General features: G+C 56.4%; 51 protein-coding genes, 2 tRNA genes and 3 pseudogenes (1 of these 56 only partly in view). 28 read left to right on the top strand and 28 right to left on the bottom strand.

Annotated features, from left to right (window positions below):
* Positions 1-90 precede the first annotated feature (90 nt).
* On the bottom strand, positions 91-744 hold the full coding sequence (locus ACUVSA_RS09650) for an acyl-CoA dehydratase activase (protein WP_445894650.1): 654 nt from the start codon (positions 742-744) through the stop codon (positions 91-93).
* A gap of 195 nt (positions 745-939) precedes the next feature.
* Positions 940-2,211: pseudogene (locus ACUVSA_RS09645) on the bottom strand (double-cubane-cluster-containing anaerobic reductase).
* A 568-nt stretch (positions 2,212-2,779) separates the two neighbouring features.
* Here ACUVSA_RS09645 and ACUVSA_RS09640 point away from each other — a divergent pair.
* Entirely contained in the window at positions 2,780-3,034 is a 255-nt protein-coding gene (locus tag ACUVSA_RS09640; RefSeq protein WP_445894649.1) for a hypothetical protein, read from the top strand.
* A 92-nt stretch (positions 3,035-3,126) separates the two neighbouring features.
* Positions 3,127-3,252 (top strand): hypothetical protein, encoded by a 126-nt coding sequence (locus ACUVSA_RS09635; RefSeq protein WP_445894648.1) that lies wholly within the window; start codon positions 3,127-3,129, stop codon positions 3,250-3,252.
* 229 nt (positions 3,253-3,481) lie between these two features.
* Here the strand turns inward: ACUVSA_RS09635 and ACUVSA_RS09630 are convergent.
* Positions 3,482-3,558: transfer RNA gene (locus ACUVSA_RS09630), tRNA-Arg, on the bottom strand.
* Between the two features lie 332 nt (positions 3,559-3,890).
* On the opposite strand from ACUVSA_RS09630, the gene ACUVSA_RS09625 reads away from it, so the two are divergent.
* From ACUVSA_RS09625 to ACUVSA_RS09545, 17 genes are all read left to right on the top strand, one after another.
* Positions 3,891-4,055: a hypothetical protein gene (locus tag ACUVSA_RS09625; protein ID WP_445890878.1), complete on the top strand. Its 165-nt coding sequence runs from the start codon at positions 3,891-3,893 to the stop codon at positions 4,053-4,055.
* A 126-nt stretch (positions 4,056-4,181) separates the two neighbouring features.
* A complete protein-coding gene (gene lysS / locus ACUVSA_RS09620; RefSeq protein WP_445894647.1) occupies positions 4,182-5,675 on the top strand; it encodes a lysine--tRNA ligase in 1,494 nt (497 codons plus the stop codon).
* A 10-nt stretch (positions 5,676-5,685) separates the two neighbouring features.
* The gene (locus ACUVSA_RS09615; protein WP_445894646.1) at positions 5,686-6,933 is read left to right on the top strand and encodes a lipoprotein-releasing ABC transporter permease subunit; all 1,248 of its coding nucleotides are present in this window, start codon (positions 5,686-5,688) and stop codon (positions 6,931-6,933) included.
* A complete protein-coding gene (locus ACUVSA_RS09610; RefSeq protein WP_445890875.1) occupies positions 6,926-7,630 on the top strand; it encodes an ABC transporter ATP-binding protein in 705 nt (234 codons plus the stop codon). The genes ACUVSA_RS09615 and ACUVSA_RS09610 overlap by 8 nt, the downstream gene beginning before the upstream one ends.
* Positions 7,631-7,680: 50 nt before the next feature.
* Positions 7,681-10,335 (top strand): outer membrane protein assembly factor BamA, encoded by a 2,655-nt coding sequence (gene bamA / locus ACUVSA_RS09605; RefSeq protein WP_445894645.1) that lies wholly within the window; start codon positions 7,681-7,683, stop codon positions 10,333-10,335.
* A gap of 57 nt (positions 10,336-10,392) precedes the next feature.
* Positions 10,393-10,917 (top strand): OmpH family outer membrane protein, encoded by a 525-nt coding sequence (locus ACUVSA_RS09600; RefSeq protein WP_445890873.1) that lies wholly within the window; start codon positions 10,393-10,395, stop codon positions 10,915-10,917.
* A gap of 23 nt (positions 10,918-10,940) precedes the next feature.
* Positions 10,941-12,026 carry a UDP-3-O-(3-hydroxymyristoyl)glucosamine N-acyltransferase gene (gene lpxD, locus ACUVSA_RS09595; protein WP_445894644.1) on the top strand — a complete coding sequence of 362 codons (1,086 nt, stop codon included), beginning with the start codon at positions 10,941-10,943 and terminating at the stop codon, positions 12,024-12,026.
* A complete protein-coding gene (gene fabZ, locus ACUVSA_RS09590; protein ID WP_445890871.1) occupies positions 12,010-12,438 on the top strand; it encodes a 3-hydroxyacyl-ACP dehydratase FabZ in 429 nt (142 codons plus the stop codon). Before lpxD ends, fabZ begins: the two co-directional genes overlap by 17 nt.
* Before the next feature lie 27 nt (positions 12,439-12,465).
* Positions 12,466-13,239 carry an acyl-ACP--UDP-N-acetylglucosamine O-acyltransferase gene (gene lpxA, locus ACUVSA_RS09585; protein ID WP_445894643.1) on the top strand — a complete coding sequence of 258 codons (774 nt, stop codon included), beginning with the start codon at positions 12,466-12,468 and terminating at the stop codon, positions 13,237-13,239.
* 50 nt (positions 13,240-13,289) lie between these two features.
* The gene (gene lpxI, locus ACUVSA_RS09580) at positions 13,290-15,176 is read left to right on the top strand and encodes a UDP-2,3-diacylglucosamine diphosphatase LpxI domain-containing protein (RefSeq protein WP_445894642.1); all 1,887 of its coding nucleotides are present in this window, start codon (positions 13,290-13,292) and stop codon (positions 15,174-15,176) included.
* Positions 15,176-16,306, top strand: a complete 1,131-nt coding sequence (gene lpxB, locus ACUVSA_RS09575) for a lipid-A-disaccharide synthase (RefSeq protein WP_445894641.1) — start codon at positions 15,176-15,178, stop codon at positions 16,304-16,306. Before lpxI ends, lpxB begins: the two co-directional genes overlap by 1 nt.
* Positions 16,300-18,048 carry a lipid A export permease/ATP-binding protein MsbA gene (gene msbA / locus ACUVSA_RS09570; protein WP_445890867.1) on the top strand — a complete coding sequence of 583 codons (1,749 nt, stop codon included), beginning with the start codon at positions 16,300-16,302 and terminating at the stop codon, positions 18,046-18,048. Before lpxB ends, msbA begins: the two co-directional genes overlap by 7 nt.
* A gap of 23 nt (positions 18,049-18,071) precedes the next feature.
* The gene (locus ACUVSA_RS09565) at positions 18,072-19,397 is read left to right on the top strand and encodes a 3-deoxy-D-manno-octulosonic acid transferase (protein WP_445894640.1); all 1,326 of its coding nucleotides are present in this window, start codon (positions 18,072-18,074) and stop codon (positions 19,395-19,397) included.
* A 56-nt stretch (positions 19,398-19,453) separates the two neighbouring features.
* A complete protein-coding gene (locus ACUVSA_RS09560; protein ID WP_445894639.1) occupies positions 19,454-19,726 on the top strand; it encodes an HPr family phosphocarrier protein in 273 nt (90 codons plus the stop codon).
* Between the two features lie 149 nt (positions 19,727-19,875).
* Complete coding sequence (gene ptsP / locus ACUVSA_RS09555; protein WP_445894638.1) at positions 19,876-21,654, top strand: phosphoenolpyruvate--protein phosphotransferase; 1,779 nt, start codon at positions 19,876-19,878, stop codon at positions 21,652-21,654.
* A gap of 43 nt (positions 21,655-21,697) precedes the next feature.
* Positions 21,698-22,186, top strand: coding sequence for an SsrA-binding protein SmpB (gene smpB, locus ACUVSA_RS09550; RefSeq protein WP_445894637.1), 489 nt, complete (start codon positions 21,698-21,700; stop codon positions 22,184-22,186).
* Between the two features lie 86 nt (positions 22,187-22,272).
* A tRNA-Leu gene (locus tag ACUVSA_RS09545) sits at positions 22,273-22,360 on the top strand.
* A 336-nt stretch (positions 22,361-22,696) separates the two neighbouring features.
* On the opposite strand, the gene secF is transcribed toward ACUVSA_RS09545, so the two are convergent.
* The 6 genes from secF to ACUVSA_RS09515 form a co-directional block, all read right to left on the bottom strand.
* A complete protein-coding gene (gene secF, locus ACUVSA_RS09540; RefSeq protein ID WP_445894636.1) occupies positions 22,697-23,767 on the bottom strand; it encodes a protein translocase subunit SecF in 1,071 nt (356 codons plus the stop codon).
* Positions 23,768-23,785: 18 nt separating this feature from the next.
* Entirely contained in the window at positions 23,786-25,381 is a 1,596-nt protein-coding gene (gene secD / locus ACUVSA_RS09535; RefSeq protein WP_445894635.1) for a protein translocase subunit SecD, read from the bottom strand.
* A gap of 294 nt (positions 25,382-25,675) precedes the next feature.
* Complete coding sequence (yajC, locus tag ACUVSA_RS09530) at positions 25,676-26,035, bottom strand: preprotein translocase subunit YajC (RefSeq protein WP_445894634.1); 360 nt, start codon at positions 26,033-26,035, stop codon at positions 25,676-25,678.
* An 84-nt stretch (positions 26,036-26,119) separates the two neighbouring features.
* Positions 26,120-27,244 carry a tRNA guanosine(34) transglycosylase Tgt gene (gene tgt, locus ACUVSA_RS09525; RefSeq protein ID WP_445890859.1) on the bottom strand — a complete coding sequence of 375 codons (1,125 nt, stop codon included), beginning with the start codon at positions 27,242-27,244 and terminating at the stop codon, positions 26,120-26,122.
* Positions 27,245-27,255: 11 nt separating this feature from the next.
* Positions 27,256-28,311, bottom strand: coding sequence for a tRNA preQ1(34) S-adenosylmethionine ribosyltransferase-isomerase QueA (queA, locus tag ACUVSA_RS09520; RefSeq protein WP_445894633.1), 1,056 nt, complete (start codon positions 28,309-28,311; stop codon positions 27,256-27,258).
* Complete coding sequence (locus ACUVSA_RS09515) at positions 28,308-28,508, bottom strand: DUF2065 domain-containing protein (protein WP_445890857.1); 201 nt, start codon at positions 28,506-28,508, stop codon at positions 28,308-28,310. The genes queA and ACUVSA_RS09515 overlap by 4 nt, the downstream gene beginning before the upstream one ends.
* 137 nt (positions 28,509-28,645) lie before the next feature.
* Between ACUVSA_RS09515 and alr the strand changes: the two genes are divergently transcribed.
* The 3 genes from alr (at position 28,646) to ACUVSA_RS09500 (ending at position 32,327) form a co-directional block, all read left to right on the top strand.
* A complete protein-coding gene (gene alr, locus ACUVSA_RS09510) occupies positions 28,646-29,776 on the top strand; it encodes an alanine racemase (protein WP_445894632.1) in 1,131 nt (376 codons plus the stop codon).
* A gap of 73 nt (positions 29,777-29,849) precedes the next feature.
* Positions 29,850-31,523, top strand: coding sequence for an arginine--tRNA ligase (argS, locus tag ACUVSA_RS09505; RefSeq protein ID WP_445894631.1), 1,674 nt, complete (start codon positions 29,850-29,852; stop codon positions 31,521-31,523).
* Positions 31,524-31,571: 48 nt separating this feature from the next.
* The gene (locus ACUVSA_RS09500; RefSeq protein WP_445894630.1) at positions 31,572-32,327 is read left to right on the top strand and encodes an SPOR domain-containing protein; all 756 of its coding nucleotides are present in this window, start codon (positions 31,572-31,574) and stop codon (positions 32,325-32,327) included.
* 417 nt (positions 32,328-32,744) lie between these two features.
* Here ACUVSA_RS09500 and ACUVSA_RS09495 read toward each other — a convergent pair whose 3' ends face one another.
* Positions 32,745-33,878, bottom strand: coding sequence for a GNAT family N-acetyltransferase (locus ACUVSA_RS09495; protein ID WP_445894629.1), 1,134 nt, complete (start codon positions 33,876-33,878; stop codon positions 32,745-32,747).
* Positions 33,879-34,041: 163 nt separating this feature from the next.
* Here ACUVSA_RS09495 and ACUVSA_RS09490 point away from each other — a divergent pair, with 163 nt between their 5' ends.
* From ACUVSA_RS09490 to ACUVSA_RS09480, 3 genes are read left to right on the top strand one after another with little or no spacing between them, the layout of a single operon-like run.
* Positions 34,042-34,179 carry a hypothetical protein gene (locus tag ACUVSA_RS09490; RefSeq protein WP_445894628.1) on the top strand — a complete coding sequence of 46 codons (138 nt, stop codon included), beginning with the start codon at positions 34,042-34,044 and terminating at the stop codon, positions 34,177-34,179.
* Positions 34,180-34,815 (top strand): M20/M25/M40 family metallo-hydrolase, encoded by a 636-nt coding sequence (locus ACUVSA_RS09485; protein ID WP_445894627.1) that lies wholly within the window; start codon positions 34,180-34,182, stop codon positions 34,813-34,815.
* 12 nt (positions 34,816-34,827) lie between these two features.
* Positions 34,828-35,424, top strand: a complete 597-nt coding sequence (locus ACUVSA_RS09480) for a M20/M25/M40 family metallo-hydrolase (RefSeq protein ID WP_445894626.1) — start codon at positions 34,828-34,830, stop codon at positions 35,422-35,424.
* A 3-nt stretch (positions 35,425-35,427) separates the two neighbouring features.
* Here the strand turns inward: ACUVSA_RS09480 and ACUVSA_RS09475 are convergent, their stop codons facing one another.
* The 7 genes from ACUVSA_RS09475 to hisS all read right to left on the bottom strand — a co-directional run bounded on the left by ACUVSA_RS09475 (position 35,428) and on the right by hisS (position 43,828).
* Positions 35,428-35,670, bottom strand: a complete 243-nt coding sequence (locus ACUVSA_RS09475) for a hypothetical protein (protein WP_445894625.1) — start codon at positions 35,668-35,670, stop codon at positions 35,428-35,430.
* A gap of 71 nt (positions 35,671-35,741) precedes the next feature.
* Positions 35,742-36,413: a zinc-ribbon domain-containing protein gene (locus ACUVSA_RS09470; RefSeq protein WP_445890850.1), complete on the bottom strand. Its 672-nt coding sequence runs from the start codon at positions 36,411-36,413 to the stop codon at positions 35,742-35,744.
* 303 nt (positions 36,414-36,716) lie between these two features.
* Complete coding sequence (gene hisD / locus ACUVSA_RS09465) at positions 36,717-38,039, bottom strand: histidinol dehydrogenase (protein ID WP_445894624.1); 1,323 nt, start codon at positions 38,037-38,039, stop codon at positions 36,717-36,719.
* Position 38,040: 1 nt separating this feature from the next.
* Positions 38,041-38,832, bottom strand: a complete 792-nt coding sequence (locus ACUVSA_RS09460; protein ID WP_445894623.1) for a septal ring lytic transglycosylase RlpA family protein — start codon at positions 38,830-38,832, stop codon at positions 38,041-38,043.
* Positions 38,829-40,676, bottom strand: coding sequence for a triose-phosphate isomerase (locus tag ACUVSA_RS09455; RefSeq protein WP_445894622.1), 1,848 nt, complete (start codon positions 40,674-40,676; stop codon positions 38,829-38,831). Before ACUVSA_RS09455 ends, ACUVSA_RS09460 begins: the two co-directional genes overlap by 4 nt.
* Positions 40,677-40,682: 6 nt before the next feature.
* A complete protein-coding gene (gene aspS / locus ACUVSA_RS09450; RefSeq protein WP_445894621.1) occupies positions 40,683-42,509 on the bottom strand; it encodes an aspartate--tRNA ligase in 1,827 nt (608 codons plus the stop codon).
* Between the two features lie 47 nt (positions 42,510-42,556).
* The gene (gene hisS, locus ACUVSA_RS09445) at positions 42,557-43,828 is read right to left on the bottom strand and encodes a histidine--tRNA ligase (protein ID WP_445894620.1); all 1,272 of its coding nucleotides are present in this window, start codon (positions 43,826-43,828) and stop codon (positions 42,557-42,559) included.
* Positions 43,829-44,122: 294 nt separating this feature from the next.
* Here hisS and ACUVSA_RS09440 point away from each other — a divergent pair, with 294 nt between their 5' ends.
* The gene (locus ACUVSA_RS09440) at positions 44,123-45,517 is read left to right on the top strand and encodes a sigma-54-dependent transcriptional regulator (protein ID WP_445894619.1); all 1,395 of its coding nucleotides are present in this window, start codon (positions 44,123-44,125) and stop codon (positions 45,515-45,517) included.
* A 161-nt stretch (positions 45,518-45,678) separates the two neighbouring features.
* Positions 45,679-46,926, top strand: a complete 1,248-nt coding sequence (locus tag ACUVSA_RS09435; RefSeq protein WP_445894618.1) for an anion transporter — start codon at positions 45,679-45,681, stop codon at positions 46,924-46,926.
* Here ACUVSA_RS09435 and ACUVSA_RS09430 read toward each other — a convergent pair.
* Positions 46,912-47,481, bottom strand: coding sequence for an isochorismatase family protein (locus ACUVSA_RS09430; RefSeq protein WP_445890842.1), 570 nt, complete (start codon positions 47,479-47,481; stop codon positions 46,912-46,914). The genes ACUVSA_RS09435 and ACUVSA_RS09430 overlap by 15 nt on opposite strands.
* A gap of 48 nt (positions 47,482-47,529) precedes the next feature.
* Complete coding sequence (locus tag ACUVSA_RS09425; protein ID WP_445894617.1) at positions 47,530-48,483, bottom strand: OmpP1/FadL family transporter; 954 nt, start codon at positions 48,481-48,483, stop codon at positions 47,530-47,532.
* 394 nt (positions 48,484-48,877) lie between these two features.
* Here ACUVSA_RS09425 and manA point away from each other — a divergent pair, with 394 nt between their 5' ends.
* Positions 48,878-50,107, top strand: coding sequence for a mannose-6-phosphate isomerase, class I (gene manA, locus ACUVSA_RS09420; RefSeq protein WP_445890840.1), 1,230 nt, complete (start codon positions 48,878-48,880; stop codon positions 50,105-50,107).
* A 125-nt stretch (positions 50,108-50,232) separates the two neighbouring features.
* On the opposite strand, the gene ACUVSA_RS09415 is transcribed toward manA, so the two are convergent.
* The 9 genes and pseudogenes from ACUVSA_RS09415 to ACUVSA_RS09375 form a co-directional block, all read right to left on the bottom strand.
* On the bottom strand, positions 50,233-50,826 hold the full coding sequence (locus tag ACUVSA_RS09415; protein ID WP_445890839.1) for a TetR/AcrR family transcriptional regulator: 594 nt from the start codon (positions 50,824-50,826) through the stop codon (positions 50,233-50,235).
* A 24-nt stretch (positions 50,827-50,850) separates the two neighbouring features.
* Positions 50,851-52,002, bottom strand: coding sequence for an acyl-CoA dehydrogenase family protein (locus tag ACUVSA_RS09410; protein ID WP_445894616.1), 1,152 nt, complete (start codon positions 52,000-52,002; stop codon positions 50,851-50,853).
* A 19-nt stretch (positions 52,003-52,021) separates the two neighbouring features.
* Positions 52,022-53,164, bottom strand: a pseudogene (locus ACUVSA_RS09405) (acyl-CoA dehydrogenase family protein).
* Between the two features lie 172 nt (positions 53,165-53,336).
* The gene (locus ACUVSA_RS09400; RefSeq protein ID WP_445890836.1) at positions 53,337-54,173 is read right to left on the bottom strand and encodes a MaoC/PaaZ C-terminal domain-containing protein; all 837 of its coding nucleotides are present in this window, start codon (positions 54,171-54,173) and stop codon (positions 53,337-53,339) included.
* A gap of 115 nt (positions 54,174-54,288) precedes the next feature.
* Complete coding sequence (locus ACUVSA_RS09395; protein ID WP_445890835.1) at positions 54,289-55,113, bottom strand: SDR family NAD(P)-dependent oxidoreductase; 825 nt, start codon at positions 55,111-55,113, stop codon at positions 54,289-54,291.
* A gap of 611 nt (positions 55,114-55,724) precedes the next feature.
* Positions 55,725-55,913 carry a hypothetical protein gene (locus ACUVSA_RS09390; protein ID WP_445894615.1) on the bottom strand — a complete coding sequence of 63 codons (189 nt, stop codon included), beginning with the start codon at positions 55,911-55,913 and terminating at the stop codon, positions 55,725-55,727.
* Positions 55,837-57,021, bottom strand: a complete 1,185-nt coding sequence (locus tag ACUVSA_RS09385; protein WP_445894614.1) for a class I adenylate-forming enzyme family protein — start codon at positions 57,019-57,021, stop codon at positions 55,837-55,839. Before ACUVSA_RS09385 ends, ACUVSA_RS09390 begins: the two co-directional genes overlap by 77 nt.
* A gap of 173 nt (positions 57,022-57,194) precedes the next feature.
* On the bottom strand, positions 57,195-57,386 hold the full coding sequence (locus ACUVSA_RS09380; protein ID WP_445894613.1) for a hypothetical protein: 192 nt from the start codon (positions 57,384-57,386) through the stop codon (positions 57,195-57,197).
* 24 nt (positions 57,387-57,410) lie between these two features.
* Positions 57,411-57,671: pseudogene (locus ACUVSA_RS09375) on the bottom strand (acetyl-CoA acetyltransferase) (it continues 935 nt past the right edge of the window).

Here is a 57,671-nt window from a genome sequence, read left to right as displayed (position 1 = left end):
ACTGCAAGTGTGATTTTCCAAAGATCGACACTTTCTCGTGTAGCCCATCTTTCTCTCAAAAAAGTCGGTGTGCCCAAGACCCAAAGCCCCTTATTCATCTTTGCCGGGTGTGACGGAAATGCGCGATTTCTCTAGCTCATGAAATGCCGTCTTCGGCGCGAACCCAGAGAGCTCTGAAGCTGGAGAGCCACCGATGCCTTCGCAAGCCCCGATCAGTGCGGCACCCAATGCCCCCACCACATCGGGGTCTTGAGCAACAATCATGTCGCTGCCCACAGATTCGCTCAAAAGCCGGCACATGCAAGGGGTGTGGGCCACTCCGCCGGCAAACACCACAGGGGATTCTCCGCCCACTCGGCGCAGCATGGCCAGTGTGCGCCGAGCGACAGATCGATGCAGGGCCATGGCAATATTTTGAGGTTTTTCTCCGCGTGCCATTAAGGGCGTGGCTTCGGACTCGGCAAATACAGTGCACATGCTGTTAATTTCCACCTGTTTGTCCGCGTGCAAGGCAAATTCCCCAAAGGTATCCAAAGGAACCTGCAGCGATGTGGCCGTGAATTCCAGAAATTTTCCCGTTCCAGCGGCACATCGATCGTTCATTTCAAATTTGACCACCGCTCCTTGGGCAGACAAGGCAATGACCTTGGTGTCTTGCCCACCGATATCCAAGACGGTTCGAGCTTGCGGATACAGGTGATGCGCTCCGGACATCCGTCCCAATTGGCGAGGAGCCGCCGGCATTGTGTCAGTGGATCATAGGTCGTGGGGGTTTTCTCCCACGTCCAGCTCATTGACGACTCATCCAGCACAACCCGCTCAATGGAGCGGCTTCCTATGTCAATTCCGATGATACACATGATGAACGACGTCACCTATGCTGTCGGTAAAGGACAGCAACGCTGTGCCTGCCCTTTCATCTCCTCGACTTCAGGGGGCTTAGCGGATCATTTCCACAAAGGCCTCCACTCGCGTTTTCAATTGCTCCACATCTTCCATGCTGTAGTCCGTTTCAATGGACAGCATGGGCAACCCCGCTTTTTGAATGGCTTTTTCGACCTTAAAGCTTTCTATGGCGTAAGGTTGGCAAAACGACAGGCCATAGTGAATAACCCCCTTAACACTGCGCTCGCGGGCCATGTCCACAATGTGTTCCAGTCGCTCCGTATTGGGCGTAAAACAGGCGCAGTCGATTTTCATGTATCGATCCACGATGGCGTCCAGGATTTCTTCCACTGTGGTGCCGCTTTGGTCTACCAAGTGTCGCGTGTTGCGGGATCCAATGCACGATTCCTCCCCCACCACAACGGCCCCTGAGGATTCAATGATGTAAGGAAGTTTCCAGTTGGGAATGGCCATAGGCCATCCGGAGAGCATCACCCGGACGGCGCCGTCGGCAACACCCTCCCTTCGACGAACCTTGTCCTCCAGTTCGTCACAAATTTGCTCGACCTTTTGTGTAAAACGATCCGGATCGTCATAGAAACTCACTTGGTTGATGAGCAGCACATCGCGACCGGAGATGGGCACAGGATGCGCGGCTCACAAGCGGTTCAAGCGTTGGAGCGCCCGTCGGCGTCGGTTGATCAAGGCCACAGCTTTCCGTAAGTTTTCCGCCGTAATGGATCGGCCCGTGAGTTCTTCAACGGCTTGTTTAAAGCGAAGGACTTCCGATTTCCACAAGGCCCGGTCGGCGGCGCGTTTCATTTGCGGAATTTCCATGACATAGACGGGCGCATAGTCAGAAAAGATCTCATAGGCCTTTTTCTTGCCGTCACAGGTGGTTTCTCCCACCACCATGTCGCGGGATTCGATAAAAGGGCACAAGCGAGCCAGCTTGAAACCCACAAAAGATTTGATGAGGGCACACGTATTTCGCGGAAGAATCTTTTCCGCCGCCTCGGTGCCGGCTTCCGCCCCGGCGCACAGCCCGACCTGAATGGCGTCCGCGCCCCACACGATCTCTTCGGGAACAAACACACAAAAGGTTCCAACGACTTTACGCCCACTGGCGCGAGCCTCCTGAAGCTCTTGAATCCGCAGCCCGTGAATCTCCGAGAGGACAAAATCCAGGTATTCCATGCCTCGAAGTCGGCCCTGTTGGCTCATGTAGATGTCGCCATAGAATTTTCCCAAAACCTCTAAAAGGGAGGCATGGGCTTCCAGATCCAAGCTCAACCGTTCCCACATGGCCTCGTAACGTCCTGACATTGCTCTCCTCCATTAAGGGTCCCGACGTCTCATCCAGCTCCGCCATAAAGGACACCCCGTCTCGATCATTCGTATAAATGCCTTCGCCTGATATGCTTCGAAAAACCTGTCACCACACTCTGAAATCTCGGTAACTTTTATGGGATCTTCTGAAGAGCGACACATAGGAAGAACCCCCTTCTGCCCCATAATAGATCGGTCTTTTCTATAGCTTTGGTCCGAAGACTTCGTCCGAGAATGATTTCCTTGGCGTTCGTCCACTCCCATATTGCCCAGCAAAGGCCCTGTGCCCTTGCAGTCTGCCCATTCCATCTGACGCCCTCACAGCACCTTCTTCCCATGCTACGGGTTCGCTCCTTGACATGCCTCACCGAAACCAGCCCCTGCGGCTCCGATTCGCTCTCCCCCGCGTTGGTTTCTTTTGGAGGAAGCGGTTCTCGGCGTCCGTTTCGCGGAAGCCTCCCAAGTGGTCCGTTCTTCCCTCAAGGTTCGTTTTTCTCGGAGGAACCGGCTGCTGTCGGTCCGCACATTCGTGGAGGCGCGAAGGGGCTTCGCGCCGGGGAATGGCTTGGCGATCGCGCAGGAGCGCGTCCCTTCGATACTTGGGGGCACGCCGCTCCTACTGAGGGTGTTCTCAGACGGGCTCCGCGATGGAGTTATTCACTATCGATTTACGCTCGTTCCCTTCCACGAACTTCACGCTCAAGAAGCACTGGAAACGGACCTGCGCTGCCTGAGGCCCTTTGTGCCTTTGATGCACGGAGGTTTGAATCTTGCCGAAAAGGACGAACGCAAAATCTACGACAGTGATCTTCCTCAGTAGGCCAAAGAAAACCTCCTCACCGGCATGACCATTCTTTCCAGCCTCGTTTCCGAAGAAATACCAAGCGAATTGTTCACTGAAGGAGAGATATCATGATGGAGAATCGGCTGGGTACGAAATCATCAAAAAAGAAGGCTAAGATGAAGGCTTGCAGCAGGTTTTGCAACAGGGGAATGATCAAGAAGGCTCAGGAGGCGGTCTTGGATGTGCTGCTGTAGCGATCTGGCAAGTGCCCATCGAGTTCAGAAAAAAGCATTCCTTTCCTAGCATCCATAGCCATGTTGAAGTCCCTTTGCCGTTATGCGGTGCGCGTGGAAAGCCTTGAAGATTTTTTTCAGTTCCTCCAGCATTGCCTCGAATGATCCATGCCGCAATAATGGAGGAGCTTCGTGGGTTTTCTTTTCTTTAGCCTTCAGACCTCCGCGAACCTTCAAGCCCTCGATGGGCTGGCGCGCCTGGGAGGATTCGAACCCCCGACCCGCGGATTAGAAGTCCGCTGCTCTGTCCTCCTGAGCTACAGGCGCCCACACAGGCTTGTTGCTGAAAAGCCTTTCCAGCCGTATACGGTGCGCGCCTTACTTTACGTAAAGCCCCGACGGTGTCAATAGCCTTCCCAGGCGGAAGCTTCTGGCCTTTGTCCCGCTGCCCACACTGACCGGGGCCGAAATTCCTTTTCTTTTGCCATGAAAAGGAAATCTCGATAAAGGGGTGGGGGGGGCGTGCCTGCGCGCGCTTTGTTTTGGCCCTGTGGCCGTAAGGCGCCCTCAAGAAGGCGACGGTTTTTTGGAAAAAGGGCCTTAACACATACGGTCCATGGGATCGTGGGCAATCCAAAGCGTTTCCGCGAGGGGAAAGCATGAGTCGCAGTACAGCGTGGATGTGTTTGGGAGGGGGCGTGATTCTTTTCGGGCTTGGTGCGCAGCGCGTCTGGCACCACGGTGATTGGGCGCTTCTCATTTTGAGCGTTCTCATCGGGGCTTTCAGCATCTCGGCCCTCATGAAGCACAAACCCCGCAGATAGGCTTTCTCGAAGGGGTTCGGCACGGTCCGTGCTTGACGCCACGGCCTAAATCAACTACGGTTCACCCGCATTTTTTGGCCGCTTGTGCGCCTGTTTACCGTTAGAAGGGAAAGGACATCTATTTCTATGGAGGAACTCAGTCAGGTACTTCGAGAGCGCCTTGCCAAAGCAGAAGAAATGGAACGGCAAGGCATCTGCCTCTACCCCAATGGATATGTGGTGGAACACGTTATCGGCGCCATCGTGAACGATTTCGGTCACAAGAGTCAAGAAGAGCTGGAAGCCGAGCCTCCTTCGCGATTCCTTGTGGCCGGTCGGATCATGGCATTACGTTCGTTTGGCCGATCCATTTTCATGCACATTCAGGACGGATCCGGCCGCATTCAGGTTTACTGTCAGCAGAACACACTGGGCAAGGATGCTTACGCCTTGGTCAAGAAGTTCGATCTGGGGGACATTATTCGCGTTGGCGGTACCCTCTTTCGTACCAAAACCCAGGAATTGACGCTTCTGGCGCAGGACATCGCGCTTCTGACCAAGAACCTTCGTCCGCTTCCCGAAAAATACCACGGCCTCAAAGACGTGGAGACCCGTTACCGCCAGAGGTACGTGGATCTCATCGTGAATCCTTCAGTGCGAGGCACCTTTGTTAAAAGGACGCAGATCATTCAAGCCGCGCGGTATTTTCTTTCCAGCCGGGGATTTCTGGAAGTGGAAACGCCCATGATGCAGATCATCCCCGGAGGAGCCACGGCGAAACCTTTCAAGACCTTTCACAACGCTTTGGGCATCGACCTTTATCTTCGCATTGCCCCAGAGCTGTATCTCAAAAGGCTTCTGGTGGGCGGCTTTGAACGTGTCTTTGAACTGAACCGCAACTTTCGAAACGAGGGCATTTCCACGCAGCACAATCCTGAATTCACCATGTTGGAATTCTACCAAGCCTATGCCACCTATGAGGACCTGATGGCCTTCACCGAGGAGCTCTTTGCCCATGTGGCCCGAGCCGTCAACGGCGGAAGCCTGCAGGTCACGTATCAGGGAGTTTCCATTGACCTGACACCTCCATGGCGCCGCTATCGTCTTTCGGAAGCCTTGACCGAAATCGGGCGAATGCCGCCGGAAATAGTCCATGATCCCGAAGCCGCCGCCCGAGTGGCCCGTTCACTGGGGCTGCCCGTGGAGAAATACGAAGGCCATGGCAAACTTCTCACAAAGATTTTTGACCTGGTGGTGGAACCTAAACTGGTTCAGCCGACCTTCATCACCCACTACCCCCTTGAAGTGTCTCCTCTGTCTCGAAAAAACGATCTCGAACCGCATTTGACCGACCGCTTTGAACTCTTCATCGCAGGACGCGAGATGGCCAATGCCTTTTCGGAACTGAACGACCCTCGGGAGCAGAGGGAAAGGTTTCGCCGCCAGGTGGAAGCGCGGGAAGCCGGGGATGAAGAAGCGCATTTGATGGATGAAGATTACATTCGAGCCCTTGAATACGGGATGCCTCCAGCGGCCGGGGAAGGGATCGGCATCGACCGCATGGTCATGCTTTTTACCGACTCGCCGAGCATTCGCGATGTGATCCTGTTTCCGCATCTTCGTCCTGAAAAGAAACCATAGCGGAGCCCCTATGCAGTTTGAGCTTTTTGTCAGTCTCCGCTATCTGCTGGCCAAAAGAAGGCATGCCTTCATCTCCCTCATCACCATGATTTCTGTGGCCGGCGTGGCCGTAGGCGTCATGGCTTTGATCGTGGTTTTGGCCGTTATGAACGGTTTTCAGCATGATCTGAGGGACCGCATTTTGGGGGTCACATCCCATGCCGTCATCGGCCATTTTCAAGGCACCTTTGGTGGCTACGCGCACTTGGTGCAAGAAATTGAGGGTAAAGACGGTGTGGAGGCGGCAACGCCCTTTGTGCTCACCCAAGTCATGATGAATTCCGGCAAATCCATCTCCGGGGCCATTTTGCGCGGCATCGACCCGAAGACGGCCCCCAAGGTGACGCGGTTGGAACAAAGCCTTCTTCAAGGAACTCTCGCCTCCCTTCTCGCTCCTCGTGAAGAAGCCTCTCCCATGGAGCGTTCTGCGCCGGGCATCATTATTGGTGTCGAATTGGCGGCGCGTTTGGGCGTTCAAATCGATGACTACGTTACCCTGATTACCCCCACCGGTCAGACCACACCCGCGGGACGCGTGCCTAAGAGTCAGCTTTTTCGAGTTGTTGGACTCTTCAAGTCGGGCATGTATGAATACGACAACACTTTGGCCTACGTCCATTTGAGGGATGCCCAGAAACTGCTTGGTATCGGCGATGCCGTGAACGGCATTGAAGTGAAGGTGAAAGATATCTATATGGCGGCCAACGTGTCGGATCGGCTTCAAAAAAAGCTGGGCTATCCCTATTGGGTTCGAGACTGGATGCAGATGAACCACAATCTGTTTTCGGCACTCAAGCTGGAAAAGGTCGTCATGTTTATCATTCTCACTTTGATCATTCTGGTGGCGGCTTTTAACATTGTGAGTTCTTTGATCATGATGGTCATGGAAAAAACCAAGGACATCGCCATTCTCAAGGCCATGGGCGCCACCACGCAGAAAGTGCGTCGCATCTTTGTGCTGGAAGGCTTGCTGATCGGTGTTGTGGGCACAGTCCTGGGGCTTGTGGGCGGCTTTACCCTGTGCGAACTGCTCAAGCGCTATCAATTCATTGAACTGCCCCGGGACGTCTATTACATTTCCACCCTACCGGTGCGCATTGAACCTCTGGACGTGGTCCTCATTGCCTGCGCGGCCGTGGCGATTTGCCTTGTGTCGACTTTTTATCCATCAAAGCAGGCCGCCAAACTCCATCCTGCAGAGGCGCTGCGCTATGAATGAGCGATCGCAGGGGGTGCAGATTCATGCCGTGGGCATTACCAAGGTGTTCAACAACGGGCCGCAGCGGGTGGAGCTTTTTCGCGACTTGGAATTGACGGTCGCTCGAGGCGAGATGGTGGCCGTTGTGGGCGCCTCCGGCGTGGGCAAATCCACCCTGCTGCACATTCTCGGCACCTTGGATCGGCCCACGGCCGGCAAGGTGCTTTTCGGAGGCAACGACGTGTTCCTGTGGCCGGAGGACACGCTGGCTGAATTCCGTAATCGCCACATCGGGTTTGTGTTTCAGTTTCATTACTTGCTTCCGGAATTCACGGCACTGGAAAACGTCATGATGCCCGGAATGATCGCGGGCCTTTCCAAGAAAGCCGTTCGAGCGCAAGCGGAAGACCTTTTGGATAAACTGCAACTGAGCCATCGTCGACACCACAGACCCGCTGAACTGTCGGGGGGCGAACAGCAGCGCGTGGCCATTGCTCGAGCCCTGGTGCTTGGGCCGTCGCTGTTGCTGGCGGATGAGCCGACGGGAAATCTGGACACGAAGACAGCCCGGCGGTTTCATGAGTTGCTGGTCGCTTTGAACGAAGACATGGGCCTCACCATGGTCGTAGTGACCCACAACCAGGAATTGGCCGCCATCATGCACCGCACGTTGCAACTTTCGGACGGGCAACTGCGTCCCTTAGGGGTTGTTCACTGAGGATGAGAACGGGCAAGGGCTTTTGTCGAACACCCATGAGGAGAGTCAGGATGGTCAAAAAGCTCGGGAGTGCTTTGGGAGTTCTGCTGCTGTGGGCTTGGAGCGTGCAGGGACAGCAAACGGCAGCGCCTGAGCCCGCGCTGGTTGTCGTCGCCCCTTTTGCCGTTCACACGGCCCAGCCTCAACCTCAATTGAGCCTCGGCGTTCAGGAATTGCTCGCCCAAAACCTGCTGAACCTGGGTGTGGACCTCGTGCCGCTGCCGGATGTGCGGCGCGCGGCAGGGAATCAACCCGTGACGAACGAAACGCAAGCCCTGGACCTCGCACGGCGCCTCAAAGCCCGCTACGTCATCTGGGGAAGCCTCACCCAGCTGGGTGACAAGGCCAGTCTCGACGGGCGACTTGTGGACGCGCAAGGGCCGGGAGCCCCGCGAGTGCTTTTTGCGGAGGGGGATTTGGCCAACCTTGTGGATGCTGCCCAACAAATGGCGCAACAGGTGACCGTCCACGTGCTAGCCAAGGCGGTGGTGGCGGAAGTGGCTGTGCGGGGCACGGAAAGAATCGAGCCCGACGCGGTTTTGGTGCAGGTCAAGACAAAGAAAGGGGAACTCCTTAGCAACGAAACCTTGCAGGAAGACATCCGCAGCATTTACAAGATGGGTTTTTTTGAGACCGTAGCCGCCGATGTCACAGATACGGACAAGGGAAAACAAGTGACCTTCGTGGTGCGGGAAAAACCATCGGTGGTGGACGTCAAAATTGAAGGTAACGACAAGATCAAAGACAAGGATATTCTTGCGGCTATTTCCACAAAACCCTTCACGGTGCTGCGCATGAATGTCGTCAACGACGATGTCAACCGCATCGTTAAGCTTTACCATCAGAAGGCCTTTTTCAACGCGGAAATCTCCCCGTCCATCGATTTTCCACAGGATCCTCGAAAAGCTGTGGTGACCTTTCGCATCAAAGAAGGCAAAAAGATCTACGTCAAACGTGTGGATTTTACGGGCAATCAGCATTTTTCGGATCGCAAGCTACGAGGAGTCATGGAAACCAAGTCCCGCGGATTGTTTTCCTGGTTTTCAGACAAAGGAGTTCTGGATCGAGAAGTGCTGGATACCGATCTGGACCGCGTGACCGCGTTTTACCACGATCACGGCTTCATGGATGCGCGAGCGGGCTCCCCTTCAGTGGAAAAGAAAGAAGACGGTTTTCATGTGATCATCCCCGTGGTGGAAGGCGAACGCTATCGGGTATCGTCCATACAGGTTCAGGGGGATTTCCTGGAAACCACCCGCAACGTGGCCGAAAAGCTGGAACTTAAGGAAAAACAGTATTTCAGCCGTGAAAAGCTCCGCAAAGACTTGGACACCCTCACGAAACACCTCATGGATGCGGGATACGCCTACGCGGAGGTGGACCCTGTGGTGACCAAGAACGCCGAAAACCATACCAGTGCCGTGGTCTATCAGTTGCGCAAGGGACCCATGGTCCATATCGAAAAGATCACCATCACGGGGAACACGCAAACACGGGATAACGTGATTCGCCGTCAAATTCAGCTGGCCGAAGGCGACCGCTTCAGCGCTTCAGCTATGGAACGCAGTCAGCTAAACCTTCGGCGCATAGACTACTTTGAAGAGGTGGACATTCAAAGTTCCCAGGGCTCCAGCCCGGAAGCCATGAAACTTAACGTCAAGGTCAAAGAAAAACCGACAGGAATGCTCAGCGTGGGAGGCGGCTATTCGTCGGAAGACGGGTTTTTTGTGGGAGGCAACGTCTTGCAGCGAAACCTCTTCGGCCGCGGCCAATACCTGGCCCTTAAGGCCCATCTGGGCAGCGAGACATCACGGTACTCGCTGAGTTTCACCGAACCGTGGTTGTTTGACACGCCCCTTTCTGCCGGCTTCGACATCTACGATTGGTATCGGGAATACAACGATTTCAATAAGGACGCCACGGGCGGAAAGCTTCGAATCAGCCATCCTTTTGGCACGTGGAGCCGCTGGCATTTGGCGTATGTTTTTGAAAACGCCAAGGTCTCCAACGTGGATGAAGACGCTGCGCTCATCATCAAAGACCAGGAAGGCCGCCAGATCAAGAGCAGCCTCATGGCGTCCATCGAACGGGACAGCACCGACCATCCGTTCCTGCCCACCCGCGGATCAACGGCCACCGTTGCGGTGGAATATTCCATTCCTTACCTGGGAAGCGATTCGGATTTCGTGAGCGTCGTTGCCGGAGTCGGCCGGTATGTGCCTCTATGGTGGAAGTTTCTGGGGTTCGCTCATGTTAAGGGTGGCTACATCTTTGAGCTGGACGCCGACAAGCCCGTTCCCATCTATGAACGCTTTTTCCTGGGCGGCATCAATTCCATTCGCGCCTTTCATTGGGGCGACGTGGGACCCAAGGATCCCAAGACGGGCGACAGCATCGGCGGCATCAAATTCGGCCAGGTGAACGTGGAACTGCTCTTTCCTCTGGCCGAAAAGATCGGCATGCGCGGCGTGCTCTTCTTTGATGCCGGCAACGCCTTTGACGACGGCGAGGATTTTCGCTTGGGGGATTTTCGAACGGCGGCCGGCGCCGGTGTGCGCTGGAATTCTCCCATGGGACCGCTGCGCATCGAATGGGGCTACAACTTGGATCGAAAGCCCGGCGAAGATTCCAGCAATTGGCAATTTTCCATGGGCGCCTTTTTCTAACGGCATGTGCGCGTTCCGCAAACCCTAACATGTATTCCAAGGAGGTTGAAAACAGTGATGAAGCATCGTCTGTTGACCATCGTTGCGTGCTTGGTGGGCCTTTGTGTGTGGAGTGCACCTTCCCATGGAGCCAATCTCAAGATCGGATACTTTGATCTTCAAGCCGTGTTGGACCGCTCCCAGTGGGGCCAGGAAGTCAAGAAGGAATTCAACAGTAAGAAATCACAGCTGGAAGCTGAAGTGCAAGCCAAGGCCAAAGAATTTCAGGAATCTCGTGAATCTTATGAAAAACAGCTGAAGATGATGGATGAGAAATCCAAGAAGCAAAAAGCTGAAGAGCTGCGACAGATGCAGGTGGAAGGCGAAAAGCTTCTCATGCAAAGCAATGCAGAACTCAACAAATTGTCGCAGCAGTTGAGCAAACCCCTGATCGACAAGGTCATGGACATCGTGCAGACCATCGGCAAAAACGAAAAATATGATTTTATCTTCGAAGCCCAGAAAGCCGGTTTGGTGTACGCCGACGAAAAGACGGACTTGACCCAGACCATCATCAAAGAACTGGACAAGGTCAAACGCTAATACTTGTGGAAAGGCCGTGCTGCGTGGAAAAGAAGTGTTATCGCCTTTCGGAACTTGCCCAATTGCTGGATGTGCCTTGGAAGGGAGATCCAAATCTGGTCATTGACGGGGTCGGGCCTTTGGAAACGGCAGGTCCCACCCAGCTGACTTTTTTGGCCAATCCCAAGTACAAGGCGAAACTGCAAGGGTGCCGCGCGGCGGCGGTCATCGTGGATCCAAGCCTTGAAGATGTGGGACGGCCTGTTTTGGTCTCTTCGAACCCCTATTGGACCATGGCCAAGGCCTCCCAGCTTTTTTATTCGCCTCCGGCGCTGAATCCCGGCATTCACGCCAGCGCTCTGGTTTCCCCTGAGGCGTTTGTCGCTGAGGATGCTTCTGTGGGCCCTTGGGTACACGTGGGTTCCGGCTCGTCCATTGGATCCGGCACCCGCCTTTACGGGCATGTGTATGTGGGGGCCGGAGTGACCATCGGCCGACAGTGTCTGATCTATCCGCATGTGACCATTCTGGACGGATGTCGGCTGGGAGACCGCGTGATCATCCATTCGGGAACGGTCATCGGAAGCGACGGTTTTGGATTTGCCCAGGACGCCGAAGGTCGTTCCACAAAGATTCCTCAAACGGGCATTGTCCAGATCGACGACGATGTGGAAATCGGTGCCAATTGCGCCATCGACCGAGCTACCTTCGGGCGAACCTGGATTCAAGAAGGGGTCAAAATCGACAACCTGGTCCAGATCGCTCACAATGTGACCATCGGTCGCCACAGCATTCTCGTGGCGCAAGTGGGCATTGCCGGCAGCGTCACTTTGGGAAACCACGTGGTGCTGGGAGGCCAGGCGGGGATCGCGGGACATGTAACAGTGGGAGACCGGGTGCGGATCGGCGCCAAGTCCGCCATTTCTCATTCGGTGGAACCCGGCCAGGACCTGCTGGGCATTCCCGCCATGCCTCACAGGCAGTGGTTACGCCACTACGCCGCTTGGCTCAGGCTTCCACGATGGCAGCAGGAATTGGCAGCCCTAAGAGACCGTGTGCGCTTTTTGGAAGAAGCCTTGGGCCAAAACCGAAACCGGCGCGAGGACACGAGCCATGGAGATGAATGCTGAAGAAATCCTCAGGAAACTGCCGCATCGCTACCCTTTTCTCCTGGTGGATCGCATTCTGGAAATGGGCGAGGAAGAAATCACAGGGTTGAAAAACGTCACCCTGAATGAGCCCTTTTTTCAAGGCCACTTTCCGGGCCATCCCGTCATGCCCGGCGTGCTCATCATGGAGGCTCTGGCCCAAACGGGAGGTGTTCTCGCCTTCGCTCTCCGTGAAACAGATTCTCATGGCGTGGTGTATTTTATGGGCATGGACAAAGTACGTTTTCGCCGCCCTGTGCGTCCCGGCGACCAGCTCATCCTGAAATTGAAGCTTTTGCGGCGCAAAGGACCTGTCTTCAAAATGAAGGGAGAAGCTTACGTGGGAAATGAACTGGCCGCTGAAGGCGAACTGCTGGCTACCATCGAACCCTAACAACTTGAAGGAGGACGAAATCTTCTCATGGACATTCATGCGACGGCCATTGTCGATCCCAAAGCGGAACTGGCCGACGATGTGGTCATCGGTCCCTACGCCGTCATTGGTCCTCACGTGCGCATCGGCTCGGGAACATCCATCGGGGCTCACACGGTGATCGACGGTTGGACCGAGATCGGCGCTTATAACCGCATCAGTTCCTTCGTCTCCATTGGCTTTCCGCCCCAGGATCTGAAATACAAAGGCGGCCCTACCCGGCTCATCATTGGGAATGGGAACACTATTCGAGAATACGCCACCATTCATCGAGGCACAGAACACGGCGGAGGAGTCACACGGATCGGCGATCACAATCTGATCATGGCCTATGTGCACGTGGCCCACGATTGCATTTTGCATAATCGCGTGATCATGGCCAACGCGGCCATGCTGGCGGGACATGTGGTCATCGAGGACGATGCGGTCATTGGGGGCCTTGCGGCCATTCATCAATTCACTCGCATCGGCACCCATGCCTATATTGGAGCGAAAGCCGGCATTAAGAAGGACATTCCTCCTTATATGCTCGCCACCGGATACCCCGCAAAACTCTATGGACCCAACCTTGTGGGCCTGAAAAGAAAGGGTTTTTCCACGGAAGCCATTCAGGGACTCAAAAAGGCTTATCGAGTCATTTTTCGCAGTGGGCAGACCTTGTCGGAGGCGCTGCAGGAAGTGCGCCGGGAGGTGAGGGACGTGGCGGAGGTGGAAAACCTGGTGCGGTTCATTGAGGGCACACAGAGGGGCATCACGCGCTGAAGCGCTCAGTCATGCACCACACATAACTGTCTCGAGAGATTCCTCGCACCATGGTGAACGACACTTTGATCGGACTCATTGCCGGGGGCGGACAATTTCCACTCCTTTTTGCTGAAGGCGCCAAGGACGCCGGCTACACCGTGGTGGCCGTGGGCTTTGACGGGGAAACGGATCCGGCCCTGGCCGCCCATGTGCACGCCTTTCACCTGCTCAAGCTCGGACAACTCAACAAGCTCATTCGCATCTTTCAAAAGGCCGGGATCAAGCGGGTGGCCATGGCCGGGTCCATTAACAAGACACGCCTTTACGCCAGGATTCGACCGGACTGGAGGGCGTTTCGGCTTTTGGCGTCCCTGCGCAACAAGAAAGACGATCATCTGCTGCGGTCTCTGGCCGGGGAGCTGGAGAAGGAGGGCATTCGCGTCGAACCTTCCACGCTGTTTTTGCCCGGGCTTCTCGCACCCGAAGGCCTCTTGACCCGACGGCATCTCAATGCCCGTGAAGAGCGCGACGTCTTCTTTGGCTGGGAGATGGCCAAGGCCGTCGGCCATCTGGACATCGGCCAGTGCCTGGTGGTTAAGGACCAGGCGGTGCTTGCGGTGGAAGGCATGGACGGAACGGATGAAACCATCGTGCGAGGGGGCCGTCTGTGTCGTGAAGGAGCGGTCATCATCAAAGTGAGCAAGCCGATCCAGGATTTGCGCTTTGATATTCCGGCGGTGGGATTGCAGACCATCGAAACCATGCGCATGGTCAAGGCCCGTGTTCTCGTGGTAGAAGCTGGCAAGACCCTGATCTTTGATCGCGACAAGGTCGTGGAAACAGCCGATCGCTATGGCATGACCATCGTAGCCATGGCTGACCCTTCATCCGGGACCGAAGCCAAGCGTCTTCTGGACACATCACCCCCGTCCACTAAGGCTGAAACCTTTTCACCGCCCAGGCCTGTCGCCGTCATTCGCACGGCCGAACCCGGGAATTTGCGCACCGCGGTGGTGGGCGTGGGGTACCTCGGCACTTTTCATGCCGAAAAATATGCCCGCCTCAAGGAAGCCCACCTCGTGGGTGTGGTGGACATTGATCCGGCTCGGGCTGAGGTGCTGGCACGGCGGCTGAGCTGTTCGGCTTATACGGACCATCGACACCTTTTGGGCAGGGTGGATGCGGTCAGCGTCGTGACACCGACTCAGCACCATTTTGCCATCGCTCGAGATTTCATTGAAGCCGGCGTCCATGTGCTGGTGGAAAAACCCATGACGAAATCCCTGGAGGAAGCCCAGGAGCTGGTGCGGCTGGCGGAAATCAAGGGCGTGGTTTTGCAGGTAGGACACCTGGAACGATTCAATCCCGCCTTTAAGGCGGTGGAACCTTTTGTCAGCAACCCTCTCTTTCTTGAAGCCCACCGCTTGGCTCTTTTCAACGAGCGCGGCCTGGAAGTGGACGTCATCTTGGATCTCATGATCCATGATCTAGACATGGCGCTGCATTTGGTGCGTTCCCCGGTGGCAAACTTTTCGGCTTCCGGCGTTCCGGTGCTCACGCCGCTTCCGGACATAGCCAATGTGCGCCTGGAATTTTGCAACGGCGCTGTGGCTAATCTGACGGCCAGCCGAATTTCCATGAAAAACATGAGGCGCCTGCGCATTTTTCAGGAAAACCGATACCTGGTGGCAGACTTCGGCAGACGCCGGGCCTATTCCTTTTTGAAAGAAGATGAGGTGGATGAGAGGGGCTATCCGGAAATCACTACGGAAGAACTGGAAGTGGACAACAGGGATCCTTTAGAAGAGGAAATTCGATCATTTCTTGAAGCCGTGCGAATCGGTACCTCTCCCGTTGTCAACGGCCGCCAAGGAATGGAAGCCGTGCGAATGGCCTTGGCCATTTCCCAAGAGATTCATGCCCGCATGAAGACATCACGGGCTAAGGGCGGGTAATGAAAAGGCTGAGGATTTTAGTCAGTGCCGGAGAAGCCTCTGGGGACTTGCACGGTTCGCGTCTGGTGACGGCGCTTCGCACAAGAAATCCCTGGGTGCACGTCGACGCCATGGGTGGACCCCAGTTGAGGGCGGCTGGCGCCCATCTGCTGGTGGACTACCGTGATTTGGCCCTCATCGGTGTCCGGGAAGTCTTTTCCAAGATGCGGCTCTTCTATCGGGCCTTGAGGGACCTTCGTCGGTACCTGCAGCGGCAACGTCCGCATTTGGTGATTCTCATCGATTTTCCCGATTTCAACTTCCTTCTGGGGCGCATGGCGCGATCCCTGGGCCTGAAGGTTTTTTACTACATCAGCCCTCAAGTGTGGGCATGGAGGTCCGGACGGATTCGCTCCCTCAAGCGCTTTGTCGATGCCATGGCGGTCATCTTGCCTTTTGAAGAAGCGTTTTATGAACAACGGGGTATGACCGTGCGCTTTGTGGGCCATCCATTGGTGGATGAAGTTTGTGGTGTGGAAGATGCCGCCACCTGCCGACGTTTTTTGGGTGTGCACCAAGAACCCGTGATCTGCCTTCTGCCCGGAAGCCGATCTGGCGAAATCAAGACCTTTTTGCCGATCCTTGTCAAGGCGGCCGAGCGGGTTCGGCAGGACTTTCCTTCGGCCGAGGTGGTTCTTCCAGTGGCGCCGGGGTTGGACCGCCACAACGTCTCGGCCATGCTGAAGGGCAGTTCGACGCCGGTGCGATGCGTTTTTCAGGACACCTATCGTGCCATTCGCGCATCCCAGGTGGCGCTGGCCGTTTCGGGAACGGTCACCCTGGAAGCGGCCCTTCTGGGCACGCCCTTGGTGGTCGTTTACAAGGTTTCCACCGTGGAATATCATGTGGCTCGGCACATCCTTCGAGTGCCATACATTGCGCTGCCGAATCTCATTGTCGGGCGCCGCGTCTGTCCAGAACTTTTGCAGCATGAAGCGGAACCGGAACGCCTTGCCCAGGAAGCGATGCTCTTGTTGAAACATCCGGAACGCGCCGCCGAGCAGCGCCATTGGTTTGGACGTCTTGCCGACATGCTGGGAAAACCCGGCGCGGCGCAACGCGCGGCATCCATGGCCCTGGACTTATGCTGAAACAGGATTCTGCGACCCGTATTGCCGTCCGTCGTTTGTTCAGCCTGCTACGGCCTCACTGGCGTCGCCTGAGCTTGGCCGCCCTCTGCATGCTCATGGTCTCCGGCGCCACCGGCCTGACGGCCTACCTCATCAAGCCGGCCATGGACGAAATTTTTATCAAAAAAGATACGTTCATGCTGAGTTTGTTGCCCGGGGTGTTTCTTTTGGTTTCACTGGTCAAGGCGATCAGCGACTGGGGAAGCACGTATTTTCTGCAGTCTGTCGGCCTGCGCGTCGTGGCGGGATTGCGGCAGGAACTCTTTGATCACGTTCACGGCCTGTCCCTGTCCTTTTTCGACAAGTCCAGCACCGGCACCCTCATGAGCCGCATCACCAATGACATTAAAGAAATTCAGGTGGCCGTGCATCAGGCGGTCAGCGGCATGATTCGAGACACCGTGACCATTATCGGGCTAATTTTCGTGGTGTTTTATCAAAACTGGAAACTGGCCAGCATCGCCGTGGCGGTGCTTCCGCTGGCCTTTTTCCCTTTGGTTCACTTCGGCAAGAAACTGCGGACGCTGGCCCGCCGAGGTCAGGAAAAAACGGCGCATCTCAGTGTGGTGCTGCACGAGTCCTTTACGGGCGTGCGCATCGTCAAGGCTTTCGGCATGGAAGATCACGAAAAGAAGCGGTTCGCTCGACAAAACCTATCGGTGCTGGAAAATCAGCTCAAAGCCTTGCGGATCGATGCCCTTTCCAGCCCGTTGATGGAATTCATTGGGGCCATCGGCATCTCCACGATCATCGCCTACGGCGGATACCAAGTGGTCCGGGGAACCTCCACGCCGGGCACCTTCTTCTCCTTTCTCGGTGCGCTTATCATGCTTTACAAGCCGGTCAAGAGCCTGAACAAACTCAACAGCACCCTGCAAAAAGGTATCGCCTCTATTTTGCGTGTGCAGGAGGTGCTCTCGCAAAAAAGCGACATCGTGGATCGTCCCGGGGCCGTGGAACTGGCTCGAGTGCGAGGGGCCGTGGAATTTCGCCACGTCTCTTTCGCCTACGACTCCGTGCCCGTTCTTCAAAACATCTGCCTCAAGGTCAACCCTGGGGAAGTGGTGGCTCTGGTGGGCAGTAGCGGCGGCGGCAAGACCACGCTTGTTCATCTCATACCCCGCTTCTACGATGTGACGCAAGGAGCCATCCTCATCGATGGCATGGACGTTCGGGACGTGACCGTGCGATCCTTGAGGCGCCATATCGCCATGGTCACGCAGCACAGCTTCCTTTTTAATGACACAGTACGCAACAACATTGCCTACGGCGACCCTTCTAAAACGGAGGAGGACCTCATCGCCGCGGCCAAAGCCGCCTATGCCTACGATTTTATTTGTCGATTGCCCCAAGGGTTTGACACCGTGGTCGGGGAGCAAGGCGTGATGCTGTCCGGAGGGCAAAGGCAGAGGATCTGCATCGCTCGAGCCCTGCTCAAGGACGCTCCCATTCTCATTCTGGACGAAGCCACTTCCGCCCTGGATAGTGAAGCGGAACTGGAAGTTCAGAAAGCTCTGGAAAACCTCATGCAGGGCCGCACCACCTTCGTCATCGCGCACAGGCTGTCCACGGTCAAGATCGCCCATCGCATCCTTGTGTTGAGTCACGGGCGTATCATCGAGGAAGGCTCGCACCACAGCCTGATGGAACGCCGTGGGGAATATCGACGACTCTACGACATTCAGTTCCAGCACGCCGAGTAAAACACCACCTACAGAGGCCTTGTATGGAATCATGGCGCTTTGTCTATAACGTGGCGCTGAGCACCTCGTGGCCCCTGCTGTGGCTCTATTACCGTCTCCGTCAGGCCGCGTCCGGTAAGTACGCCTCGTCGTATAGGTTTCGGCTCGGGCTTTGGCTTCCGCCACGCCTAGGGACGGTATGCTCTCCTGTTTGGATTCATGCCCTTTCGGTGGGCGAAGTCCTTTCCGCCGTGCCCCTGGTGCACCAGCTTCGAGTCACGCACCCTCAGCAGGCCTTGGTCTTTTCGGTGGCCACGGAAAAGGGCTTTGCCGTGGCGCAAAAGGAAATAGGCCCTTTTGTGACGACCGTGTTCTATCTTCCCCACGATCATCTCTGGAATATGACCCGATTCGTCCGCCACGTGCGCCCGGCTGCCTTCATTCTTGTGGAGACGGATCTATGGCCTAATCTGCTTTGGACCCTCAAAAAAAGGCATGTGCCGGTCCTCATGGTCAATGCGCGGCTCTCCTTGCGATCCTTTTCCCGCCTCCAGCGCTTTCGGCCGCTCAGCCGTCGGCTTTTGGCATCTGTGGATCGAATCTATGTGCAGTCCAAAGAAGACGCGCGTCGATTCGCCGCACTCGGCGTGCCATGGCCGCGTCTGCGTGTGGCCGGAAACCTGAAATTCGATCTTGCCCTGTTTCAAAAACGCAAATATTCCCAAAGAGCCCTCACCCCGGCCTTGGTGCTCAAGGACCGCCGACCCCTCTGGATCGCAGGCAGCACCCACGATGGCGAGGAAGCCACGGTGCTCAAGGCGCACAAAAGCCTTTTGCGACGTCATCCCAGGGCTCTTCTGGTGCTTGCGCCGCGCCATGTGGAAAGAGGCCCTCGCCTGGCGGCTCTTTGCGAGGCTTTGGGTTTACGTTGGGCTATGAGAAGCCGCGGTGACGGGGTCAATGCCGCACAGGTCCTTATTCTGGATTCCATCGGGGAACTGGCTGCCCTGTATCCTCTGGCGCAAGGTGCTTTTATCGGTGGAAGTCTGGTTCCTTTTGGAGGACACAATCCTCTGGAAGCCGCCGTACATGGTGTGCCCTGCTGTTGGGGACCGTATCTTGACAATTTCCGAGAGATCGAGAGCTTTCTCCTTGGTGAAAGGTGCGGGCGCCGTGTCACGCATGAAAAGGACATGCTGTCTTTTCTCCTGGAAGTGCTGGACGATCGCGTGTGGCCTTTGAACCAGCGGACCTTCTTCGCTCAACGCGTGTGTGACCAGGCCGGAGCGGCCGTCGTGATCGCTCAGGATGTCATGGCGCTTGCCGCCGACGGCCTCGCCGCCGTTGACTTGAAAAAGCCCGTGTGCTAAGAAGCGGTGGCAATTGAAAGGGATGGCCGCAGCACACGGAGGCGCTTTGGAATTCGGTGGCCGAAGTCGAGCAGGATTTCATCGTTCCCAATAGATTAGGTTTTCATGCGCGGGTTGCAGCCAAGATCGTAAAGGTGGCCACCCAGTTCCAAGCCGACGTGTTGATCGTCAAGGATCATACGGTCGTGAATGGGAAGAGCATTCTTGACATTCTGAGCTTGGAATGCCCCAGGGGAACCAGGGTTAAGATCATTTCTCGAGGCGACGACGCTGAAGAGGCGCTTCGAGCGCTGGCGCATCTGTTCCAGTGTAACTTAGGGGAAACATAGCATTTCATCCAATTCCCGCGGGACGGCCCATGCGTTTGACCGAGACGACCGAAGGCCGAGGCACGCTCGCGCAGCCTCAGCGGTCCGGTCGGTTTTTTGTTGTTTATGGGCGACCCAGGAGCTGAGGTGGTAAGGATTCAGGCACCGGTATGGACAAAGAACCCATCCATTTGAAGGGGTTTGGGGTCAATCAGGGAATTGCCATCGGCAAGGCCTTCCTTGCCGAAGAAGACCACATTTCCCTTCCCCTTCATACCCTGAGTGGCGACGAAGAAGTGGAACAGGAGTGCCTTTTGTTTCAAGAAGCCGTCGCCAAGGTGGAACAGGACCTTGAAAAAACAAAGCGCTCCATCCACGCCGAGTTCATGGATCATGCGCACATTTTGGACGCGCATCAGCTGATTCTGCGGGATCCTTTTTTCTATGACCAGACCCTGGAAACCATTCGCAAGGAACGCCTCAATGCCATGCTGGCCTTGAAGCGGTCCATTCGGAAAATTTCCGACCTCTTTTCGGCCATGGACGATGATTATTTAAAAGGCCGCGTGGCCGATGTGAAGAGCCTGGCAGACCGCGTGCTGCGTCACCTGGCGGGGCAAAAAGCCTCGAGTTTCGATGAGATTCGAGAGCGGGTGGTGATCGTGGCTCGGGATATTTCGCCCGCGGACGCCATACGCATTCAATTGGAAAAGACATTGGGATTCATCACCGACACCGGGGGCCGCACCTCACATACGGCAATCATTGCTCGAGCTCTGGGCATCCCGGCCGTTGTGGGCGCCGAAAGGGCCACAAAAACCATACGCACCGGTGATCTCGTTATTGTGGATGGTGCTAGCGGGCGCATTATCGTCCATCCCACCGATGAGCAAATCGCTTTCTATTACGAACTCCAGGATGCTCTGGAGATTTACCTCAAAGACATCACACGCAAGGCGCATCTTCCAGCCGTGACTCTGGACGGCCGAAAGATTCGCGTGGAAGCGAATATCGAATTGGTGGAAGAAGTGGTGGCCGCCAAGGATCACGGGGCCGAGGCCATCGGGCTTTATCGAACGGAATTCGCGTACTTGAATCGGGAGCGTCCACCCGATGAGGAAGAGCTCTATGTGGAATATAAAGAACTCGCCGAACTGATGGCGCCGGCCTTCGTGACCATTCGCAGCCTGGACCTGGGAGCGGAAAAGCTGGGCGTGTGGATGCCGCCCATTGAACAGGAAAACCCGGCGCTGGGTCTGCGAGGCATTCGCCTGTGCCTGCGGCACAAGGAATTTTTTAAGACACAGCTTCGAGCCATTCTGAGGGCGGGAGCTGTGGCGCGAAATATTCGCCTGATGTTTCCTCTGGTTTCCGGCATGGGCGAGCTGCTTCAGGCAAAAGCCGTTTTGGAGGAGGCCAAAAAGGAATTACGCCGGCGAGGAACGGCCTTTGACGAGGCCATGGCCTTTGGGGTGATGATCGAGGTACCGTCCGCCGTAGCGGTGGCGGACATTCTCGCTCGAGAAGTCGACTTTTTCAGTATCGGCACCAATGACCTCATTCAATATGCTCTGGGCATCGATCGCGTCAATCCTCATGTGGCCCACCTTTACGACCCGCTGCACCCGGCGGTGCTACGGTTCATTGGAAACGTGGTGAGAACGGCCCACAATGCCGGGATTCCCGTAACCATCTGTGGAGAAATGGCGGGAGAGCCCCTGTACGTCCCTCTGCTTTTGGGGTTTGAGCTGGATTGCCTCAGCATGAATCCCCAGGCCATTCCTCGGGTTAAGAACCTGGTGCGACGTTCCACCGTTTCGGAATGCCGTCGTTTCGTCCAAAAGGCCTTGACCCTCACCACGGCCGCCCACATTCGCGACACGCTGCAGGAACTGGCGTTGAAAGTCTTTCCGGAAGAGTTCAAGTTCTTTGATCCTCAGGCCGTATAACCCAATTTTGGAGCTGCGTGAGGAGCGGCGTACAAGGTGTCCCATGAAAAAGGCGTCGAGCGCGACCAAGAACGGCATTAAAATCGTCTGCCAAAACAAGAAAGCTTTCCATGACTATAAGATCATCGAAAGCTTGGAAGCCGGTATGGTGCTCACGGGCACCGAAGTGAAATCGCTTCGCGAAGGCCGAGCCAATCTCAAGGACAGCTACGCTCGAATCAAAGGCGGCGAAATCTGGCTTCATGATTTCCATATCAGCCCCTACCCGCATGCCTCCTACAACAATCATGAACCCGAAAGAACGCGAAAGCTTCTTTTGCATCGGCGGGAAATCCGCCGGCTTGCCGGGAAAACCCAGGAAAAGGGCTTCACCCTCGTGCCCCTGAAGGTCTATTTTTCCAAAGGAAAGGCCAAAGTGGAAATTGCCCTGGCCCGCGGCAAAAAAGAATACGACAAACGCGAGCGGATCAAGGAAAAAGAAGAGGCTCGAGAAATGGACCGACTTCGCAAGAAATACAACATCGGGTCCTGATGCCGTTCGTGGCGAGCCGAACTGGTCATGCGCCGGGACTTTTGCTTGACAGGATCCGGCTCCATTTCTTAGTATGCCACTGCCTCGCCGGAGTGGTGAAACAGGTAGACGCGCTGGACTCAAAATCCAGTGGGCCTCGCGCCCGTGAGAGTTCGAGTCTCTCCTCCGGCACCAGCCACAAGAAGGGAAGTGGGATCTCCCACCTCCCTTTGAGCTTTTCAACGTATGAGATTCCCTAACGCGGTTTAGCTCGCACACTGGACCCGCCGGTCTGAAAGCACCCCTGGTTCTATTGCAGCGTACAGTTGAGGCTTTGGCAAAGAAGTCGTTCGGCAGGCTTTCAACGCCTTTCGTGGCATCTGACTGAAAACGTGCCAAGAGGCATGCCCCAACACCCTTTGTGTCGTCAGGGGGTTCGGTTCTGCTGCGGCTTGACAATGGAATGTGAAGGTTGGGGAATGGGCGAGGCCTTCTCAAAGAAGGGCGAAAGAAGGCCTCGTCGCGGCCGTGTCATGCGGCTCGGCGGGCAGAATGTCTGCCGCTCGTTTTGGACCATTCCTCATAGATAATCAGCAGTGGGCTGGCGACAAAGATGGACGAATACGTGCCGACCAGAATGCCGATGAGCAAAGCAAATGCAAAATCGTGAATGACGCTGCCGCCGAGAAGAAACAGGAAAAGAACCACAAGGAGCGTGGTTCCGGAGGTGAGCAGTGTGCGGCTGAGGGTCTGGTTGATGCTGCGGTTGATCAATGCTTGGAAATCGCCTTTCCGCGTCCCTCGAAGATTTTCCCGAATGCGGTCGTAGATGATGATAGTGTCGTTGAGGGAGTAACCGACAATGGTCAGAAGAGCGGCCACGATGGTCAGGTCAAATTCCTTGTTCAACAGGGCAAAAACGCCCACGGTGATGAAAACGTCGTGAATCAAGGAGACGACGGCACCCAAGGCGTAGGGAAGCTTCAAAATCCAGCATAGGATCAGCGTAATGATCAGGGCGCTGATGATCAAATACGTTATGGACAAGCCAGTTAAGCCCAAGAGGTAGACCCCTAAAAGCAAAGCGGCGGCCATGACGCCGCTGGTGCCCCATTTCAGTTCAAAGCGGCCCGAGATGTAAAGGGCGATAAAGAGCAGGGCATAGTAGATGGCCAGCAACGCCTTTTGCCGCAGATCCTGTCCCACCTTCGGGCCAACCATTTCCACACGCAAGATGGTCGCCTTGCCTTCCCCAAAGACCTGGTCCAGACGGCTTTGGACTTCGTCACCAACCCTTTTAGCCTTTTCCTCACTCATCTCCGAACGAATGATAAATTCATTGTCCCCCGCCGACCCCACTTGCTGAATCGCACTTTGCCCGATACCCAAATCCTCCAAAGCGCCGCGAATGGCGTCCGGGGTCGTCCGCTCCAAGAACTTGACCTGAATGAGGGTGCCTCCCGCAAAATCAACACCCATCCTCAAACCGCCACGCGTCACAATGGCGGCCAGCCCCAAGAGGATCAGAAGGCCGGAAAAGATCAAGGCCTTCATCCGCATGCCCACAAAATTGATGTTGATGTCCGGTCGAATGAATTCCATAAGCGGTCGAGCCCCTCGCTAGATACTCAGTGCCCTCATGCGCCTTTCAATGAACAGATAGTCAAACACAAGCCGTGTCACGACCAAGCCGGTAAAGAGACTGGCCACAATACCAATGCTTAGGGTCACGGCAAAGCCTTTCACCGGGCCGGTTCCGAACTGGAACATGACCAAGGAGGCAATGAGGGTTGTGATGTTGGCATCCAAAATCGTCAGTGTGGCTCTGGCATATCCCGCATCGAAGGCCGCTTTGGGCGTCTTGCCCAACCGCATCTCTTCTCGAATGCGTTCAAAGATGAGCACGTTGGCGTCCACCGCCATGCCGATCGTCAAGATGATGCCGGCAATACCGGGCAAAGTCAGCGTAGCCTGAAAGGCGGCCAACCCCGCCATGATCAAGACAACATTGAGAAGCAAAGCCAAATCGGCCACAAGCCCCGAGACCCGATAGTAAAGAATCATAAACAGCACGATGGCTACGGTCCCGATGACCATGGAGAGAAAGCCCTTGCGAATGGAGTCGGCCCCCAGAGAAGGTCCCACGGTTCTTTCTTCCAGAATGACCACGGGCGCCGGCAAAGCGCCGGCCCGAAGGACGATGGCCAGATCCCTGGCTTCTTCCATGGTAAAGGATCCTGTAATGCTCGCCCTTCCTCCGGAAATCTTTTCTTGAATCACCGGAGCCGAATAGACCATGCCGTCCAGGACGATGGCCAGTTGTTTCTTGACGTTTTCCCCCGTGATGCGCTCAAAGATTCTTGCGCCCTGAGGGTCAAATTCCAGAGCCACGTAGGGCGTGTTGTACTGAGTGTCGATGCGCACATTGGCGTTGGTGATGTATTCGCCGGTGAGTAACGTTCGATCCTTCAAGGCGACCTTGCCTTCCACCGTGCGGCCCGCGTTGGCATCCACGCGTCGCATGGGATAGACTCTCACCCCTGCCGGCAGGGTCATCGGATCGGCGTGGGGATCTACTCCTTCCGCCACCAGCTTGAACTCCAACATCGCTGTTTTGCCGATGAGTTCCAAAGCACGCTTGGGATCCTTGATGCCCGGAAGCTGGACTAAAATGCGGTTTTCCCCTTGAGGTCGAATGTCGGGTTCGCTCACGCCAAACTGATCAATACGGTTGCGGATCGTCTCCAAAGCCTGACTGACCGCCAACTGGCGAATATGCTCCGCTTCCTTGTCCTTCACACGGCAAATGACTCGAAATCCCTCGGAGGTCTCTGAAGCTTGCACCCATTCCAGAATAGGAAATTCCTTGTCCATCAGTTCCCGCAGACGGTCTCGGCGGCTTGCGTCCGAAAGCTGGAGCGCCAGTTGCCCATCCTGGGTCCGTTCAATGGCCCGAAAGCCGATCTTTTCCTTGCGAAGCAGCTCTTTGAGTTCATCGCTCAAACGGTCCAGCGTGGTTTTGACCGCTTCCTGCGCTTGAACCTCCAGCACCAGGTGCATACCTCCCTGGAGGTCCAACCCGAGATGGATCTTGTCGTCGGGCAGCGTGCCATGCCACCACTGCGGCAATGAAACGGGCAAGGACGGCAAGAGATAGACGATCGACGCACCAAGCACCAGAGCCACGAAAATGGCTCGCCATTTCAGGCCTTTCAACCCGTGTCCTCCTGCGCTGGTAAATGCCTGGAAATTCATGAAGCCATGAGGCCACGCTCAGCCCAGCTTCTAGAAACTCGTCGGAAAAGACGCATTCCATACGAAGGTGGCCTTGCCACTCGCTCAAATCGCTAGGCAGTGAATCGGCGAATAGGCGTTCTTTGAGAACCTCCCAGAAGAGCATCCAAGAACGCCTTCCGTAGGAGCGGCGCAAGCCGCGATTGCTTGTCGGACCTTGCGGGGCTCCTACAGCCTCATACCGAAAGAACGCGGCCAAACCATTCTCGGATGCTCCTAAGCCTTTTCCTCGGTTTCTTCCTTCGCTTCACCTCGGGACAGCAGACCAGCGATGTAGCCTCGCTGCACCTTCACGCGCACCTTGTCGGCGATTTCCAGGGTGACCACGGAATCGGTTAAGCCCGTAATGCGGCCGTGAATGCCCCCTTGGGTCATGACCACGTCGCCCTTACGGAGATTTTGCAGCATCGTGCGGTGTTCTTTCTGGCGCTTTTGCTGAGGGCGAATCAAAAGGAAATAGAAAATGACCACCATCAGGATCAAAGGCAGAAAAGCCGTGAGCCCCCCTCCAGCCCCTTGGCCTCCAGTTTGCTGCCCTGCTGTTCCCATCGCATGGGCCATGGTCACCCAGTTCATGAACTCCTCCGTTTCCGTTACCGATGGACAAACTCAACCCCCCTTCAAACAATCGAGCCTTTAAACGATATTTTGGGCTCAATGTCAATCCGCTATCGGTTCACTGCCCGAGCGTTGTGCATAAAATTCCCGGCGAAATGCCTCAAAACACCCCCTCACCAGGGCATCTCGAATGGATTCCATGAGGGTCAGGAAATAGTGCAGGTTGTGCAAGGACAGCAGTCGATACACCAAGAGTTCCTTGGCCACGAAGAGGTGCCTTAAATAGGCGCGGGAAAAGGTGCGGCAGGTGTAGCAGGAACAATTCGCATCGATGGGTTTCGAATCGTCGGCATAACAGCTGTGCTTGATCTGCAGGGCTCCCCAGGGCGTAAAGACCATACCGTTTCGAGCATTACGGGTCGGCACCACACAATCAAACATGTCAATGCCGCGCCACACCCCCTCCACCAAATCTTCCGGCATGCCCACGCCCATAAGATAGCGCGGTTTGTCGTGGGGTAGGTTTGGAACCACGGCTTCCAGCACGTCCAACATGACGTCCTTGGGTTCCCCAACCGCCAGGCTTCCCACGGCATATCCCGGAAAATCCATGGCTGCCAGGGCCTCCACGCAGGCGCGTCGCAGGTCCTCAAAAACTCCACCTTGAACAATGGCAAAAAGCATCTGGTCCTCTCGCTTGTGGGCGTCGCGGCATCGGCGGGCCCAGCGCACTGTTCTTTCCATGGACGCTTGCGCGTACTCCCGACTCGCCGGATACGGCGTGCATTCGTCAAGACACATGGCGATGTCAGATCCGAGAAGCTCCTGAATCTCCATGCAACTCTCCGGTGTGATGCGGTGTCGAGATCCATCAATGTGCGATTGGAAAGTGACTCCGTCTTCGTCGATAGTGCGAATGGTAGCGAGACTGAAGACCTGAAAACCTCCGCTGTCCGTCAGGATCGCTCCAGGCCAAGCCATAAAGGCATGCAAACCTCCCAGGCGAGCGATCCGCTCGGCGCCAGGACGCAAAGACAAATGGTACGTGTTTCCCAGAATGATGCGCGCCCCCAGGGCATGCACTTCATCCGGCGACAAGCTCTTGACGGTGGCCTGGGTTCCCACGGGCATGAACACAGGGGTCTCCACGGCACCATGGGTCGTGTGCAGCCGCGCGCGGCGCGCTCGACTTTTGGAATCTTCCGCTAAAACTTCAAAGGCCTTCAATGACGTTCCCCCTAAATAATCAGCATAGCGTCCCCATAGCTGAAAAAGCGGTATTCCCTTCGAATAGCTTCTTTGTAGACGGCCAGTATCTTCTCGCGCCCGGCAAAAGCACAAACCAAGAGAAGCAGAGACGTCTTGGGCAGATGAAAGTTGGTGATTATGCCGTCCACCACACGAAACTTGTACCCCGGATAGATGTAATGGTCGCAGGTGCCGGAAACGGCCTTCACTGAGCCGAAACGACAGGCTGTCCATTCCAGCGTCCGCACCACGGTCGTGCCCACGGCTATCACCCGCCGCCCTTCCTCCTTTGCTTGACGAATCCTTGCAGCGGCCGCCTCGCTCACTCGCACCACTTCCGAATGCATGGTGTGGTGCCGAATATCCTCCGTGCGCACCGGAGCAAAGGTTCCGAAGCCCACGTGCAAGGTGATTCGCACCAGTTCCACGCCATGGGCTTCCAAAGCCTTGAGAAGTTCCCTCGTGAAATGCAAGCCTGCCGTCGGCGCCGCCACGGATCCCGGCTCCTGTGCGTAGACGGTTTGATAGTCCGCACGGTCCTGTGCCCTCTCCTGAGGAGTAGCTCTTCGAATATAGGGAGGCAGGGGCACTCTGCCCTGCGTTTCCAGAAATTCCAAGAGGTTGTCGTGATCAAAGTACACAAGGGCTTGACCGTGTTCAAAACGCCGTACCACTCGAGCCTCGACTTGACCTTCAATAAGAAACCGTAGGCCTTCCTTAGCCGGTTTGGAGGACTTCACGAGGCATCGATACCCTTCAGTTCTTCCTTCCTGCGGTGGTTTATATGGATCCAGCACGAGCAGTTCCACATGGCCCCCGGTTTCCTTGACGCCCAGGATGCGGGCGGGAACCACTCGCGTGTCGTTCAGAACCAGGATTTCCCCCGGCCGCAGGTAGGAAAGAAGATCCGCAAAACGGCAATGTTCCACCATTCCCGAGGACCGATGCAGCACCATCAGTGCGCACCGGTCCCGCTCAGGGCTGGGCGTCTGCGCCACCAAGTGTTCAGGAAGATCATAATCGTAATCTTCCAGTCTGTAGCTCATCGAGGGACTCCATAGCGCCGGCCCATGTAGACCAGGATCAGGCCCAAAATCATCAGAATAGCCCCCAGGGTCTGGAGTTGCCCCGAAGGAAGCTTCAGAATTTCTTTGAGCCATCGCTTCATGCGGTCTGGAAACGCCGCGTACGGAAACCCTTCCAAAAAGAAAAGAAGCCCCAGGGCCGTAAGAAAACTCTCCATGTCTAAGCCCCCTGCACGACAGAAACCTTCCAAGGGAATAACTTGGCACAAAAACGTGGATCGCCTATCATGCCAGCTGGGTTCTGTAAAGAGCCTGAACCGTGACGGCCTTCGCCGCATTTTTTAGGGAGGAGCCCATGGCGCTGAACTGGGTGGAAATTGATCTGGCGGCTTTGAGGCACAATTTCTCGCAGGTCCGACAGCGCGTTGGTTCTCAAGTCGCCATCCTCGCTGTGGTCAAGTCCGATGCCTACGGCCATGGCATGCTTCCCGTAGCCAGGGAATTGGCCGAGGCGGGCGCGGAATTTTTCGGTGTGAGCAAATGTTGGGAAGCTTTGAAACTACGTTCAGCCGGTATTCAACAGCCCATCTTGGTTTTAGCCGGCATGGAAGTGGAAGATGCCCTCGCCGTCGTCGCTCACGACCTCCGCCCCGCTGTCTATCGGCTCGATCATTGCCGGCTGCTTGAAAGGGCAGCTCAGCATGCGGGCAAACAGGCTCGCATCCATCTCAAGCTGGACACCGGCATGGGACGGTTGGGGATTCCCTTGCCCGACCTTGGGCCTTTTCTCGATCAGTTGGCAGGTCTCAAGCACGTGCAGGTGGAAGGTGTCTTTTCGCATCTGGCCACATCCGATGAGAGCGACAAGGCTTTCAGCCAAGAACAACTGGCTCGGTTTCGAAGCGCTCTTCAAATGCTTCACGATCGATCCATTTCATTTACCTATGCCCACATCGCCAACAGCGGCGCCGTGATGGACATCCCCGAAGCCCATTATCAACTGGTGCGGCCGGGCATTATGCTCTATGGATCGCTGCCTTCCAAAGACATTTTGTCGCCGGCGCCGCTGCGGCCCGTCATGGCGTTGAAGACGAAAATCCTTCAGGTTAAATGGGTACCCGCAGGCCACAGTATCGGGTATGGGCGCGCTTTTGTGTGTTCCAGACCCACGCGCATCGCCACCATCGCCGTGGGGTATGACGATGGCTATCCCCGCGTGCTTTCTAATCGAGGAGAAGCCCTGGTGCACGGGGTGCGTGTGCCCATTGTGGGACGCGTTTCCATGAACCTTGTGACCTTGGATGTCACCCATGTGCCGCAGGCCTCCCCCGACGATGAGGTCGTCCTTTTGGGCACGCAGGGAACCGAAAGGATCAGCGCCGAGGAAATCGCTCAAAAAGCGCACACCATCAGTTATGAAATCTATTGCGCCATCGGTAAAAATCCGCAGCGCATCTTTCTCAACAGTTCAAGGCGTCTTGCGTGAGATGCCCTACCGCATTATAAAGCACGCTTCGTTGGCAGAGTGCCATTTTTTGTTTTCAAGGAGGACACACATCATGCATCTCGTTCGATCCAGGCTCCAGGCCATGATCCACCGGGCGGCTCAGTCGCTTTTGGCGCGTCATGGCATGGTTCACGATGAAAACTTCGCGGTGGAACTGGAAATTCCGAAAATTCCGGAACATGGCGACTACGCCACCAACGCCGCCATGGCCCTGACCCGAGTGCTCAGAAAAAATCCTAGAACCATCGCACACGACTTGGTGGAGCGCATGGAAGGCCGCGAAGATCTGGTGGTCAGAACGGAAATCGCCGGGCCCGGATTCATCAACTTTTTTATTCGCTCTGAGGCTTGGAGCGGTATCTTGCAAGCCGTTCATGAGGCCAAGGAAGCCTTTGGTCGCCAGAACTTCGGGCAAGGCATACGGGTTCAAGTGGAATTTGTCAGCGCCAACCCCACCGGCCCGCTGCATATCGGCCACGGTCGAGGAGCCGCCGTCGGGGATGTTCTGGCCAACATTCTTAAGACGTGCGGCTACACGGTGGAGAAGGAATATTACATCAACGACACGGGCAAGCAGATGGACACCCTGGGCCGCAGCCTCTATTTGCGCTACTTGGAAAGCTTGGGCAAGCCCGTGGACTTTCCCGAAGATCACTACAAAGGCGATTACATGAAGGATCTGGCCCGGGAAATGCTGGAACGCTTCGGGGATCGGTATGCGCTGGTGCCTCAAGAAAAGGCCTTGCCTTTCTTTTCCCAGTATGCGGGAGAACGCATTTTGCAAGGCATTCGTGAGGATTTGGAAGCTTTCGGCGTCGTTCACGACGTGTGGTTCAGCGAACGGGCGCTCCATGAAAACGGCGCCCTGCAACGAACCATCGAAGCTCTGGAACGCAGCGGCATGATCTACGAACAAGACGGGGCCAAGTGGTTTCGCAGCACGGCCTATGGCGACGAAAAGGACCGCGTCGTGGTGCGGGCCAACGGCATCACCACCTACTTTGCCGCCGACTTGGCCTATCACAAAAACAAGTACGAGCGAAATTACGACGTGGTCATCGACATCTGGGGCGCCGACCACCACGGGTATGTTCACAGAATGATGGCGGGAGTGCAGGCCCTGGGACGCCGCCCTTCGGACCTTCGCATTATCCTTGTGCAGCTTGTCAACCTGCTTCGCGGCGGAAAACCCGTGGCCATGTCCACTCGCGCTGGAGAATTCGTGACGTTGCGTGAAGTGGTGGACGAGGTGGGCAAGGACGCCGCTCGGTTCCTTTTCCTCATGCGCCGCTCCGACAGTCCTTTGGACTTTGATCTGGAAACGGCCAAGAAACGCAGCAACGAAAACCCTGTCTACTATGTTCAGTACGCCCATGCGCGGTTGTGCAGTGTGTTTGAGGTGGCGGAAGAAAGAGGTGTCCCCACCTCTTGGTCGACCACTCCAAACCTGCAGCGCCTAACCGAACCCGCAGAATGGGAACTCATGAAGCAATTGGGTGAGTTTCCGCATGTTCTGGAAACGGCGGCTCGAAACCTAGAACCGCACCGCATCCCCTATTACCTGATGGATCTGGTCGCCGCGTTTCACAGCTATTACAATCACAACCGGATTCTTGGCGAAGACCAGGAACTGACGCAAGCACGACTCTATCTGGCCGACGCCGTAAGAATGGTGCTTCGAAACGGGCTTGCCATCCTAGGGGTTTCCGCGCCCCTAAAGATGTGAGAGACCGAGCCCACCGGCTTGGAACCCAGGAACGGAGGAGTGCCGCCCATGAATCGCCTCAGGGATCGCATGCCACACGACGAGCATGAAGACGATCCGCGTTGGGTACGCATTCACCTCACGGGGTTTCAGGCTTTTTTGAGTGTGGTGGTTTTTTTCCTGTCCCTGACCTGTGTGTTTGTCGCCGGGGTTTTGACCGGCCGAGGCGTTCCCAAAGAGTCACTGGAGGCTCTGTCCATAACGGGAACCTTCTATCGCCTGCTGGGATTGAGAGGAGCAACCGAAGAACTCGTGGACAACGCTTCCGAAACCTGGATTCCCGGCGAAAAGATTCTCGCCTCGCTGGAATCCGAAAAAGAATTGGCCTCCGGCCGGAAACCGGAACGCAGCGCGGCGGCTCGAGCCTCTTTGGCGCCTGCGACTCCCGTTTCAAACCCGGAATCTTCTCCTCCTGTGGTGGCCCCCAACCTGGCTGAACACCCCGTGCCTCCCTTGACAGCTCACGAAGAGCTATCAGAAACCGCCCCGCCGGCTCACACCTCCACCGAGGACTATGCTATCATGGTGGCTTCCATGCGCCGTGAAGAAAACGCGGTGGCCTTGATGGAGCGTCTAAAAAAGAAAGGCCACAAAGCGGCCATGGAAAGGATTGCCATCAGTGACCAAGATGTGTGGTACCGAGTGATTCTGGGGGGTTTTGAGACCCGGCAGAAGGCTCTGGAATATGCCGCACGCCTCAACAAGGAAGAAAACCTTCAAGCCATCGTCATTCGCCGAGAAAGTTCCAGCGCCCCAGGCAATTAGGAACTTGTCCGACAAATGTGCGGTCGCGTTCGTTCGGCTTGAGGCTCTGGAAGCGTCACAAGGCGCCACAAAGAATGGCGGCTTGTGACGCTCCTACGGAAGAGTTCTCAGCCAGGCCCCTTGAAACATGCCCGGACGATGCTGTGTGAGGTTTCTCCTGCGTGGATCAATCCGTTCCGCGCCCATGCTTTCGGAGGGACGGCCTTCTGGCCGTCCGCGAACTCTCGGACCGCGAAGACGCGGTCCCTGCGATGGGACCTACCGGCCCTCCACAAGAATGCTGAAAAAACCCCTTTTGAGACGAGGTCTTCGTGGTCTCGGAACGGTTTCGTGGATGCACGGTGTAGGTCCGCAGAGCTCGATGCACGGTTGTGTAATGCGCCGCTCCGGCAACTTGCCCTCATAATCCTGCAAACGTCACCGAGCTAGGCGGTCGTGATTCTTGGGCGCTCTCTCATAGCGACCCAAAATCGAATAGGCCGTCTGTACTTGTTCTTCCCCGTAGAACTTGATGTAGTGCTGCACGGTGGTGCTTTCAAAACCTCGATACGTCTTATGTTCCCCACCAAAACCCGGATCAAAGGTTTCTATTCCATGGCTTATGGCGAATCGAATGGGTTCGTAATAACACACGGCAAAGTGAAGAAACGGAATCTGATCGTAACTGCCCCAGTATCGACCGTAAAGTTGCTTTCCCTTATGATAAAAGACCGCCATGGCGAGCAGCTCTCTGCCCTGGTGGGCGACGCTAAAAAGAAGGCGGTGTCGATACAGCCGGCCCAGCAAGTGAAAAAAACGGCGGTTCAGAAAAGGACGGACGTGATGGCCCATGTATTTTCTCCATGTGAGGCTGTACAGGTCAAACATGATGTCGTAATAGTCTTCGGGCACGTCCTCCCCGGGGACCATGGCCAGCCGAATCCCTTCCGCCTCGATGTCCCGAATTTCGCGCCGAATCTTGTGGCGCCGCGGCGCTCGAAATGTGGCCAAGAAATCGTCAAAGCTTTGGTATCCCTTGTTTTGCCACAGGCAGTATTCACTGCGAAGCCCCACAAATCCCTTGCGAAGCAGCATTTCGTGAAGGCCCGGCGAGGGATCCGCAAAAAAATAAATGCGCCACGTGGCAAAACCTCGCGTCTCACACACAAAATCCACGTACTCCGCCATCATGGTGTAGATTTGCGCCGCATCGTGCGGTGAGCCGTAAAGAAATTGATATGCGGGCACGGGCGTGAGAGGCACCGTAGCCATCAGGCCCACATAGTAAGGAAAGCCGGTCAATTCGCCGAGAAAACGCAGCAGCCCTCCATCGCCGAATTCCACCCAGGGCCGCGTTCTTTCATACAAGGGGGCAGTGGCCACCAGGCGGCCGTCATTGTAAGCCAAAATGTGCCGGGGCACAAAACCCCGCTCCGGGCTCAGGACGCCGGATCGTTCCAAGCTATAGAGGTATTCCCATTCCAACATGGGCGCCGCCTGTCGGCTCAGGCGGTTCCATGCGGCCGGATCCACCCTCTCTATGCCGGAGACCATTTCAAATCGCACAGCCATCGTGCCACAGCCCTCGCTTTCCTGTTGTCGTGCCCGATCCTATTCCAGGACTTCGGTCAGGTCAACGGACAGGAAGATTCTTTGCGAAGTCGCGAAAAGGTTGTATGGTACGCTACGGACGACTCAAGCCCATGCCCCCTCATGTTTACAAGGAGTGATCTCAATGCCTTTGACGGATGTTTTTCAAAAGATCGACACCAACCTGGATCGGTATGTAAGAGAGCTCAAGGAGCTTTTGGCCATTCCCAGTGTCAGCACCTACTCCCACCATCGCGGCGATGTGCGCCGTGCCGGCGAATGAGTGCTCAATCACTGCAAACGCATCGGCCTTGAGGTTCAGCTTCACGATACGGCCGGACATCCCGTCATCACGGCCTTCCGATGCCATCATCCAAGCCGACCGACCTTGCTCATTTACGGCCACTATGACGTACAGCCTGCGGAACCGGAAGAAGACTGGAACGCATTACCCTTTCAGCCCACGGTGCGAGACGGTTTTATCTATGCCCGGGGCGCCAGTGACGACAAGGGACAGTTCTTCACCTACCTCAAGGCTTTGGAAGTGGTGCTGGCCGCCAGAGGAGACCTGCCCATCAATGTAAAACTCCTGGTAGAAGGTGAAGAAGAAATCGGCAGCCCTCATCTGGGCGCCTTCTTGAACAAGCATCGCGAGCAACTGAAAGCCGATGCCATCGCCATTTCCGACGGCTCCCAGTTTTCCGACACCGTTCCCGCCATCACCTACGGCCTGCGCGGGCTGGCTTATCTCGAACTCAGTGTCCAGGGTCCTCGCACGGACCTGCACTCGGGAAGCTTCGGCGGCATCGCTCTCAATCCCATTCATGCCCTGGTGAACCTTTTGGATCGGCTGAAGAACCCCGACGGCACCATCGCGATTCCAGGATTCTACGATGCCGTGGCGCCCTTGGAGCCCTGAGAACGGGAAGCCATGAAGGCCCTGCCTTTTGATGAAGACAAACTCAAAGCCTATCTCGGCCTGCCCTCCTTGTGCGTAGAACCGGGTTACAACGCTCTGGAATCCAAGATGGCGCGCCCTACACTCGATGTCAACGGCATTTGGGGTGGGTTCTCCGGGGAAGGAGCCAAAACCGTCATTCCGGCCAAAGCAGGGGCCAAGGTGAGCATGCGGCTGGTGCCGCACCAAAAACCTCAGGAGATCGCCGAACTGTTCACCCGATACGTGAAGGATCTGTGCCCCAAGGAAGTGCGCCTTGAAGTGAAGGCTCTGCACGGCGCCGAGCCCGTTCTCATGTCCCGCGATCTGCCTCAGGTGCAGGCGGCGGCGCGAGCCATTGAAACCGGGTTTGGGGTGGCTCCGGTGTTTATCCGTGAGGGCGGGTCGATTCCGATCGTGAATCTTTTCAAGGAGCTTCTGGGATTGAAAGCCATTCTTCTCATGGGATTGGGGCGCCCGGACGATGGCGCTCATGCGCCCAACGAACGGTTTGCGCTAAGGGATTTCAAGAACGGGATTCGCTCCGTAGCCGCGCTCCTTTTTGAAATGGAAACGTGCTGCGTTCGATGACGCTCAATGCCGGTCGCCGTCGTAGAGCATCGGAGGTTTTTTGTCCCCATAAGCGGCGCGGATTTCTTCGAGCAGCTGGTTTGTGGCCTGCTCAATGCGGGTCACATCCTGCTCGCTGACACTGTCTTCAGAAACATTCTGCAGCGATTCCTTGAGGCGCAGAAATTGCTTGATGATTTCGGGGCGGATCTTGCCTTCCCCCAAGTGATTGTTAAGGTCCAAAATGGTGTTTACACAGCTTTCCACCCGAGCTCGAAAGTGTTTGGAGCGCTGCGTTTTTCTCCTGCGGCGAAACATTCGAGTCAAGGTTTTCCCGATCAGATCTGCCCCCTTTCCTCCAGAGCCTCCTTGAAGAGGCGATAAAAACTGCGGGTTTTTTTCATCTCACTCTGTAAAACGGGCTGCATCCGCTCCAGATCACCGGCAGAAATGATCAGATCCACCTCTTTGCGAAAGGCGGCCATGGAATCCATAGTGCGGTCCCGAGAACTGAGAAGGCAGACAAAGAGGGTTCGGCGCTGGGTCATGGGAAGGGCTCTCAAGAAATCCAAGATAACATGACGACGGTCCTTCTGATCCGCAGGCTCTTCAAGAACCAGCACCTCGTACCCCCCCTGGCGCAATCGTCGGACGCTGCGGTCGGGATCTTCTTCCACATAGGGCTGAAAACCTGCTTCCTTCAGACTTTGAGTGACCAAAGCCTTTCGATGGGCGTCATCGACGCACACAAGAGCCGCCTTGGCCCCCTTTTCCAAGACATCCAGAAAAGCGTCGTCGGCACTGTCGTCCAATGCCTGAGGTCCTTCTTGCGGCTGCGCCATGCGGCCGGAGGTCTCGTCCGAGGCTACGCGCACGGAAATGGTGTGTCGGCACCGAGGACACTGCACTCGAAAAGACTTTCCCTGAGGAAGTTTTTCCTCAGGGATACTGAAAGACGCCTGGCATTCTTCGCAGGTGATATTCACAAGCAGCGCCCCTTTGTTCTGCAATCCATGAATCCTTTTTCTTGCGCGTCCCTAACCTTTTTTATGCGATGATCAAAGCCAAGGTCAACCATGGTTTGGCACGCGCGCATCCGGACCACTCGAAAAAATGCGCATAGGACGAATGTTTCCGAGAGAGCCCCTTGCAGTTCAGCCTTTTACGAGCGTGTCCGAGAACACCTTCAGTAGGGACGGCGCAAGCCGCGACGCCTCATCGCGCCTTGCGGCGCTCTCACAGAATGAAACGAATAAGCCCCCTAAAAGCCTCTCTCGGACGGCCGCCTTAAGATTAGGAGTTTTTTTTCCCTTTCATACCCGGCCACACAAACGGGCGGTGGTGCGAACTTGCACGGACCGAGCGTGAGCATCCAGCCGCTCCAAGGACGCCAAGGCCATAACGGCCGCCGCATCCCGTTCAAAGGCTCTGGCACTGTAGGCCAACACCGTCGTTTTCTTAATAAAAGTTTCCACGCTCAGGGCCGAGGCAAACCGCGATGTGCCGCTGGTGGGCAGCACGTGATTGGGTCCCGCGAAGTAGTCGCCTAAAGCCTCCGGCGTGTAGGCTCCCATAAACACCGCTCCGGCATGCCGCACGCCGGGCAAAAGAGCCCATGGATCTTCGACGAGCAGTTCCAGATGTTCCGGAGCCAGGCGGTTGGCCACGTCCATGGCTTCTTCCAACGTGTTGGTTTGAATGACGGCTCCATATCGAGCCAAAGCTTGGCGTGCAATGTCGTGTCGAGGCAGGTCGGCCGTTTGCACTTCCAGAGCCTTCAGAACCCCTTCGACCACTCGCGTCTCATTGGTGATGCACACGGCGCTGGCCATGGGATCATGTTCAGCTTGGCTCAGAAGGTCTGCTGCCACATAGTGCGGATCGGCCGAACGATCAGCCACGATCACCACTTCGCTGGGCCCGGCTAGGCCATCCAAGCCCACACGGCCCGCCACCAGTTTCTTGGCCACCGACACATAAATGTTTCCAGGCCCCACAACGACGTCAACAGAACGCACGCTTTCCGTCCCGAAGGCCAGGGCGGCCACCGCCCAGGCACTGCCGATTCGGTGAATGCGATGCACGCCGGCTTCCCGCGCCGCCACGAGCAGATAGGGATTGAGCGAGCCGTCGCGCCGTGGAGGCGAAACCATGGCGATATCGGAGACTCCGGCGACCACCGCAGGCACGGCGGTCATGAGCACCGTGGAAACCAAAGGGGTTTCTCCACCCTGCCCCCCGGGCACGTACAATCCGGCAGCCGCCACGGGCTGAACAAGCTGTCCCATGTAGCAGCCATCCGGGCGCGTCATAAACCACGAGGACTGTTTCTGATTTTCATGAAAGGCACGAATGTTGTCTCGCGCTCGACGGATGACATCCATGAGGGATGGATCCGCCACCGTGTAGGCGTGATCGATCTCTTCAGGACGCACCGTTATGCGGTCGGCGCTAAACTCAGGCGCATCAAAGCGTCTCGTGAACCCAACCAGCGCTTCATCTCCATCGCGGCGCACCGCCTCCAGGATGTCCTGAACCGTCCTTTCCATATCCGGGTCCACGGCCACTTGTCGGCCCGTCACGACGTTGAAAAACCGCTCGGCTTCCGCCGAGGGATAGGTCAACACCGGCACCATCTCATTGGCCCTCCAAAGCAATCACAAAAGCATCGCGGTATCCCTGGCGCTGAAAGTTTTCCATGGACTGCAGGGCTCGGTCCAGATCGGTGAAACGGCCCACATGGACCCTATAGTACAGCGTGCCGTCCACGAAAGCCGCTTTCACGGCAGCTTCGCCGTAGCGTTTGGCCATTTCCTCTTTCAAGCGTTGCGCGTTGTCGGCATGATGAAAGGAACCCACTTGGACGACAAAAGGTCCCTGACGATATGGCCGCACAGGCTCCACCTGCCACGAAGGGGTGGACCCGGCAACCACCACGGGGGTTATCACGCGCACCGCTTCCACCACCACGGGGGCAATGCCATCGTTATGGATGCCGAGCGCTCGAGCGGCCTCGTAAGAGAGATCGATAATGCGGCCGGCCACAAAGGGGCCTCGATCATTGATGCGCACGATAATGGAGCGCCCCGTGCGCTTGTCCGTCACCTTCACATGGGTTCCTATGGGCAAGATCTTGTGCGCCGCGGTCATGGTATACATGTCAAAGGGTTCCCCGCACGCCGTAGAACGGCCGTGAAACTCCCGACCGTACCAACTGGCGTACCCCTCTTCACGAAACCCTTCGGCACTGGGAATAGGGTAATACCACACGCCGTTGACTTGGTAGGGTTTTTGCGTGCCCAAAGGCGGTGGGGTTCCCGAAGGCAAGGCACCGGGGGACGGCGGCTTTTTGGGCGCACAGCCCGACCCGATCAAAGCCGCAATGACCAATGAAGCCCCTAAAACCCTCAATGCCCCTTGCACCGTCACGCGCTCCGCGAGCGTCCATCCTTTGCCATCTCTTCCATTTTGGCCAGCTCTTCAAACCGAATATCAATGCCCAGAATCCCCACAATTTCCTCCACCTCGTTGCGTATGGGCGCCGAAACGGTGATGCACAACGCCCCGGTGTAGCGCGATGTATAGAAGTCGGTGATGTGCACCTTGCCGTCCCGCATGGGTTCGATGAACCAGGGACGGTCCGAGAGGTCCTCGCCCACCTGAGCGGCTTCATATTTGGCCCTGTCCGTGATATGGACGATGTTTCGCGTGATCTTTCGCCCTTCGGCATCCGTGACGTAGATGTATTGAATGAAGGGGTTGAGTTCCAAAAGCGTCTGCAGCACGGGTTCTTGCAAAGAGGGGTCCATGCTTCGGATAGCGGCGTTTTCCACGACTTCGGCCACCAGGTGCGCCGCCAAGGATCGCGCGCGCTCTTTGAGGCGATCAAATTCGCTGACGAAGTATTCCGGCAGGTATCGGCGGGCCCATCGTTCCAATTCCTCGTTGGAGATGGATGTGGTCCGCCCTGCGGCGTATTCTTCCATAACCCGCTTGTGCATCTTGACGATGCCTGGATGGCGCTTATCCAGCCTTTGGTCTCCCGTGAGACGCAGTCGATTGTTCACCCAGTAAGCAATGCCAGCCACGCCGGATTTGTCGGTGATGATCACACTGACCGGCCGATTGAGGAGACGTTTCGTGTCAAAGATGTTGTAGATTTCTTCGTTTTTGACCAGCCCGTCGGCGTGAATCCCCGCTTTCGTGGCGTTGAAATCTTCCCCCACAAAGGGGTAATTGGGCGGAATACGATATCCCAGTTCTTTTTCGAAATATTGCGCGGCATCCGTGATGGCTGTGGTATCAATGCCGTCCATGGACCCTCGAAGGCCGATGTACTCCATGAGCAGGCCCTCGATGGGCGCGTTGCCTGTGCGTTCCCCAAAGCCCAGCAAGGTGCCGTTGGCCCCGCTGCACCCATAGAGCCATGCCGTGGCCGTGCACACCAAAACCTTGTGAAAATCATTGTGCCCGTGCCACTCCAAAAGGTGTCCCGGCACACCCGCCTCATCCACAAACGCCCGAACAAGTTTGGGAACACTGCGCGGCAGAGCGGCCCCCGGATATGTCACTCCAAACCCCATGGTGTCACACAGGCGAATCTTGATGTCGATGCCGCTCTCTTCCCTAAGCTTCATGAGTTCGATGGCGAAGGGGACACAGAACCCGTAGGTATCGGCTCGAGTGACGTCTTCAAAGTGGCACCGAGGCCGAATGCCTTTGTCCAGCGCCGTCTTGACGATGGCAAGGTATTTTTCCAGGGCCTCCTTGCGCGTCATCTTCATCTTGAGAAAGATGTGGTAGTCGGAAACGGACGTGAGAATCCCTGTTTCCTTCAACCCCACATCCACCACCAGCTGAAGATCCGCCGCAACGGCCCGCACCCAGCCGGTAATTTCAGGAAAGGTGTATCCCTTGGAAAGGCAGGCCTCCAAGGCGCGGCGGTCCTTGTCCGTGTAAAGAAAAAACTCCGACTGCCGAATCACCCCTTTGGGGCCCGACATGCGATGCAGGAACTCAAAGATCCGTTCGATCTGTTCCACGGTATAGGGCGGCCGCGCCTGTTGTCCGTCTCGAAAGGTGGTGTCCGTAATGAAAATGTCCTCCGCCGGGTCGATGGGCAGCAGTTTATGATCGAAATCGATCCTCGGCACTTCCACGTACGGGAACACATTGCGCATGAGATTGGGTTCTGAAACATCCACCAGGCGGTGACGCCAAAAAAGTGAATGCTCGTGGTCCAGAACGTGTTTCTTTTCATTCCATCGGGCCATAGAGGCCTACCTCCCCTCTTTTTTCACACTGATGCACAGTTCCAACAATTGATTCACATCCGGCTCTGAGGGCGCCCCGCTCATGAGGCAGGTGGCTTTCTGCGTCTTGGGAAACGCAATAACGTCGCGAATGGAGGCGGCGCCCGTCATGAGCATGACCAAGCGGTCGAAACCGAAGGCAATGCCGCCGTGCGGCGGCGCTCCGTACTGCAAAGCGTCCAAAAGGAAACCGAATTTTTCACGGGCTTCCTGATCGCCGATGCCGAGGGCGGCAAAGATCTTTTTCTGCACATCTTCACGGTGAATTCGAATGCTGCCCCCGCCGATTTCCGTGCCGTTGAGGACCAGATCGTAGGCGCGGCTGCGCACCTTAAGCGGATCGCTATCCAAAAGATCCATATCCTCTTCCAGGGGCGATGTGAAGGGGTGATGCACCGCCACGTAGCGCTTCTCGTCGGGATCCCATTCCAAGAGCGGAAATTGGGTGATCCAGCAGAAGCGGTATTCCTCTTTGGGGATCAGGTTCAACTGTTGGGCCAGGCGGGTGCGCACATTGCCAAGGGTTTCATGGACGACAGCGGGTTGATCTGCCACGAAAAACAAAATGTCACCAGGGCGAGCCTGCATTCTTGCCACAATGGCCTCTCGTACCAACGGATTCAGGAACTTGGCAATGGGCGATTGCCATCCATCCGGCTGCACCTTGGCCCAAGCCATGCCCTTGGCGCCGAATTCCTGGGCGTAGTGCGCCAGGTCATCCAGATCCTTGCGTGAAAGGCGGCCGCCGTCGGCAAGGCGAAGGCTCTTGACCAACCCTCCACGCTCCACGGCCTCTCGAAACACTCGAAAGTCACAGCCTTTGAGCAGATCCGTCAGGTCCGTGAGCTCCACTCCAAAACGCAGGTCCGGTCGATCCGTGCCGTAGCGGTCCATGGCGTCGCGATAGGTCAACCGCAAAAACGGGGTGGAAAGTTCCAAGCCCAAAAGATCCTTGAACAGGAGGCTGATCCAACCCTCAATCAGCTCATAGACATCCTCTTCCTCAATAAAACTCATCTCGAGATCCAGCTGCGTAAATTCCGGCTGCCGATCCGCGCGAAGGTCTTCATCCCGAAAACACTTGACGATCTGCATGTAGCGTTCAAAGCCGGCCACCATGAGCAGTTGCTTAAAGAGTTGCGGCGACTGCGGCAAAGCGTAAAACTTCCCGGGATTGACTCGAGACGGCACCAAGTAGTCTCGAGCTCCCTCCGGCGTGCTTCTGGTGAGCACCGGGGTTTCGACTTCGATGAACCCACGTTCCGCAAAATAGTTTCGGGTCAGAAAAGCCGCCCGATGCCTCAGGCGCAAATGGGCCTGCATGACTGGTCGGCGCAAATCCAGGTATCGGTATTTCAGCCGAACACTTTCACTGGCTTCGGTATCATCTTCGATGAGAAAGGGCGGCGTTTTGGCCACATTGAGAATCTTCAGGGAAGACACGAGAACTTCGATGTCTCCCGTCTTCAGTTTGGGATTGGCCATGCCTTCAGGTCTCTGACGCACGGTGCCTTGGACCGCAATAACATATTCGCTGCGCAAGGCGTGCGCTGCTTCGTGGGCGGCGGCATCGGCCTGAGGGTCAAAGACGATCTGCGTGATGCCTTCCCGGTCCCGAAGGTCCACAAAGATCAAGCCGCCGTGATCGCGGCGTCGCTGCACCCATCCCATCAAGACGACGTTTCGGCCTGCATGATCGAGCCGCAGGCTGCCACAGTCGTGGCTGCGACGCCACCCATTCAGGGACGTCAACTCCAGGCTTTGAAATTCCAATGACTTCGCTTGCTGATCCACTGCGCGCTCCTGTTGACTTTTTCACCCAACACCCATAAAGGCGAAAATTATAAGGACTCGACTGTGCTCACTGTCATCAAAAATTGCACGGTATTTTCAAGGGGAACCTGGTCTTGCTCTTTAGACACCATGTGGCGCACCACCACGACACCCCTGGCCAGTTCCTCTTCGCCGACAATCACCACATGAGCCACTCCCAGCTTATCGGCCCGCCGCATCTGGCTCTTGAGACTGCCGCCGCCATGGGCCAGTTCCGCGGCCACGCCGTGTGCGCGCAGATCCTGAGCCAGCCGAAAGGCCTGGCGCACCGCTTCGTCCCCAAGAACGGCGATGAACACCTGGGGTTTCTTGGATACCCAGGCCTCTTTTTGTTGCAACAGCAAAATGAGGCGCTCCATGCCGATGGCAAACCCGATCCCCGGAAGATCCGGCCCTCCCAGATCCCGCATCAGCCCGTCGTAGCGCCCGCCACCCCCCACGGCGTTTTGCGCTCCCAATCGGTCCGTAATGACCTCAAAAGTGGTGCGCATGTAATAGTCCAAGCCCCGCACCATTCGAGAATCCACCGCATAAGCCACATGAAGGTCGGAGAGGTATTCTAGGACCTTGTCAAAATGCCGTCGGCATGCCTCGCACAAATACTGCGCAAGTTCCGGCGCGTCGGTGAGCGCCTCGCGGCACCGATCCACTTTGCAATCGAAAACCCGCAAGGGATTGACGTGACGGCGCCGATCACAATCAGGACAAAGCTGTGGCGATCGGTTCTGAAGAAAAGCCTTCAACTTCTCACGAAATCGTGGCCGACATTCGGGACAGCCCAAGGAATTCACATGAAGACCGATGTCCTTGAGGCCGAGGCGTTGCAGAAAGTCGCACAACATGATCATGACTTCGGCGTCCATCAAAGGATCATCGATGCCAAAGACCTCAGCATCAATTTGGTGAAACTGCCGATATCTTCCCTTTTGCGGCCGCTCATGGCGAAACATGGGCCCGATGGTGTAAAATTTTCGCGCCAAAGGATCCGCATGAAGATTATGCTCGATAAAGGCACGAACCACCGAAGCGGTGGCTTCCGGGCGAAGAGCCAGCCACTGCCCTTTGCGGTCCGGAAATGCATACATTTCCTTTTCCACAATGTCCGTGCTTTCGCCGATGCTTCGCGCGAAAAGTTCCAATTTTTCCACAAGGGGCGTTCGAATCTCCCGATACCCGTAAAGCTCAAGCACTTCCCGCGCCGTCGTTTCCACCTTCTGCCACCAATGCACGGCGTCGGGCAAAATATCATTCATTCCGCGAACCGCTTGCACTCGCTCCACACCTCACCCTTCCACTTGGCGCCCATGCTCCCTTAAAAATCCTGAGCGCTTATAAAATGTGCGCACCACGTCTCCGGCTACACCCGCAGATCATAGAGGGTTTCTAGTAGAAAAGGGCCATAGCAAAGTCAAGGAAACACTAGGAGCATCAAGCACCCCGGACCCTGAGGCATTGGCGCCGCTTCATGACAAAAGCCCCCTCGTCAAACTCTTGACTACAACGCAAAATTCTTTACACTGGCGAAAGCAGTCTGGCGACAACCCAGCACAGCCCTTGGGGGCATGGAGCGACGGATGGAGTCACGAGCACCCCTCAGTGACATTCTCGTGGTGGATGACACTCCCGAAACTCTGCAGTTGATTGTGGAAGGCCTCCAAGAAGAAGGCTACAGAGTGGACATGGCTTCCAGCGGTCTGGAAGCGGTCAAAAAAGCGTCGCAACACGCCTACGACATTGTACTCACCGATCTGGTCATGCCGGGCATGGACGGCCTGCAGGTGCTGGCGCATTTTGTGGAAAACTTTCCCGAGACGGCCGTCATTGTTCTGACTGGCTATGCCACTATCGAAACCGCCGTGGAAGCCATGAAGCGCGGCGCTTTTGACTACCTCACCAAACCGGCTAAGCTGGATGAAATCCTGGTGGTTTTGGACCGAGCCAGGGAATTTCTCGCGCTCAGGTCAGAAAACGACCTCTTGAAATCCCAACTGCAGGCTCGATACGGCTTCGATAAGATCATCGGCCAAAGTGCCGCCATGCAATCCATATATCGCATTATCGAGCGGGTCGCACGAACCGACACCACTGTGCTCATCACAGGAGAGAGCGGCACCGGCAAGGAACTCATCGCCAACGCCATCCATTACAACAGCCAACGGCGAGACAAGCCTTTGGTGCCGATCAATTGCGGTGCCATTCCGGAAGAGCTCCTGGAAAGCGAGCTGTTCGGTCATGAAAAGGGAGCGTTTACGGGAGCGTTGCGGGACCGAAAAGGGCGGTTTGAACTGGCCCATCAGGGCACGGTGTTTTTGGACGAAATCGGGGATATGAGCCCTAAGCTGCAGGTGAAATTGCTGCGGTTTCTTCAGGAGCGGAAATTTGAGAGGGTGGGAGGATCCCGAACCATTGAGGTGGATGTGCGCATCATTGCCGCCACCAACAAGGATCTGGACGGTGCCGTAAAGAACGGCACATTTCGGGAAGACCTCTATTATCGGCTGAACGTCATTCCCATTCAGGTGCCGCCCCTGCGCCAGCGTGAAGGGGATGTCCCTATTCTTGTGCAACATTTCCTGCGCCTGCATTGCCAGAAAAAGGGTTTGGCCTTGAAAAGGATGGCCAAGGACGCCCTGACGTGCATGGAATGCTACGAATGGCCGGGAAACGTGCGAGAACTGGAAAACCTCATTGAACGACTGGTGATCCTCACAGAAGGGGACACCATTCAACTGGAGGACTTGCCGGAGCGGTTGCGCAAAGTCGCCCCCAAACCCGAGACCCCCTCCATTGAAATCGGCGAAGAAGGCATCGACTTGAAGCAAATCCTGGAAGATCTGGAAAACAAACTGATCTTGGACGCATTGAGAAAAGCCGGCGGCGTCAAGAACCAGGCCGCCAAGCTTTTGGGCCTCAACCGCACGACCCTCATTGAGAAACTCAAGAAAAAACAACTGGAAATCCCAACCTGACCCCTCGCTGGTGGGTTTCCTTTTGGCCATTTAGTTCTTCTGGCTTGGAAGCTAAACCTATTTCCTTAGGGGTCCCCCGCGGCTTCTTTCCCTTGGATAGCGCTCAAGCCGGGTGTATACATCGCTGGTTTCGACCATTAGGAACATTTCTGGACAGTTCGGTGGGGGACCTCGTCTTGGAAACCATCATTCTCATTGTGTTCGTCGTCTCTTATGTGGGAATCGCTCTCGGTCGCATTCCGGGACTGGCTTTGGACCGCACAGGCATCGCGCTCTTGGGGGCCATGGCCACGGTATTCATAGGGGCCATGCCCACCGAAGAGGCCCTTCGAGCCATCGATATTCCGACTATCCTGCTGCTCTACGGGCTCATGGTCCTGTCGGCCCAATTCCGTTTGGCGGGCTTTTATACTTGGACGGCTTTGAAAATCACGGGCTGGCTCAACCATCCCCGCCGTTTTCTTTTCGCCCTCATGGGGACCACCGCTCTGTTTTCCGCCATCCTGGCCAACGACATCGTCTGTCTGGCCTTCACGCCGGTTCTGACGGTCACTTTGGCTCGAAAGTCGCTCAATCCCGTGCCTTTTCTCATTGCCGTCTGCGTGGCCAGCAACATCGGGTCTGCAGCCACCATCATCGGAAACCCACAAAACATGCTCATCGGCCAGGTGGGAAGACTGGATTTTTTGGATTTCTTTGCCTGGAATCTTCCCGTGGTGAGCCTCTCGCTCATGGGTGCGTACGGCTTGATCACCCTCTTGTCTCAGAACCGGACCAATCTGAAAAAGCCCCTCATGGAGGGCGCTCTGGGCGAAAACTGGCCGGCCTTTGACAGCCATCAAGCCCGCAAGGGACTCTTTTATACGGCGCTGCTCATCGGCCTTTTCTTTTCACCCATTCCCCGTCATGTGACGGCCTTGGCCGTAGCGGGATGCCTGCTGTGCAGCCGCCGCATGAAGACACGATCCATCCTCGGGCTCGTGGGCTGGCATCTCATCACCCTCTTTTGCAGCCTCTTTATCCTGGTAAGCGCCGTGGAAAAGGCCGGCCTTCCTCAACACCTCATGGCTAGAACCAGCCATCATGCGGCGCACATCACAGATCCCTATCTGCTCACTCTGATCTCGGTGATCCTTTCCAATGTCACCAGAAATGTGCCTGCCGTCATGCTTCTTTCCAAGTTTCTTCCCGCAAAAGCCGAAACGCTCTGGTATATTCTGGCCGCCTCCAGCACCTTTGCGGGAAATCTGGTCACCCTGGGCAGCATTGCCAACCTCATTGTCATCGAAGAAGCCGCCCTTCACGGCGTGAACATCTCTTTCAAGGAACATGCGCGATACGGCATTCCCATCACTGTAATGTCGCTGGCGGTTCTCTGCGCCTGGATCGGACTTTCAAAACTTCTTTAAAATTGGCAAGGCCTGTCGAAACTGGGGTGTTCCCGCTCGGTTCAGCCATTCAAAGGTGACCATTTCCGTGCTTGTGATCACGGCACCAGCGCGGTCCAGGCGCTGCAGACCAATGGACCAATTGTGTTCGCTGCGGCTGGTGACGGCGTCACTGACCACGTGCACCGTGTAGCCCAGGCGCACGGCATGCGCGCCGGTATGGAAGATGCACACATGGGTTTCAATGCCGGCAAGAATCAAGGTGCTGCGACCCGATGCGGAAATGGCTCGAGCCATGGCATCGTTTTCAAAACAGCTGAATTCCATCTTGTCAAGGATCACGGGATCGACCACCTTGGCCGTGAGTTCCGGAAGAAAGGGCCCTAGCTTTTCCGCATTGTGCTGGGAAAAGAGCACGGGGACATGCAGCACGGCGGCCATGTCCAACAGGGCCATCACATGGCGAACCACTTCATCTTTGCGGACGCAAAGGTCCAACATGACCTTCTGCACATCCACCAGGAACAAAAGGCTGTTTTCGGGACGAACGAATTGAGCATGGACGTTTTCGCTCATGGCTTCTCCTGAAATACCGTCAGGGACTTATGGTCAGGCCGCGTACCCTCACGTGCACGCAATGCGCGTTGACGACGAAGGACGCGCCCGGTTCCAACCCCGGATCTTCATCGCCACGGCTTTCGGTCGTCCACCCATGCACGAGGGCCCTGAAAGGGTAGGAGCGGCGCAAGGCGCGATCCATTCCTGTAGCTCGCGCCGCTCCTGCGAGTTTGTGGCGCGGACGATCTTTTGGAGTTTCACCTTGCTGTGATAGGAGGCTCCGAAAGACAGCCAATCCGTAGGCTTCCCATGAAGCCCAAGGGTAAAGCCGTAGCCGAAGGTGTTGCCCTTGACTTCGCTGTCCACATCGAGGGCGTTGGTGGTGGGATCGTTGATGTTGGTGGAAAAGCCCAGGGCCACCAATGTGGACCCGAAACCTCCCAAGACAAAGGGAGCCGTGGCGTCGATTTTTTGCTCCAAAGTAAGATCGAACCACATGACCTCAACGCTGGCGGCTACAGACACCTTGTCATTGAGCTTGATCGCCACATTGGGATTGAATGAGAGGGTCTGAATCACGGCATTGTAATTGTTGTATCGACCCCACCAATTCTTATCGAATTCCGTGCCGAGGCCGAAGCGCGAATAAAAACCGGCGCCAAGCCACATGTTCTCCAGAGTCTGATAACTGGCGTAGAAATGAGGCGGAATCCACACATTGCTTTCCGAAGACTTGGTGTTGCTTTGCCCGGAATAGGGATTGACCGTGGTGACATCCGTCATGGGGGCAATGAACGTCGCCCCCGCCATGAGCTGGGCTCCGGGAAACTGGGTGATGCCCGCCGGGTTATAAAAAAGCGCCGACAAATCATCGGCGCTTCCGGCAAGATTGGCTCCCAGAGCATCGGCTGGAGCGCCGCCTTCATAGAGCGCAAAACCCGCCGCTCCCGCCTGAGCCGCCGCCATGAAAACCAGAGCCACCACGCCCATAATGCCCACAACGCTCCACCTGCCTCTCATCTCCCCCTCACTCGGCGAGGTCCATCTGTTAAAAGCTCAGCCCCTTCTGCCCTCTCGTCCCACATGCTCACCGACGGTTCGTCCCATCCCCCCTTTCTTTGCCTCCGGCTCGTCATCCCCGAAATTTTTCGACTCTCGTGTTCCCTGCGACGCGGCCCTCGATCCGACGGCTTCGGCGCAGAGGCCCCCTTCGCACTCCCCTTATGGTCTCATCGCCGTCGGCAGCATGACAAAACTCGCCGACCAGGCTTTTTCTCGGAGATGAACGCCCCCCCTTTTCACAAGATTTGTGCATGCATTTTCACCCTAACGAAGCCCCTGGAGGCGGTCAATGGGAAAGTGATAAAAAGAACGCGTTCGGGAATCCCTGTGAGCATGAAAGAAAGGAGACCGCATGAGAGCATTGGACACCCTGCACCCTCGGCCCTTTCGCTTGCACAATCCCATTCAGCATTACGAATGGGGGGAACGAGGGGCCTCTGCCTTTATCGCAAAGCTGCTTGGCGTTCAGGATTCCAGTCCACTCCCTTATGCCGAACTTTGGGTGGGAGCCCACCCGTCAGCTCCGTCCCTGATGGAACTTCCCGACGGGTCGAGACAGCCATTGTCCGAGGCGGTGCAAAAGTGGCCGCAGGAGATTTTGGGTTCCCCGGTGATTCAGGCCTTTGGCGCTTCATGGCCCTTTCTTTTTAAGATTCTTTCTGCTGCGGAGCCTCTGTCCATTCAAGCGCACCCCGACGCCCAGCAGGCTCAACGCCTGCACTTGCAGGATCCACACCATTTCCCGGATCCTCATGCGAAGCCGGAAATGGCCGTTGCCCTTACACCCTTTCACGCCTTGGTTGGATTTAAACCGGTGGACGCTTGGCGTGAGGTCTTCCGCACCTTTCCGGAAATCGCATCCTTCGCAGACGCCGACGCTCTTTTCCCGGGCACGGACATGGAATTCGTCAGAAACGCGTTTCAGCATATGCTCACGAAAGCACAACAAAGCCCCCACTTGCTCGCATACACCCTGGAAGCTACCGCCAAGCGAATCTCGGTAGCTTCCCCTCCTTTCGCCACCATGGCCGATATCTTTCACCAACTTTTGGCCAGATACGGCCCTCAGGATGTGGGGCTACTCGTGCTACTTTTCCTCAATCCCGTGGAGCTTTCTCCCGGCCAGGCCGTCTTTCTACCTCCCGGCCTTCCTCACGCCTACCTTAAGGGAAACATCGTGGAATGCATGACTAATTCAGACAATGTGATCCGTCTGGGATTAACCCCAAAATACAAGGACACCCAAGCCATCGTGACGGCACTGAGCTTTGAGCCTCAAAAGGTTGCCGTGATGACACCGACCCAGGACCAGCACACGGTGTACCGGGTCCCATGCGACGCTTTTGAAGTGCACCGCTGGACCTTGCCGCCGCAGGCGGAAGTTGCCCCGGAACGGCCTGGCGGCCCAGAAATCCTCTTTATTCTTCGAGGGCGCGGTCGCCTTGGCTGGCAGGAAAAGCACGGCCCCGCCAATATGCCCTACGAAACGGGACAGTCCTTCCTCATACCGGCCCACCTGCCGGCCTACAGGCTGATTGCGGAAACAGAAACCCTGGCCTTTGCGGGACGCGTGCCCCTGTAAGGCCCTGGCGCGCGATAGGCATTTTCCATGATAAGGGCTCGTGCTCACTCGGGCTCGCACGAGCCTTTATTCCCGAAAGGACCGGCTTTTCCGCGCTAGGCTTTGCCGAACGTGGGCGATGACCGTCAAGGGGCGAGCATGCCGTGAAGGAAAAGATCGGCGATTTCCTGGGCCACATCTTCCAGGGACAAGGGGCCTTCGGGATTGTACCAAAAATACAGCCAGTGCAGGGAACTGATGAGGGAAAAGGTCATGACGGTGGGATTGATGCGCCGAATGAGCCCCTGATCCATCAAGGAGATGAGAAACGCTCGCAATTGATGGACGTTTTCCTTTTCCCTGTCCAGAATGATCCGCTTCTTGTCCACCGGCAGGTATTCCATGTCATGGAACAAGATTTTGTTGAAGTTCTCGTTCTTGAGATATGTTCTGAGGTATTCGATGACAATGTCGGTGAGTTGTTCCTTTAATGGCTTGCCGGAAGCCATGTTCCGGGCGATAGCCCGGCGCATGTTACCCACCAACTCATCGGCGGCTTCCAGGCAAATGCGAAACAAAATTTCTTCCTTGTTTCGAAAGTGATGGTACAAGGCGGCCTTGCTGATGCCGACGCGCGCGGATATTTCCCGGGTGCTGGCCGCCTCATAGCTTTTTTCGTAAAAGAGCTGCCGGGCGGCCTTGAGAATCTCGGCCGCCGTGTCTTTCCTGTCTTCCTTCACGCAACGCCTTTCCTGCAGGACGTCTTAGCCTTTGGTGTATTCCTTGAGCACGATTTTGGCGATGGTCATCTTTTCCGCCTCCTTCGTGCCCTCATAGATTTCCAGAATCTTCGCATCCCGGTAAAAGCGCTGTACATCGTATTCGTCGATGTAGCCGTAGCCCCCATGAAGCTGCAACGCCTTGTCGGCCACCCACACGGCCGTTTCCCCGGCATAATACTTGGCCATGGCGCTCAACTTGGGATCAATGCGAGCTTGGTCCACCATCCACGCGGCTTTGTACGTGAGCTGCCGGGCCAGTTCGATGCGTGTGGCCATCTCAGCGAGCTGAAACTGTACGCCTTGGAAATTGGCCAAAGGCTGTCCAAAAGCCGTGCGTTCCTGCACGTACTGGGCCGCCTTGTCCAGAGCTCCTTGAGCGAGCCCGACACCTTGGCCGGCCACCATAACCCGCGTGGTGTTGAAAAAGTCCATGAGCTGGTAAAAACCGTTGCCTTCTTGACCCACCAGGTTTTCCGCAGGCACCTTGACGTCCTCAAAACTGATTTCGGCCGTGTCACTGGCGCGGATACCCATCTTGCCGTGAATCTTGTTGCGCGTGATGCCTGGGGATGTGGCGTCCACAATGAGCAGGCTGAAACGCTTGTGGCGCGGAGCGTCCGGGTTGGTCACACAGAAAACGCAAAAATAATCGCACACGGTTCCGTTGGTGATAAACATTTTTTGCCCATTGAGAATGTAGTGATCCCCCTCCCGAACCGCTCGCGTGCGAATGCCCGCGACGTCCGTTCCGGCATTGGGCTCCGTGTAGGCGCCGGCGAAAATGATCTCACCGGAAGCCAGCTTGGGCAGATAGGTTCTTTTCTGCTCTTCGGAGCCGTAAAGAAAAATGTTTTCCGACCCGAAACAGGCGGCCGCAATCAGGCCGATGCCCATATCGATGCGGCTGAACTGTTCCGTGATAATGGTGTTGGCCAAAAATCCCGCCCCCGCACCCCCGTACTCTTCCGGTATCCAGGCCCCGATGAATCCGTATTCACAAGCTTTCTTCCACACGTCTCGAGGAAATTTTTCTTCGCGGTCGCACTCTTTGGACACCGGAGTAAATTCACGCACGGCAAACTTGTAGGCTTCTTCTTTCAAGATCTTGAGTTCTTCGGGCAGATCGAAATTCATGGCCCCCTCCTTTAGGTTTTCACATGAGCTGCATTCGCTTGGCGACAATAAGTTTCATCACTTCGGTCGTCCCCGCAAAGATGGGGATCGGCCGCACATCGCGATAAAAGCGGCTGATGGGATACTCTTCCATGTAACCGTAGCCGCCGTGAAGCTGCACACATCGGTAGGCCACACGGTTCGCCATCTCTCCAATTCATGCCTTGGCCATGGACACGTCCGTCACAATGTCCTTTCCGGCCATGTGATCGGCGATAAGGCGTTCCAGAAAGGTGCGCCCAAGCTTCACTTCCGTGGCCATATCCACAATGGTAAAGGCATTGTGTTGAAAGGAGGCGATGGGTTGGCCAAAGGCGGTGCGTCCTCGAGCATAGGCAATGGTCATGGCCAGCATGGCTTCGGCCATGGCCTGGCCCATGATGCAGGCCATAAGGCGTTCCTGCTGCAATTGGTCCATCATGTGGTAAAAGCCATGGTTCAACGTTCCCAAAAGGTTTTCCGCAGGCACGCGACAGTCCTCGAAAATCAGTTCCGCGGTATCCTGCGCATGCAGCCCCATTTTCTTGAGGTTTCGACCTCGGTAAAATCCGGGCGCGCCGCGTTCAACAACGATCAAGCTGATCCCCTTGGCTCCCGATTCGACGGTTCCCGTGCGGCAGGCCACCACCACCAGGTCCGCCAAAATGCCGTTGGAGATAAACATCTTTTGGCCGTTGATGACCCATTCAAGGCCTTCCCTCACGGCGCGGGTGCGCAGAGCCGCCAGGTCGGATCCTGTATTAGGTTCCGTCATGGCCACCGCCAAAATCATTTCACCTCGAGCTGCGGCGGGAAGCCACCGCCTCTTTTGCTCTTCCGTGCCCAGGGCGGCGATGTACGGGGCCACAATGTCGCTGTGTAGGGGCGCCATGACGCTTACGGCACCCGCCTTGGCCAATTCTTCGGTGATGATCACCGAGTAGAGAAAATCGGCGCCGCTTCCCCCGTATTCTTCGGAAAGCCATGGGCACAGAAACCCCGCTTCCCCCATGGCGCGCCACACATCCCGAGAAACCACCCCTTCATCTTCCCAGCGTTCCATGTGCGGGGCTATTTCCCGCTCCACAAACCGGCGAAACGCTTCGCGAAAGATGTGGTGCTCTTCGCGATACAATCCCTCCATGCCTACTCCCTTTCCTTGCCGACGCCGAGGGGGCTCTTTCCCGGGCGAGCCTTTCGGGCCTCTTATGCCGCACCCAAGGCACCTTCGTCAACGCACCGACCCTTTAGGGTTTCACTTCCCCCTCCCGGCATCTTGAAGGTTCCGCTTGGTTTTCGCCATGCCGCCCCTCGCTTCAGCCCACCTCGGCCAGCGCATGGGACAGAACCACCGCGCGTTCCGTGGACGCTTCAATGACAAAGCGCCGGTCGCCCATGGACCATCCTCGCGTTGTGACGGTTTCGCCGGGATAGACCACATCCGCAAATCGAACCTGAAATGCTTTGAAACGCCCCACGTCCCCTGCGCAGGCGCCGGCGAGGATGGCACGAGTGGCAAATCCAAAGGTGCACAGCCCGTGAAGAATCGGCTTGGGAAAGCCTGCGGCTTCCGCCGCTTGTGGATCGATGTGCAAGGGATTCACGTCGCCGGAAAGGCGATACAGAGCCGCCTGATCGGGCGAGATCTTGTAGCCGATCTCGAAATCCGGCGCCTTATCCCGAGGTACGGGAACGGCTTCCGCCTTGGGTCCCGCATCCCCTCCCCAGCCCCCAAGGCCGCGGCAAAAGAGACTCATGCGCGTCTCATTGACCAGGTTCCCTTTTTCGTCTTTGGTTTCCGTTTCCAGCACCACCAAGGCGGCTTTTTTCTTGTCGTAGATGCCCGCCACTTTGACGGTGCTTAAGAGTTTTCCCGACGAAGGCATGGGCCGGTGAAGCCGAATCGCTTCTTCCCCGTGAAGCACTGTTCGAAGATCGATCTTCAGCCGATCCAAGACTTCAAAGAAGGGCTGAAAAACCGGAATGACCGCATAGGATGGACAAACCTTGAGGCCTCCCTGAACGCCCTCATACACATACTCCAGATCCGAAGCGCCAAAGCCGATCCCCAAATGGTAGAGAATGATGTTGCGCCAATGCATGTGATGCTCAAAAGGGCCGATGCGCAGCCCCACCTGCTGGACGTCGATCATGGCAATGCTCCTTTCTTTCGGCTTCCCACCACCCTTCTCACTTCACACCTGATCCCACCCACTCGAAACCCCCAGTGGGCGACGCACAGCCGACAACCGACAACCGCCCGGTTTCTTACCAACCTCCCGTCACCCTGATAACCTGCCCGGATACATAATCCGAGAGAGGTGAAGCCAAAAACAGCATGACTCGAGCCGCTTCGTCCGGGGTTCCCGGCCGTCCCAGGGGGATCATCATGCGAAAGGCCTCCAGTTGGTTCTTGGGCACCCCGATGGCGATCTTTCGGCCGTCCTTTTCCAGGACCGTGTCTTCAGCCTTAGGCTGAGTGAGCCGTGTTTCAATCCATCCGTAGGCCACGGCGTTGACGTTGACGTTGAGCCGGCCCCATTCCTTGGCCAAAGTTTTGGTAAAGCCCAGAATGCCCGATTTGGCCGTGGAATAGTTGGCCTGTCCCGCGTTCCCATCCGTTCCAGCCACAGAACTCACGTTGATGATTTTGCGCATGACCACTCGGCCCTGCTCCATTTCCCTTTTGGCGTTTTCCCGAATATAGGGCGCCGCGGCCCGCACGATGCGAAAAGGCGCCGTACAGTGCACCTTGAGCATGGCTTCCCATTGCTCGTCGGTCATTTTGTGCACCACGCCGTCCCACGTGTATCCGGCATTGTTGACGATCACATGAATATCCGGTCCGAAAGCGTCCACGGCGGCCTGCAGGAATTTTTCCGCAAAGCCGTCGGCGGTCACGTCCCCGACAACGGCCACGGCCTCCCCGCCGCGGCGGCGAATCTCTTCCACCACTTCCTGTGCCGGAGCGGCATCAAGATCGCTCAGCACCACCTTGGCCCCTTCCGAGGCGAAAAGCAACGCCGCCGCTCGGCCGATGCCTCGACCCGCTCCCGTGATCAAAGTGACTCGTCCTTCCAGCATCTTTTCCATAAATTTTCCCTCCCTCAGACCTGGATGTTCCTTGTCCTTCTAAGTGGCCCTGTCTCGTGTCGCGGAATGTGCTGCCCTCATGTCTCGTCCTCATTGCCGAGAAAGCGCAGATCCAGCATACTTGAAGACACCGCCCTGCATTCACTCATCCGCATTCCCACGCAAGCGGAAAGCCTCTGTCCAAAACCCAGCGGCAAAAAAGCTTTTTTCTTGGAAACGCTTAATCCCTGAAAGGACCACGTCCCCGCGGTCCATTCCTTAAAAAAGGGACCAGTTCGTGGCGGTTCGAACACCGACGGACGCGCAGGAACGCATCCCTTCGATGCCAGGGGCCCGCCCTCTGGATTCGCCTCAGAGGGACCCCGACCCCGCCGCCCCAAAACCCCGAAGGAGCCTGTCTGAGAATGGCTCTTGGGGGGGGCGTTTTCGTTGCCTTCTGCAGGAGCGCCGCAGGGCGCGATCAGGCGTCACGGCTTGCACCGTTCCTGGCATCGCGGCTTGCGCCGCTCCTCCAGCAGGTGTTCTCAGACACGCTCCTAAACCCGGAGTCGCCTTCTGGATACACGGACGCCCGGCCCCATGGACTTTCGGGCATCACCCTTGAGTCAAGGTCAGGGCGAAACACCCAATTTGTCACGAATATCCCGGCGCAGTTCTTTCTTGAGAATCTTGCCTACAGGATTCCGAGGTATGGCCTCCACCAGTTCCAAACGTTCAGGCAACTTATAGGTGGCCACGCCCTGGTCTTTCATGTAGCCGGTCAGGTCCTCCAAAGTGACGGTTTGACCCGGCTTGGGCACCACATAGACACAGGTTCTTTCCCCCCAGGTTTTCGTCGGGCATGCCTACGGCCGCCACATCCTGAACGGCGGGATGGCCCAGCAAAACGTTTTCCACTTCCTGCGCACTGATGTTGTAGCCACCTCGAATGATGATGTCTTTGGCCCGTTCAAAAAATTTCAGGTACCGGCCTTGAGCGATTTGAAAGAGATCGCCGGTGCGAAAATAGCCGTCGGCATCAAAAGCCTGGGCGTTCAAGTCAGGCCGTCTGAAATAGCCTGGAATCACGTTGGGACCGCGGTAGAGCAGTTCTCCGACGGCGCCGTTTTCGGTCAGTTCCGTGCCGTCAGGGTCCACCACCTTGGTTTGGACGAATCGGGCCATCGAGGTTGCCCATTCCACGCCGGGGGCACCGTAACGCGGCAGGTGGTCCACACGAATGGCCATGTCCGGCACTTCCTCCACGCCGGAAACCAGAGCCGTGCCCTCGTTTTGGCCCCAAATATTGCCGATATCCACATTCCAACGTTTTTTAAATTCCTGCATGGACCACAAAGAGGGCGGAGCCGACCCGACGGTGATCACTCGGATAGAACTCAAATCCACCCCTTGCGCCGCCGGATGTTTCAAAATCATATTCACGACGGCCGGAACTAGGAGAGTGTATTGAATGCGTTCCTGGACCATTTGTTTCAGCAACAACTGGGGATCAAAGGGATGATGCAGCACGACGGTTCCGCCGAAGCGCAGCCACGGTACATACACGGTTCCCACGGAGGCCATGTTGACCAAGGGGCCTGCCGTGAGCATGACATCGCTCGGTTGCATGCCACTGGCCAAGGCGATGGCCGCCTGACAGCGCCAATTGTTGTGACTCAATGGACATCCCTTGGGTTGGGCTTCGGTGCCTGAGGTCCAGCAGAGGGTGAAGATGTCGTCGGCATCGATGTGAAGGAGGTTCAAGCTTGGGTTTGGTTTTTCCTCCATCATGCGCCGCACGTCTTCGTAGGTGTAGATTTTCTTAAGGCTCGGCACCTTACGGCGGACCTCCTCCGCCATGGCCGGATGCCCAAAACCGTGAAACTCATGGACGGTGATCATGGCCGCGGCTTGGGTGAGTTCAGCCACGTAGGTGATTTCCTTGGAACGCCATTGCATGGGAATGGGGGAAATGACGCCCCCCCGCTCGGGCAATGGCCAGATAAAGCATGGCCAATTCCCAGCAATTGGGCATCTGCACCAATACGATGTCGTCTTTGAAGACCTTCGGCCCACAGCGCGGAGGCCGTCGCCTCCACCGCTCAGTCGAATTGGCCGTAGCGCACCCTTTCGGGCGCCGCTCCCAGGAGAGCTTCTTTGTTGAGAGGGTCCACGATGGCGAGGGCGTCCGGCATGTTGTGGGCATGCTGCTTGAAATCATCCAAAAGCGTGCGACTGCCCCAGCACCCCATGCGGGTGTATTCCATGATGCGCTCATGCGAGGCGAGGATCATCGGGTTCTCCTTTCGGCACGGGGTTTACAAACCGAAAATGCCGACACTGCAGACACTGAACGAGGGAATACCGCCCAGATTGTGGGTCAGGCCCAGCCTGGGTTCGGCAATCTGTCGCGGGCCGGCGCGATGCAGCAGCTGATTGTACACTTCGTAGATCATACGGATGCCGGAAGCCCCAATGGGATGCCCGAAACACTTGAGACCTCCGTCGGATTGGCAGGGAATTTTTCCTTCCAGTTCAAAAAAGCCGTCGTTAATGTCTCGAAGAGCTCGTCCTCTCTC

Source organism: Desulfosoma sp., assembly GCF_052743555.1.
This window is presented reverse-complemented; position numbering and strand designations above follow the sequence as displayed.

Coding starts and splice junctions, on each gene's coding strand:
- ACUVSA_RS09515 (WP_445890857.1), bottom strand. CDS start 28,508: ATGGAGAGTTTTCTTACGGCCCTGGGGCTTCTTTTCTTTTTGGAAGGG.
- lpxI (WP_445894642.1), top strand. CDS start 13,290: ATGGTGAACGACACTTTGATCGGACTCATTGCCGGGGGCGGACAATTT.
- ACUVSA_RS09565 (WP_445894640.1), top strand. CDS start 18,072: ATGGAATCATGGCGCTTTGTCTATAACGTGGCGCTGAGCACCTCGTGG.
- yajC (WP_445894634.1), bottom strand. CDS start 26,035: ATGAACTGGGTGACCATGGCCCATGCGATGGGAACAGCAGGGCAGCAA.
- argS (WP_445894631.1), top strand. CDS start 29,850: ATGCATCTCGTTCGATCCAGGCTCCAGGCCATGATCCACCGGGCGGCT.
- queA (WP_445894633.1), bottom strand. CDS start 28,311: ATGAGCTACAGACTGGAAGATTACGATTATGATCTTCCTGAACACTTG.
- bamA (WP_445894645.1), top strand. CDS start 7,681: ATGGTCAAAAAGCTCGGGAGTGCTTTGGGAGTTCTGCTGCTGTGGGCT.
- ACUVSA_RS09455 (WP_445894622.1), bottom strand. CDS start 40,676: ATGGCCCGATGGAATGAAAAGAAACACGTTCTGGACCACGAGCATTCA.
- hisD (WP_445894624.1), bottom strand. CDS start 38,039: ATGGTGCCGGTGTTGACCTATCCCTCGGCGGAAGCCGAGCGGTTTTTC.
- smpB (WP_445894637.1), top strand. CDS start 21,698: ATGAAAAAGGCGTCGAGCGCGACCAAGAACGGCATTAAAATCGTCTGC.
- ACUVSA_RS09610 (WP_445890875.1), top strand. CDS start 6,926: ATGAATGAGCGATCGCAGGGGGTGCAGATTCATGCCGTGGGCATTACC.
- ACUVSA_RS09650 (WP_445894650.1), bottom strand. CDS start 744: ATGCCGGCGGCTCCTCGCCAATTGGGACGGATGTCCGGAGCGCATCAC.
- ACUVSA_RS09425 (WP_445894617.1), bottom strand. CDS start 48,483: ATGAGAGGCAGGTGGAGCGTTGTGGGCATTATGGGCGTGGTGGCTCTG.
- ACUVSA_RS09625 (WP_445890878.1), top strand. CDS start 3,891: ATGAGTCGCAGTACAGCGTGGATGTGTTTGGGAGGGGGCGTGATTCTT.
- manA (WP_445890840.1), top strand. CDS start 48,878: ATGAGAGCATTGGACACCCTGCACCCTCGGCCCTTTCGCTTGCACAAT.
- ACUVSA_RS09635 (WP_445894648.1), top strand. CDS start 3,127: ATGATGGAGAATCGGCTGGGTACGAAATCATCAAAAAAGAAGGCTAAG.
- ptsP (WP_445894638.1), top strand. CDS start 19,876: ATGGACAAAGAACCCATCCATTTGAAGGGGTTTGGGGTCAATCAGGGA.
- lysS (WP_445894647.1), top strand. CDS start 4,182: ATGGAGGAACTCAGTCAGGTACTTCGAGAGCGCCTTGCCAAAGCAGAA.
- lpxB (WP_445894641.1), top strand. CDS start 15,176: ATGAAAAGGCTGAGGATTTTAGTCAGTGCCGGAGAAGCCTCTGGGGAC.
- ACUVSA_RS09495 (WP_445894629.1), bottom strand. CDS start 33,878: ATGGCTGTGCGATTTGAAATGGTCTCCGGCATAGAGAGGGTGGATCCG.
- ACUVSA_RS09490 (WP_445894628.1), top strand. CDS start 34,042: ATGCCTTTGACGGATGTTTTTCAAAAGATCGACACCAACCTGGATCGG.
- alr (WP_445894632.1), top strand. CDS start 28,646: ATGGCGCTGAACTGGGTGGAAATTGATCTGGCGGCTTTGAGGCACAAT.
- ACUVSA_RS09410 (WP_445894616.1), bottom strand. CDS start 52,002: ATGAATTTCGATCTGCCCGAAGAACTCAAGATCTTGAAAGAAGAAGCC.
- ACUVSA_RS09600 (WP_445890873.1), top strand. CDS start 10,393: ATGAAGCATCGTCTGTTGACCATCGTTGCGTGCTTGGTGGGCCTTTGT.
- msbA (WP_445890867.1), top strand. CDS start 16,300: ATGCTGAAACAGGATTCTGCGACCCGTATTGCCGTCCGTCGTTTGTTC.
- ACUVSA_RS09615 (WP_445894646.1), top strand. CDS start 5,686: ATGCAGTTTGAGCTTTTTGTCAGTCTCCGCTATCTGCTGGCCAAAAGA.
- ACUVSA_RS09430 (WP_445890842.1), bottom strand. CDS start 47,481: ATGAGCGAAAACGTCCATGCTCAATTCGTTCGTCCCGAAAACAGCCTT.
- ACUVSA_RS09395 (WP_445890835.1), bottom strand. CDS start 55,113: ATGGAAAAGATGCTGGAAGGACGAGTCACTTTGATCACGGGAGCGGGT.
- secF (WP_445894636.1), bottom strand. CDS start 23,767: ATGGAATTCATTCGACCGGACATCAACATCAATTTTGTGGGCATGCGG.
- lpxA (WP_445894643.1), top strand. CDS start 12,466: ATGGACATTCATGCGACGGCCATTGTCGATCCCAAAGCGGAACTGGCC.
- fabZ (WP_445890871.1), top strand. CDS start 12,010: ATGGAGATGAATGCTGAAGAAATCCTCAGGAAACTGCCGCATCGCTAC.
- ACUVSA_RS09480 (WP_445894626.1), top strand. CDS start 34,828: ATGAAGGCCCTGCCTTTTGATGAAGACAAACTCAAAGCCTATCTCGGC.
- ACUVSA_RS09440 (WP_445894619.1), top strand. CDS start 44,123: ATGGAGTCACGAGCACCCCTCAGTGACATTCTCGTGGTGGATGACACT.
- ACUVSA_RS09500 (WP_445894630.1), top strand. CDS start 31,572: ATGAATCGCCTCAGGGATCGCATGCCACACGACGAGCATGAAGACGAT.
- ACUVSA_RS09400 (WP_445890836.1), bottom strand. CDS start 54,173: ATGATCGACGTCCAGCAGGTGGGGCTGCGCATCGGCCCTTTTGAGCAT.
- ACUVSA_RS09380 (WP_445894613.1), bottom strand. CDS start 57,386: ATGATCCTCGCCTCGCATGAGCGCATCATGGAATACACCCGCATGGGG.